We start from the raw sequence: 55148 nt of genomic DNA, 5'->3' as shown, positions 1-55148 counted from the left end.
CGAACTGGCCGGGGCTGGTCCAGCCGCAGGTGCGGCAGGCGGCGCGGTAGCCGCGGCCGTTGGCGGTGGCGGCGCCCACGGTCACGTCGTGGTCGGCCTCGGCGGCCGGTGCGCTGGCCCGCTCACGTTCGGCGGCGGCGAAGATCGCGGCTGGCCCGTGCGGGCAGTCGCGGCCGTGGCCACCGATGCTGCGGCAGCAGCGGTGGAATGTGGAGTCGACCGGGTGGTCGGTCATGGTGGCCCCTATCGGGTTGCCACCGGGTCAGGTCCTATTCAGGTCCCGCGTGCTGGCCGTGCCGCCGATTAGGCGGGTTGACCTGCGTCGAACGTGGTGCGCGGTACTGGGATTGAACCAGCGACCTCTTCCGTGTCAGGGAAGCGCTCTCCCGCTGAGCTAACCGCGCTTAGAGCCAAGGAACGGAGGTGGAGACGGGAATCGAACCCGTGTGCACGGCTTTGCAGGCCGTTGCCTCACCACTCGGCCACTCCACCGCAAGGGGTTGATGCCACTTGACACCCTCGAGCGGATGACGGGATTCGAACCCGCGACCCTCACCTTGGCAAGGTGATGCGCTACCAACTGCGCTACATCCGCGTGCCACGAGCGAGATCGTCGCCCGTCGCGAAGCAGAACATTAGTCCAATGATGTGAGACAACACAACTTGGCCTGTCAGCTCGGCGAGTCGGGCGAAAATCGGCCTGCGCGTTGGGGCGCCGGGGACCGGGCGTGCTAGTGTTCGTCCTCGTTCATCCGGTCTCGTAGCTCAGGGGGAGAGCGTCCGCCTCACACGCGGAAGGTCGCTGGTTCGATCCCAGCCGGGACCACAAGGAAACCACCTCACGGCAGGTGGTTTTTCTGTTTCAGGCGACCCACCCCGGCCGGGATCTGACACGTCAAGGCCCGGGTCGCGAATCGAACGTCGTTTCTGGCGGTGCGGTATGCGTTCGCCGGAGCGACCGGATTGGGATCGCTCGCTCGGCCCACTGCCAACCTGGATCACCGGGCCGCCGCGACAGATCTCGCCGGCCCGGATCACTCGCACTGCGCAGGTCTCAGGCGATCATCGGGTCGATCGCCGACCGGGGCACCAGCACATGTACGGCCCCGGCCGAGGCGGGCAACAACACGCCCTGGTCGAAAAAGAAAATCACCCCGTCGTTGACCACCGCGAAATTCTGGTAGTTGGCCGGGTCGTACAGCGCGGCTTGCGCGAACGGCAACGGTGGTGGCGCCGTGGTGGACGTGGTCGTCGTCGACTGTTCCGGTTGTGCGGGCGACGGTGCCAACTGCTGCTGCAGCTCCGCCTGGACGATCGGGGCGACGGTCTTCAGCGGATCGTCCACCTGCCACAACGGCGCATGTTCTTTGTCGTCCGGGGCGGCCGCGTAGGTGATCGCCTTGCGGTAGGTCTGGTCCCAGTTGAACGCCTTGTACGTGGTCTGGGGCTGGGCCCCGCCGACGTTCTGGTTCACCGTGAACACCACCGCTTGGGTGCCGCGCGGGGGAATCGACGAGCCGTATTCCGTCGGCTTGATGCTCAACTCGTACGGCGTGCTGCGAGGCGCGCCGGACTTGGCCGCGTTGAGGAACGCCTCGCGGGTCTGGGCGACGTACTCGGCGACCGGCTTCTGGTCGGGGTAGTTCAGCGGAATGCTGATGTCGACGCGGTAGCCGGGTTCGGAGAGCTGGATCTCACAGGTGCGGCCGGTATTGCCACCTTGGAGCTCGGCGCAGTAATCCTTCGGGGCCGCCACAGCCACGGGCACGCAACCGAACATGGCGCCAACCGTCACGACCACGGCCACGCTGAAAGACCGCATGGGTGAGACCTCCTAGCAAAGGCGGCACCGCGCCGCGACCAAAGATTAGCGTGCGGCCACCCCTACTACGGCTGACGAAGGGCTACACCATCTCCGGCACGTTCAAGTGCGCGATCGCCAGGTCGAACTCGGCGACCTCGAGCACCTCGGCGCCGGCGTCGTTGACGGCTTTGGCCCAGATCGCCTGCTCCCCGCTGCGGCTGGCCACCATCGCCGCGCGGTCGTCGAAGCTGATCGAGGACACCGCCCGCCCCGAGGGCCGGTCCACCAGCAAAGTGGTGCTGCAGAAGCCGTCGAGGTCGGCCATCTCGGGCATCAGCGCCAGTTTGTAGGTGTCGATCATCCGCTCGCACCGGGCCGGATCGGTCCGCAGCCAGGTGACCCGCACGCCGGCGTGGCGGCGGGACCGGTGATCACGGCGTGCCGCGGCGATCTCCCAACGGGTGATCTCGGCGGTGGCGTGGAAGATCTCCCTGGCGCGGTCGCACAGCTGCTGGGCGCTGTCCTCGCTGCCGCGCAGGGTGTCCTCGTCCAGCCATGAGGAGGTGATGATGCACCGGCCGGCGTCGCGGTCGACCAGCATGGACATTCCCGCGCAGCCGTCCTGGTCGGCCAGGGTCGGCATCACCACACTGCGGACATGGGTGATCCCCTCATCAAGGAAGGAAGGATGGGCGTGAATGGTGGTTGCGCGCGCGAACATGACGGCCTCCGGGTGATCGGTGGCGACGCCCCGGCGGCGCCGCCGGTCCCCCTCCACCATGCTCCGCCGACGGCGCGGCGACAACCCCTAGTCGGCGACTTCTTGAACGGCCTCGGCCTCGTGGTGATGCTGCGCTTCCAGCTCGGCGATCTGCGCACCGATGCGCCCCCGCAGCGCGATGGTGCCGATGACACCAGCGAGCACCGCGACCAGCAACGCGACCCAGGAGAACCGGGACAACCAGTGCTCAGCGGCCATCCCGGCGTAGTACACCAGGGCCGTGGTCCCGCCGGCCCAGCAGATCGCGCCGGTCACATTGGCGACAAGGAAATGTGAGTAGCGCATCTTCAACGCCCCGGCCAGCGGCCCGGCCAGGATGCGCAGCAGCGCGATGAACCGGCCGAAGAACACCGCACTGGTGCCCCAGCGGGCGAACAACCGTTCCGCGTAGGCGACGTGGCCGGGACCGAAATGGCTGGGGAACCGCCGGCCCAGACGATCGAAGAGCGGCATGCCGAAGCGCCGCCCGATCGAATATCCGATCGAGTCGCCGATCACCGCACCGACCACGGCCGCCACCGCAACCCCGGCCGGGTCCACCGCCAGGTCGTGGCGCGACGACAGCAGCGCGGCTCCGACCAGCATGACTTCGCCGGGCAACGGGATGCCCAGGCTCTCGATCCCGATCACCCCGCCGACGAGCAAATAGACCGCCAGGGGCGGGATCGACTGCAGTAGGACATCCACCGACATGCGGCCAAGCATGCCTGACGCTGACCGGATGCGCCTGCCCGCACCGTCGGCGGGCCAATATGCGTCACCTTGTAGCGTTATCCGGGCCCATGCGGTGGTCGGATCGAGGAGCGGCAGTGGAATTCAACCTCGCCCAGGTGTTCTCGGCGGTGGCCTCGGCCATCCCGGACCGCGATTGCGTGGTCTTCGGCGACCGGCGGTTCACCTATGCCCAGATCGACGACCGCACCCGCCGGTTGGCCCGGGCACTGCACGAGCGGGGCCTGGGCGCGCGCCGGGAGCGCTCCGAGCTGGCCCCCCACGACTCCGGTCAGAGCCATCTTGCGCTGTATCTGGCCAACGGCAACGAATACCTGGAAGGCATGCTGGGCGCCTACCAGGCCCGCGTCGCCCCGTTCAACGTCAACTACCGCTACGTGGCCGACGAGCTGGTCTACCTGCTGGCCGACGCCTCCGCCGAGGCGATCATGTACCACGCGCGCTTTGCCCCCACCCTGGCCGAAGCGCTGCAGCACGCCGGCGACCGGCTGCCGGCGATGCTGCTGCTCCACGTCGACGACGACTCCGGCAACGCACCGCTGCCCGGCGCGCTGCACTATGAGGAGTTGCTGGCGAGCACCTCCGGTGAACCGCTGAACCTGCCGCTGTCCCCGGACGACCTGTACCTGCTCTACACCGGCGGCACCACCGGCATGCCCAAGGGCGTGCTGTGGCGCCAGCACGACATCTTCATCAACGCGATGGGCGGCCGGGAGTTCGGCACCGGCACCGTTCCCACCAGCCTGGCGGAGATCGTCGAACGTACCCGCGCCGGCGGCCCGGGTTCGATGACCGTGGCGCCGCTGATGCACGGCGCCGCCCAGTGGGCTGCGTTCATCACGGTGCTGGGCGGGCGCCCGTTCGTGATGTCGGCGACCACCGACCGGTTCGACCCGGCGGCGACCTGGGAACTGGCGGCCAGGGAGCGCGTCGTTTCGCTGTCGATCGTCGGCGACGCCTTCGCCCGCCCGCTCGCCGACGCCTTGGAAAGCGCCGCGGCCGGAGATTACGACCTGTCGGGCCTGTTCGTGCTGGCCAGCGGTGGTGCTCCGCTGACCGTCCCGCTCAAGCAACGGATCTTGGACCTGTTGCCGCACCTGTCGATCCTGGACGCCGGCGGCTCCTCGGAGACCGGCGCGCAGATGGGTCAGACCACCAGCCGCGGCCAGGCCTCCACCGGCCGCTTCACCCCGAACCCGGGCGCGGTCGTGGTCAGTGAGGACATGACCCGCATCCTGCGGCCCGGCGACGACGAGATCGGCTGGCTGGCCCAGCAGGGCTATGTGCCGCTGGGATACCTGGGCGACCCGGAGAAGAGCGCACGCACCTTCCCGGTCATCGAAGGCATCCGGCATTCGGTCCCCGGTGATCGGGCCCGCTGGGATGCCGACGGCGGCATCGAGTTGCTCGGGCGCGACTCGGTGACGATCAACTCCGGCGGCGAGAAGATCTTCGCCGAGGAGGTCGAGGCCGCGGTCGCCCACCATCCCGCCGTCTACGACGTCGTCGTGGTGGGCCGGCCCAGCCCGCGGTGGGGCCACGAGGTCGTCGCCGTGGTGCAACTGGCCGACGGCGCCGAGGCCGACGCCGAGGACATCGTCACCGAGGCGGCCCGCTACGTCGCGCGCTACAAGCTGCCCAAGGACGTGGTGTTCTGCGAGCGGGTGCAGCGCTCGCCCTCCGGCAAGGCCGACTACCGCTGGGCCAAGGCGCAGGCGACCGCGGCGCAAACGGTCTGAGCGGCACCGTGCGCACCGCGGCGCCGCGGCCGATCGCCCGCCGTACGTCGGCGAGGTAGCCGTCCAGTCATGCTGGGGCACAACGGGTTTCGTCGCGCCCAGCGGATCGCGACCAGCAGGCGGTGATGGGCGGATGACGCCCCCCGCCATTTAAGTCCGCCCTTCTAGTTTCTACAAAATTCCTTGTGTAAACTTCACGCCCATGGCATATGTGATCGGGAAGCCGTGCGTTGACGTGATGGACCGGGCCTGCGTGGAGGAGTGCCCCGTCGACTGCATCTACGAAGGCGGGCGAGCCCTCTACATCCATCCTGATGAATGTGTGGACTGCGGAGCCTGCGAGCCGGTATGCCCGGTCGAGGCCATCTACTACGAGGATGACCTCCCGGACGAGCTGCAACCCCACCTGGCCGACAACGCGGAGTTCTTCACTGAGGCGCTGCCCGGGCGCGACGAAGCGCTCGGCTCGCCCGGCGGCGCGGCCAAGGTCGGAGCGCTCGGCGTCGACACCCCGCTGGTGGCCAGTTACCCGCCCCAGGGGGAGTGAGCGACATCGCCAAACCGGCCGGGCCACCTGGAGGACGTCGTCTTGACGTGCTTCGGCTGGTGCAGGCCGCAGACGAGCCGCTGAGCATCGCGCAGATCGCCGACGAGTTGGGAGTCCACCCCAACACCGTGCGGTTCCACCTGGACACCCTGGTCGAAGAAGGCCGCGTCGAACACACCGAACCCGACCACAAGGGCCGGGGCCGTCCGGCGCTGATGTTCCGGGCGATCCGGCAGATGGACCGGGGCGGCACCCGTCGCTTCCGGCTGCTCGCCGAGATCCTCGCCATCGGCCTGGCCGCCGACTCCGACCCCAGCGGCAAGGCGCTGGCGGCCGGCCGGGCGTGGGGGCAGCGACTGCGCCCGCTGAACCGCCCGACCGAGTCGGTCGACGCCGACGAGTCGACCGGCCACCTCGTCGACATGCTCGACGAGTTGGGATTCCAACCCGAACACCTCGAACCCGATGCCGCCGGCGACAAGCAGCTCGGCCTGCGCCACTGCCCGTTCCTCGAGCTGGCTGAGAGCTCGACGGAGGTGGTCTGCCCGATCCACCTCGGCCTGATGCAAGGTGCGCTGGAAGCCTGGGATGCACCGGTCACCGTCGACCGCCTCGACTCGTTCGCCAAGCCCGATCTGTGTGTGGCGCACTTGAAGTCGGTGAACGTGGACGAGCCCACGCCGCTGCGCCTGGAAGGATCTGCCGGGTGAGCGCCGCCTCCGGCGTCGCGACCGCCGCGACCTTTCTCTGGCTGGGCATGGTGATCGCGATCTCGTTCATGGAAGCACCGCTGAAGTTTCGGGCGCCCAACGCGACGATCCCGGTCTGCCTCGGGATCGGCCGGTTGGTGTTTCGGGCCCTCAATGCCGCCGAGTTCGTGCTCGCCGCGGCGATCGCGGTGACGTTTGCGATCGAGCGCCCCAGCACCGCGGTCGTCGCGGCGTTCGGGGTCGTGGTGGTCATGTTGTTCGCCCAGATGCTGGCGGTGCGGCCGCGTTTGAGCCGCCGCGCCGATCAGGTGCTGTCCGGACTGGATGCGCCCCGTTCCCGTGCGCACTACGCCTACGTCGGCTTGGAGCTGATCAAGGTTGCCGCTCTGGTGCCGCTGGGCATTCTGTTGCTGTCCCGCTGAGTCCGACCCCGACACCGACCCGACGAGTGAGAAGGACTACCGATGGAATCGACCTCCCTGACCATGTTGGCCGACGAGAAGCTGGCCGAGGCCCGGCAACACCACAGCGGGCGCGCGGCGCACACCGTCTACGGGGGCTCGGTACACCACCTGCGTCAGACGCTGGTCGCGCTGCAGGCCGGTCAGTCGCTGGCCGAACACGACAGCCCGGGGGAGTCGACCCTGCAGGTGCTGCGCGGCCGGGTGCGGTTGACCGCCGGCGACGACGCCTGGGAAGGCGCGGCCGGGGAGATCGTCACCCTGCCGCGTACCCGTCACGCGCTGGAGTCCCTGGAGGACGCGGTGGTGCTGCTGACGGTCACCAAGAGCGCCTCGCACTGAGCGTGCCCGCCGCCGGACTCTGCACGCCCTGGTCACTGCGGGCCGGGCTGCGGGTGCCCATCGTCAACGCCCCGATGGGCGGGGTGGCAGGTGGCCGGCTGGCCGCCGCGGTCACCGCGGCGGGCGGGCTGGGCATGATCGGGATGGGCAGCACCGCCACGGCGGCGGCGCTGGCCACCGAGCTGGCCCTGGCCGGACCGGCGAAATTCGGAATCGGCTTGGTGGACTGGGTGATCCGCGATCAGCCCGACCTGCTCGACGCCGCCCTGGCCGCCCGCCCGGTGCTGCTCTCGGTGAGCTTCGGCGACGACTTGTCCTGGGTGGCGCGCGCCCACGCGGCCGGCATCCTCGCCGTCACCCAGGTCTATGACGTCGAGACCGCCCGCCGTGCGGCCGACGCCGGACTGGACCTGCTGGTGGCCCGCGGCACCGAAGGCGGCGGACACGGAGAGACCCGGCTTGCCACCCTGCCGCTGCTCGATGCCGTGCTGGACGCCGTGACGCTGCCGGTGTTGGCCGCCGGGGGGATCGCCTCGGCGCGCAGCCTGGCCGCGGTGCTGGCGGCCGGCGCCGCCGGCGCCTGGCTGGGCACCTGCCTGTCGGCCTGCCCGGAGGCGCTGACCGGCGACGGCGCCCGGCGCGCCCTGATCGCGGCGGCCGGCACCGACACCATCACCACCCGGGTGTTCGACGTCGGCCAGCGGCTGGATTGGCCGGCGCGGTTCCCGTCGCGGGTGTTGCGCAACGAGTTCGCCGATCGCTGGGCGGGCCGGGAGGACGCCCTGGCCGGCGATCGGGACGCCGGCGCGGAACTGGCGGCCGGGATCGCCGCCGAAGATCAGCGCATCGCGCCGGTCGATGCGGGCCAGGGCGTGGGGATGCTGCGCGACAGCCGTCCGGTGGCGGTGGTGCTCGACGAGCTGTGCGCCGGGGCGCAGCAGCTGCTGGCGCGCTGGGGCTAGCCCGCATCCGCGGCGGCGCTCAGCACGACGCAGCACCGGGACGGGTCTGGGCAGAGCCGGGTCTGCGGGCAGTGCGGTGCCAGCGCATCGCTGACGCCGCCGATCAACGCCAGGTTCATCGTGCAGGCCAGCTCCGTCTGGGCCTGGGCCAGCGTGTGGAAGGGACAGTTGGCCAAGAAGATCTCGCCGTCATCCGCGCGCGGTTCATAGCCGTGTTCGCCGAGCACGTCGACGGCCAGTTCCAGTGCGGCCGGCGCATTGCTCGGTGCCCGCCCCGCGGTCGCCGTGTCGCCGAGTTCACGCCCGTAGTCGCGGGCCAGGGTGCACAGCACCTCGATCGCCGGCCTGCCGGTGCGGGCGGATTCGGCGATCGCATCGGCCATCAACCGGCCCGCCAGCTCGTACTCCCGCGGCGGCAAGCTGACCGCGATCTGTTCCGGTGAGCGGCGGTAGCGCTTGGAGGGGCGGCCCGCGCCGGGACCGGAGCGGCCGGTCAGCCGCGCATAGTCGCTCTGCAACAGGCCGTCGGCCTCCAGCCGGTCCAGATGGAACTTGGCCTGGTGGCGGGCGATACCGGTCGCGGCCGCCGCCTCGTCGCGGCTGACCGGGGCGGGCTGGGCGGCGACGAATCGGTACAACGTGCGGCGGACCGGATCGGCGAGTGCGCCGATTCCCGTCACGTCGCGGTCGCGGTTGGCCATGGTTCGCCGAACTTCTATCGGATGAAACTCTTGACGTTAGATTCTAGTCCGTTCTAACGTACGAAATATACGCCGTTAGAACTGAGGAGGGCGTCATGAGTGCCACCGGTCATGCGAGTTCACCTGCCGTTTCAGAGCGGTTGAAGGATCCGTTGTTCGAGGCGTTCTTCGTGCTGCGGACCTTGTTCACGGTCGCTCCGATCCTGTTCGGTCTGGACAAATTCTTCAACCTGCTGCCGCACGTCCCCGGCGGCGCGGGCCCGAGTCACTGGGACAAGTACCTGGCGGCCTGGATCAACGACATCCTGCCCGGCAACGGCGACCAGGCGATGTACCTGATCGGTGCCATCGAGATCGTCGCCGGTGTCCTGGTCGCCGTCGCGCCGCGGATCGGCGCCTGGGTGGTGGCGGCCTGGCTGGCCGGCATCATCGTCGACCTGCTCACCTTGTCCGGCTATTACGACGTCGCGCTGCGCGACTTCGGTCTGCTGGTCTCCGCAGTGGTGCTGGCCCGCCTGGCTCAGGCCGTGCACATCCGCCAGCTGACGTGACGGCGCCTGCTCACACCGCTCGCAGGTAGCGCCTGGCGATGAGGCGCTGCGCCACCGACACCACCGGCCCGCCCGCTTTGATCCACCACTTGGCGGGCCGGGAAAACGCCCGTACCTGCGCGTAGACGGTGTCCTCGGCCGGGTCGTAGCGCACCGCGAAGAACTCCTCGCCGGATTCGGGATGTCCCGGCAGCGTGCCGTAGGCGAAGCCGCGCCGGTCGGGCTCGTCGATGACGTAGACGACCCGGCATGGCGCGGACAGAAACCCCATCCGCACCACCACGGTGGTGCCCACCGCGGCGACGTCGCTGTCCGCCCGCACACCCAGGCCGGCCCCGCGTTGCATGCCCCAGCGCAGCACCGCCGCGCCGGCCTCCTCGAAGCGCTGCCGGCCGCGGCCGATCGGGGCGGTGTGCTCCAGGTGCTGATATCCCTGCGGCAGTGCTCCCGCGGTGGCGCCCACCTCGGCGTAGGTCAGCGGTAGGTCACGCAGCTTGCTCACATCCACCGGCCCACCCTCCCAGGCGGTTGACTCTGCGTCCAGGGCGCCAAAGTGCGGGCAGCATGCGCCCTGGACGCAGAGTCAACGTTAAATGGGACGGGTGCACGCGACCCATGCCGGCGGCGGTTTCAACCCGCCCGAGCCGACCCAGAAGGGCGGGCCGGACTACGGCCGGTTCCTGGAGACCATGCGTACCCTGCAAGACCAGGCCCGCGCCGTCGACGCCCCCGACGAGGTGATCACCAAAGCCGCCGACGCGCTGCAGGAAGTCTGCGACCTGTTGGCGCCGTTCGGCAGCGACGAGTGGTCGTCGCCGTCGGGTCGCCGGTTGGATCTGCCCATGCGTGGCAACCTGCTTCCGGTACCGATGAAGCTGAAGAAGGGCGACGACGGCCGGCTGCGTGGCTGGGCCCGGTTCCGGCGGTTCCACTTGGGGCGCAACGGTGCTGCGCACGGCGGTGCCATCGGGCTGCTGTTCGACTCGGTGCTGGGCACCGCGTCATGGCTGCTGACCGGCGGGCCTTACCAACGCACCGCCTACCTGCACGTCAACTACCGCCGCATCGTCCCGATCGACAAAGAGCTGCAGGTCGAGGCGTGGGTCAGCCGGACCGAGGGCCGCAAGATCTTCGTCGAGACCACCTTGTGCGACGGCGACACGTTGCTGGCCGACGGCGAGGCGTTGTTCGTGGTGCTCAAACCCGGCCAGCCATGAGCTCGCAACGGATCGTCTTCGACGAGATGGACACCGGGCCGGAGCACTTCGCCGCGCGGCTCCCGTTGGCGGGCGAGCTGATCCGGTTCCTGCCCGGTGACGATCGGTCCGACTACTGCCTGGAACGCAGATGCGCCCGACGATGCGCGATCTGTGGGTGAACGTCGCCTACGTCATCGACTCGGCCCAGATCCGGGAACACCGGGTGGACTTCGACAAGAACTACCCGGCGGCGATCGCGCGGATCAACCTGGTTGAACCGTAGCGGTCATCGTCGCGGCCGGTGACCTTTGCTCGACCTGGGGCGATCAGCGATGCCCGCCCCGATAGCATGGTCGCGACCCGTTCGATCGTCCGACAGCCCCACTGGAGACCAGCCCATGAGCGTGCCCGCCATCCCCGTCCCGGCAAACCCGATTCGGGTGGCTGCCGGGACGACCGCGGCCGACGCGGTGCGCGCGGCGGGCCTGCCCAGCCGCGGGGCGCCGAACGCCATCGTGGTGGTGCGCGACGCGCAGGGCAAGCTGCGGGACCTGAGCTGGATTCCCGACACCGACACCGAAGCGACCCCGGTGCCGGCCGACACCGAGGAAGGCCGCAGCGTCATCCGCCACTCGTGTGCGCACGTGCTGGCCCAGGCGGTGCAGGACCTGTTCCCGGCCGCCAAGCTCGGCATCGGCCCGCCGATCACCGACGGGTTCTACTACGACTTCGACGTACCCGAGGCCTTCACCCCGGAGGACCTGGAGAAGCTCGAGAAGCGGATGAAGGCCATCATCAAAGACGGCCAGCTGTTTTCCCGGCGGGTTTATGAGTCCAAAGAGGCCGCCCGCGCCGAACTGGCCGGCGAGCCCTACAAGCTGGAACTCGTCGACGACAAGTCGGGCGACAGCGACATCATGGAGGTCGGCGGCGACGAGCTCACCGCTTACGACAACCTCAATCCCCGTACCCGGGAACGGGTTTGGGGTGATCTGTGTCGCGGCCCGCACATCCCGACCACCCGGTTCATCCCGGCGTTCAAACTCACCCGCTCTTCGGCGGCCTACTGGCGTGGCGACCAGAACAACGCCAGCCTGCAACGCGTCTACGGCACCGCGTGGGAGTCTCAGGAGGCGCTGGACCGCCACCTCGAACTGATCGAGGAAGCTCAGCGCCGCGACCACCGCAAGCTGGGCGTGGAACTGGACCTGTTCAGCTTCCCCGACGAAATCGGTTCGGGCCTGCCCGTTTTCCACCCCAAGGGCGGGATCATCCGCCGGGAGCTCGAGGACTACTCGCGGCGCAAGCACATCGAGGCCGGCTACCAGTTCGTCAACACCCCGCACATCACCAAGTCGGCGCTGTACGAAACCTCCGGTCACCTGCAGTGGTATTCCGACGGCATGTACCCGCCGATGCACATCGATGCGGAGTTCGCCGAGGACGGCACCGTGCGCAAACCCGGCCAGGACTACTACCTCAAGCCGATGAACTGCCCCATGCACCACCTGATCTTCCGCTCGCGGGGGCGTTCCTACCGTGAACTTCCGTTGCGGCTCTTCGAATTCGGCAGCGTGTATCGCTACGAACGCTCCGGCGTGGTGCACGGCCTGACCCGGGTTCGCGGCATGACCCAGGACGACGCGCACATCTACTGCACCCGGGAAACCATGCGCGACGAGCTGGCCTCGTTGCTGCGCTTCGTGCTCGACCTGCTCGCCGACTACGGGCTGGACGACTACTACCTGGAACTGTCCACCAAGGACCCGGAGAAATACGTCGGCTCCGACGAGGTGTGGGAGGAGGCCACCGAGACGCTGCGCGAGGTTGCCGAGGCGTCCGGGCTGACCCTGGTGCCCGACCCGGGCGGTGCGGCGTTCTACGGGCCGAAGATCTCGGTGCAGGTCAAAGACGCGCTGGGCCGCAGCTGGCAGATGTCGACCATTCAGCTCGACTTCAACATGCCCGACCGCTTCGAGCTGGAATACACCGCGGCCGACGGCACCCGGCAGCGCCCGGTGCTCATCCACCGGGCCTTGTTCGGCTCGATCGAACGCTTCTTCGGGGTGTTGACCGAGCACTACGCCGGGGCGTTCCCGGCCTGGCTCGCGCCGGTGCAGGTGGTCGGCATCCCGGTCGCCGACCAACACGTGCCCTACTTGGAAGACGTTGCCGCGCAACTGCGCAGCCACGGCGTGCGGGTCGAGGTGGACGCCAGTGACGACCGGATGCCCAAGAAGATCGTCAACCACACCAACGCCCACGTGCCGTTCATGCTGCTGGCCGGCGACCGCGACGTCGAGGCCGGCGCCGTCAGCTTCCGGTTTGCCGACCGCACCCAGATCAACGGCGTGCCGCGCGACGAAGCGGTCGCGGCGATCGCCGGCTGGATCGCCGCCCGCGACAACACCGCACCGACCGCCGACACGCTGAAGGTGGGCGGCGCGAAGTGACCGGCGACGAGGACGGCGAGCAGGGGATCGTCGATACCGGAGTCGGCGAACCCGACCGGCTCGAACGACTGTGGACGCCCTATCGGATGACCTATCTGGCCGAGGCGCCGCTCAAGCGGGCGGCGTCGGGGTCGGCGCGGTCCACCCAGCCGTTCACCGACATCCCCACGCTGTCCGACGAGGACGGGCTGGTGGTGGCGCGCGGGGAATTCGTCTACGCGGTGCTCAACCTCTACCCCTACAACCCGGGCCACCTGATGGTGGTGCCCTACCGGCGGTTCTCGGAGTTCGAGGACCTCACCGAATCCGAGGGCGTCGAGTTGATGGCCTTCATCCAGAAGTCCATTCGGGTCATCAAGGCGGTGTCGCGCCCGCACGGGTTCAACGTCGGCCTGAACCTGGGCGAGTCGGCCGGCGGGTCGCTCGCCGAGCATCTGCACGTGCACGTCGTGCCGCGCTGGGGCGGTGACGCGAACTTCATCACCATCGTCGGCGGCTCCAAAGTGATCCCGCAGTTGCTGCGCGACACTCGCCGGCTGCTCGCCGACGAGTGGACCAGACAGCAATGAGCAGGCTGCCTTTCCTGTCCCGGGCGGCGTTCGCGCGCGTCACCACGCCGGTGGCGCGGGCCTTCCTGCGGGCCGGCCTCACCGCCGACATCGTCACCATCCTGGGCACCGCCGGTGCGGTGCTGGCGGCGCTGACCCTGTTCCCGACCGGTCAGCTGTTCGCCGGCACCCTGGTGGTCTGGTTCTTCGTGCACTTCGACATGCTCGACGGGGCGATGGCGCGAGAAAGCGGCGGCGGCAGCGCCTTCGGTGCGGTACTGGACGCAACCTGCGACCGGATCAGCGACGGAGCGGTGTTCTGCGGGCTGGCCTGGTGGGCGGCGTTCGGCCTGCACAGCGCCCCGCTGGTGGTCGCGACGTTGATCTGCCTGGTGACGTCGCAGGTGATCTCCTACATCAAGGCCCGCGCCGAAGCCAGCGGCCTGCGCGGCGACGGCGGCTACATCGAACGTCCGGAACGGCTGATCATCGTGCTGGTGGGCGCCGGCCTGTCGGATCTGCCGATCTATCCGCTGCCGTGGGCGCTGCACCTGGCGATGTGGCTGCTGGCGGTGGCCAGCCTGATCACCTGCGCCCAGCGTCTGCACACCGTGCGGATCTCCCCGGGAGCGGTGGAACCGTTGCGGGACGCCGACGGCGAGGGAACGGCCGGACCGTGACCATCTTGCCGAGCGGTCTGCGAGTACCCGGACTCAGCCAGCTGGATGCCTGGGCCACCGACGCCGGGTTCGCGGCGGGCTGGATGCTGGTGCGCGCCCTGCCGGAGTTCGTCGCCCGCAACGCCTTCGACGCCGGGGCCTGGTACGCATCCCGGGGCGGGGGACCCGAGCAGCTGCGCAAGAACCTGGCCCGCGTGCTGGGGGTGGACCCGGCGCAGGTGCCGTCGGCGCTGATCCGGGCTTCGCTGGCGTCGTATGCCCGCTACTGGCGCGAGGCGTTCCGGCTGCCCACCATGGACCACGCCGAATTGGCCGGCCGGCTGCACGATTCGGTGCTGGGCCAGGAGTACCTGGAGGCCGCCTTGGGGGCCGGCCGGGGCGCGGTGCTGGCGTTGCCGCACAGCGGCAACTGGGATATGGCCGGGGTGTGGCTGGCGCAGACCCACGGCGGGTTCACCACCGTCGCCGAGCGGCTCAAACCCGAGTCGCTGTACCGGCGCTTCGTCGACTTCCGGGAATCTCTGGGCTTCGAAGTGCTGCCGTTGTCCGGCGGGGAACGCCCCCCGTTCGATGTGCTGGCCGAGCGACTGGCCGTCAACGGGCTGGTCTGCTTGATGGCCGATCGGGACCTGACCCGAAACGGGGTGGCGGTCGACTTCTTCGGGGAGTCCACCCGGATGCCGGCCGGCTCGGCCAAACTCGCGATCGAAACGGGTGCGGCGCTGCTGCCGGTGCACTGCTGGTTCGACGGCGCCGGCTGGGGTATCCGGATCTATCCGCGGCTGGACTGCTCCAGCGGTGAGGTCGGTGTGATCACCCAGGCGCTGGCCGACAGGTTCGCCGAGGGCATCGCCGCCTACCCGGAGGACTGGCACATGATGCAGCCGCAGTGGGTGGCCGATCTCCCCGAATCTCGACGGGCGCGCCTGGGGGAGCGCTGATGCGGATCGGCATGGTCTGCCCCTACTCGTTCGACGTGCCCGGCGGGGTGCAGGCTCACGTGCTGCAGCTGGCCGAGGTGATGCGCGCCCGCGGGCATGAGGTCAGTGTGCTGGCGCCGGCCTCGCCGCATGTGGCGCTGCCGGACTACGTCGTCTCCGCCGGCAAGGCCGTCGCGATTCCCTACAACGGGTCGGTGGCCCGGCTGCAGTTCAGCCCGGCCGCGCATCGCAAGGTCAAGAAATGGCTCCTGCACGGTGAATTCGATGTGCTGCACCTGCACGAGCCGAACGCCCCCAGCCTGTCGATGCTGGCGCTGAATGTGGCCGAGGGCCCGATCGTGGCCACCTTCCACACGTCGACCACCAAATCGCTGACGCTGAGCGTGGCCCAGGGCTTACTGCGGCCGATGCACGAAAAGATCATCGGCCGCATCGCCGTCTCGGACCTGGCCCGGCGCTGGCAGATGGAGGCGCTGGGATCCGACGCAGTCGAGATCCCCAACGGGGTCGATGTGGCGGCCTTCGCCACGGCGCCGCCGTTGCCCGGTTATCCGCGGGCCGGCCGTACGGTGTTGTTTCTCGGCCGTTACGACGAACCCCGCAAGGGAATGGCGGTGCTGCTGGGGGCGCTGCCGGCGCTGGTCGAGAAGTTCGCCGATCTGCAGGTGTTGATCGTCGGCCGCGGTGATGAAGCCGAATTGCGCAGCAACGCAGGCGCATTGGCCGGCCATCTGCGATTGCTGGGCCAAGTCGACGATGCCGAGAAGGCGTCGGCGCTGCGCAGCGCCGACGTCTACTGCGCGCCCAACACCGGCGGGGAGAGCTTCGGCATCGTGCTTGCCGAGGCGATGGCGGCCGGCGCCGCGGTGGTGGCCAGCGACCTGGACGCCTTCCGCCGGGTGTTGCGCGACGGGCAGGCCGGCCGGCTGGTGCCGGTCGATGACCCCGCGGCCCTGGCCGCCGCCCTGATCGAGGTGCTCGGCGACGAGGCGCTGCGGGCGTCCTATGTGGCGGCCGGCCGTGAGGCGGTACGCCGCTACGACTGGTCGGTGGTGGCCGACCAGATCATCCGGGTCTACGAGACGGTCGCCGGCGTCGGCCGCAAGGTCTCGGTGGGCGACTGATGGGCCCGACGATCGCCGGCACCGTGCTGGTGCTGGTCACCGTGGCGGTGCTGGCTGCCGCGGTCGGCTGGGCATACCAGACCGCCAACCGGCTCAACCGGCTGCACGTGCGCTGCGATCTGTCCTGGCAGGCGCTGGACGGAGCGCTGGCGCGGCGTGCCGTGGTGGCCCGGGCCGTCGCGATCGAGGCCTACGGCGACGCGGTGGCCGGACGGCGGCTGGCTGCGCTGGCCGATGTCGCCGAGCGGGCGTCCCGCGACATGCGTGAGACGGCCGAGAACGCACTGTCGGCCGAACTGGCCATGGTCGACGCCGCCTCGTTGCCGCCGGCGATGGTCGCCGAATTGGCCGATGCCGAAGCCCGGGTGCTGCTGGCCCGCCGATTCCACAACGACGCGGTCCGTGACACGGTCGCCCTGCGCGAGCGCCCGTTGGTACGGGCGTTACATCTGGGCGGAACCGCGCCGATGCCAACCTATTTCGAGATCCTCGAACGGGCGGGCATGGTTGCACACGGCGATCACGGCGTGCTTGCTCCGCGCGTCTCGGCGCGGGTGGTGCTGCTCGACGAGACGGGATCGGTGCTGCTGCTGCGCGGTCGCGACCCGGCCCTGCCGGATGACGCCGAGCACCCGGCGCCGCGCTGGTGGTTCACCGTCGGTGGGCAGGTGCTCCCCGATGAGCCGCTGGCCGAGGCGGCGGCCCGGGAACTGGCCGAGGAGACCGGCCTCAACGTCGACCCCGGCGAGCTGGTCGGGCCGATCTGGCGCCGCGATGCCGTCTTCGAGTTCAACGGCGAACGGCTTGATAGCCAGGAGTTCTTCTTCGCCTACCGCACTGGCCGGTTCGAGCCGTCCGGGACCGGTCGGACCGGGCTGGAGCAGCGCTACCTGCATGGCCACCGCTGGTGCGATGCCACCGCGATCGCCGAGCTGGCCGCCGCCGGCGAGAAGGTCTATCCGCTGCAGCTGGGTGAGCGGCTCGCCGAGGCGGCCCGGTTGGCCGACGGCGCCGGCGCGACTCCGGACCTCCGTCGGATCAGCTGACTGCCCGGGTGCGGGAAAAACCCCGTCGCGGCGGGGGGACCCGTTTAGCCTGAACGGGTGAATCCCAAGCCATCCCACCGCGCAGTTCAGGTACCGTCCGTCGGCGCGGCACTGTCCCTGGTCGATGTCGACACCCGCGCACCCGCGCCCAATCAGGTCCGGATCGCCGTGGCGGCCTGCGGTGTCTGCGGCACCGATCAGGGCATCGTCAATGGCGGCTTTCCCGGCCTGAGCTGGCCGTTGACGCCCGGGCACGAAATCGCCGGCACCATCGCCGAACTCGGAGCGCAGGTGACGGGCTGGTCGGTGGGCGACCGGGTGGCGGTGGGCTGGTTCGGCGGGCACTGCAACCACTGCATCCCTTGCCGCAAGGGCGATTTCATTCATTGCGCCAACGGGCAGGTGCCCAGCTGGCACTACCCGGGCGGGTACGCCGAGTCGGTGACCGTGCCGGCCAATGCACTGGCGCGTATCCCCGATGAACTGTCCTTCGCCGAGGCGGCGCCGATGGGGTGTGCCGGGGTGACCACCTACCATGCGCTGCGGTCGACGAGGGCACGCGCCGGGGACCGGGTCGCGGTGCTCGGCCTGGGCGGTCTGGGGCACCTGGGTGTGCAGTTCGCCGCCGCCATGGGATTCGAGACGATCGCGATCGCGCGCGGAGCCGCCCGCGCCGATGACGCCCGGGCCCTGGGCGCCCACCACTACATCGACTCGACCGCCGGCGATGTCGGCCAGGCGATGCAGGCGCTCGGGGGTGCGGCGGTGGTGCTGGCCACCGCGGCCAACTCCCAGGCGATGGCCGCCACGGTTGGCGGGCTCGAGCCGCGCGGGGAGCTCGTTGTCATCGGGGTCACCCCCGACGCGCTGCCGATCGCCCCGGCGCAGTTGATCGGCCCGGGACTCAGCGTCATCGGCCACCCGTCGGGCACCGCCCGCGACGTGGAGGAGACCATGGCCTTCGCGGTGCTGTCGGGGGTGCGGGCCCGTATCGAAGAGCGGCCGTTGGCCCAGGCCGCGGAGGCCTACGCCGCCATGACGGAGGGCCGGGCACGCTATCGCATGGTCTTGACTATGTGATTCCTTCCGGCGAGCAGTTCCCGAACGCCTCTGACCTCAGCCCGATATGGGGCTTTGGGACTGCTCGCGCTCAAGCAACGTCCGCGTCGTAGTCCCAGCGCGTGGGTGGCTTCATCCCCGGAGGCATCCACCCGATGAACATGTGGCCGGCCGGGTGGGCGCTGCGTGTCGGCATGACGCCCAACATCTCCCGAACCTCGTTGAGCGGCCGGTCCAGCAGCTCTTCATACGGGGCCGCCATCAGGTTATCGGCGCGCTGACCGCGGCGGACGGCTTCCCGGAAGTAACGGATCTTGCGCCGCGGCGAGGCCGGGATGAGGGGTCCGAGCAGCCCGAGGGTCAGCGCCTTCAGGGCACCGGAGGGCTCCATCTGCCCGCAGTGGAATCCCAGGTTGCCGAACTCGCCGCCGATGTCCGGGCCGTAGCCGCCCAGGGTGTGGAACATGTCGTGCAGGGCGGTGCCGCGCCGCATCATGTAGAAGAAGTCGTCGTCCCAGCCGCGACGCTCGGCGACCGGCCGGATCACGGTGTCGACGTCGAAGACGCCGGCATCGAGCCGGTTGGTGCGCAGAAACGACCGGTAGGCGTGGCCCAGCGATCCCACCGGGAGGGAGGCCAGATAGTCGTCGTCGCCGAGCAGCGCCAACAGATCCGGCTTCTCGGCGAACAGCCGCCGACCGTTGGGATGTGCCCGCAACTGGTGGTAGCTGCGGGCCAGGATCGGGGCCGCCAGGCCCACGATCAGCTCGAAGGCCGACCCGCCGTTCTTGCCGGGGTTGGTCAGCAGCCGCCAGGAGCCGAACACGGCCGGCCAATCCCGGTGCTCGGGTACGCCGGTGAACGCTGCAGCCATGCGACGATCCCTTCATCGGATACGCAAGCGAAGGCACTACGGAGTGCACCACGTCCAATAATAGACATATGGACGCACATGTCCATATATTCCGGAGACCGCAATGACGGCACGCCGCCGCGGCCGGCCGCCCGGCGGCGGCAACCCGCCTGAGCACGCCCGGGAATTGTTGCTCGACGCTGCGGAGCGTTCGTTTGCCCAGCGTGGCTACCGGACCTCGACCATGCAGGTCATCGCCCGCGAAGCCGGCTACACCCGGGCGGTGATCTACCGCCACTTCGCCACCCGCGATGAGCTGCTCGACGCGTTGGTGGTGCGGGTGGCGGTGCGCAAGATGGCCGAGATCGCCACCCGGGTTCAGGCCACCGACGACCCCGGTGGTTCGGTGAGGCTCGACGGAGGAGAGGCGACGCCGGGACCGTCGTATGACCCCGGCGTCCTGGTGACCGAGTCGCTGGTGATCGTGGCCACCGAGGTCGGCCAGGACCCGCTGCTGCGGGTGATCTCCGAGCACACCGACGAGGGCAACGTCGCCGCCCTGATCGCCCGGTCGGCGACGCTGGGCGAGGTGCTCGCCGGGCAGTTCGAAATCGGATTCCAGCAGGCGGGGACCTTCCTGCGCGCCGGCCTTCGCCCCGGTGACGCCGCCCATTTCGTGCTGTCGGTGGCCCTCGGCTTGTTGCTGCGGCTGATTCCCGGCGTCGACGACCCCGACCAGGTCCGCCGATACGTGCGGGTTTTCGTGCTACCGGCGTTGGTCGCCGCTCCGCCGCCGCCGGGGCCGGTCTTCGCGCCGCTGGACTAACGAGGGAGAAAATCGGCTGGCGGGCGCCCACTACACTGGGCGAGTATCACGAGCGAGGAGAAGCATTCAGTGGACAGCGCGGCGCAGAACGGCTCGGCACCCGGCGGGCAGACCGGAACGGCGCGGGTCAAGCGCGGCATGGCCGAGATGCTCAAGGGCGGCGTCATCATGGACGTCGTCACCCCCGAGCAGGCCCGCATCGCCGAGGGCGCCGGCGCCGTCGCGGTGATGGCGCTGGAGCGGGTGCCGGCCGACATCCGTGCCCAGGGCGGGGTATCGCGGATGAGCGACCCGGACATGATCGAATCCATCATCGCCGCGGTGACCATCCCGGTGATGGCCAAGGCACGCATCGGGCACTTCGTCGAAGCGCAGATCCTGCAGAGCCTCGGGGTGGACTACATCGACGAGTCGGAGGTGCTCACCCCGGCCGACTACAGCCACCACATCGACAAGTGGCGTTTCACCGTCCCGTTCGTGTGCGGGGCGACCAATCTGGGCGAGGCGCTGCGCCGCATCACCGAGGGCGCGGCGATGATCCGCTCCAAGGGTGAGGCCGGAACCGGAGACGTCTCCAATGCCACCACCCACATGCGTGCCATCGGCGGCGAGATCCGCCGGCTCACGTCGCTCTCCGAAGACGAATTGTTCGTCGCGGCAAAGGAACTGCAGGCCCCCTACGAACTGGTCGCCGAAGTCGCCAAGGCCGGCAAGCTGCCGGTGACGCTGTTCACCGCCGGCGGCATCGCCACGCCCGCCGATGCGGCGATGATGATGCAGCTCGGCGCCGAAGGCGTGTTCGTCGGCTCCGGCATCTTCAAGTCCGGTGATCCGGCCGCCCGGGCGGCCGCCATCGTCAAAGCCACCACCTTCCACGACGACCCGGACGTGCTGGCCCGGGTCTCGCGCGGGCTGGGCGAAGCGATGGTCGGCATCAACGTCGAGGACATCGCAGCGCCGCACCGGTTGGCCGAGCGCGGCTGGTAGAAAACCTCTGTGGCGATCGAAGAGATCCTCGATCTCGAACAACTCGAGGTCAACATCTACCGCGGAAGCGTGTTCAGTCCGCTCTCCGCTGACCACCAGCGCACCTTCGGCGGGCACGTCGCCGGTCAGGCGCTGGTATCGGCGGTCCGCACCGTGGACCCGCGTTTTCAGGTCCACTCGCTGCACGGCTACTTCCTGCGCCCCGGCGACGCCCGGGCGCCCACGGTGTTCATCGTCGAGCGGGTGCGCGACGGCGGTTCCTTCTGCACCCGGCGGGTCAACGCGGTGCAGCATGGCGAAACCATCTTCAACATGTCGGCGTCGTTTCAGACCGCGCAGCAAGGCATTACCCACCAGGACTTGATGCCCGACGCACCCGATCCCAAGGATCTGCCCGACATTGCCAGCATGAAGGCCTTCGACGACGCGGGCTTCAAGGCGTTCGCCGAGTGGGATCTGCGCAAGGTGCCCCGCGCGCAGCTACCGCACATTCCGGGCAAAGTCGCCGAGCAGCAGGTGTGGTTCCGCCATCGCGACCGGCTACCCGACGATCCGGTGCTGCACATCTGCGCGCTGGCCTACATGAGCGACCTGACCCTGCTGGGCACCTCCTGGTCGATTCACCCGGCCGAGCGTGACCACCTGCAGGTGGCGTCGCTGGACCACGCGATGTGGTTCATGCGCCCCTTCCGGGCCGACGAATGGCTGCTCTATGACCAGTCCTCGCCGTCGGCGGGTGCCGGCCGGGCCCTGACTCAGGGCAAGATCTACAACCGAGCCGGAGACATGGTGGCCGCCGTCATGCAGGAGGGGCTGACCCGCTTCCCGTCCGGATATCAGCCGACCGAGCAGTGAGCGGCCCGCAGGTCGGTGTGCTCGCGCTGCAGGGCGACGTCCGCGAACACCTGGCCGCCCTGCGTGCCGTCGGCGCCGAGGCGGTGCCGGTGCGTCGTCGCGCGGAACTCGACGCCGTCGATGCCCTGCTGATTCCCGGGGGCGAGTCGACCACCATGAGTCACCTGCTGCGCGAGCTGGAGCTGATCGATCCGCTGCGAGCCCGGCTGGCCGACGGGATGCCGGCCTACGGGTCCTGCGCGGGCATGATCCTGCTGGCCGCCGAGATCGTCGATGCCGGCGCGCAGGGGCGCGCCGCCATCCCGTTGTCGGGGATCGATATGACGGTGCGGCGCAACGCTTTCGGTCGGCAGGTCGATTCCTTCGAAGGTGACGTGGCGTTCACCGGCCTAAAGGATCCGGTGCATGCGGTATTCATCCGGGCGCCCTGGGTGGAGCGGGTCGGGCCCGGGGTGCAGGTGCTGGCGGAGGCTGCCGGGCATCCGGTTGCGGTGCGCCACGGCGCGGTGCTAGCTACCTCGTTTCACCCGGAGGTGACCGGCGATCGCCGGATCCACCGGTTGTTCGTCGACATCGTCAACGAACACCGTTGAGTGCCTGACCGGCAGGCCGTTTCTGCGCGCCCGCCAGCGGGTATCTCGCCCGCCATGACCGCCGGAGCCGACCGCCAACAGCGCCTGTCGTACCGCATCGACACGCTGAACCGGACCGATCCCCAGTTTCGGGCCGCGGCGCCCTCGCCGGCGATCACCGACGCCGCCCACCGACCGGGGCTACGGCTCTGGGAAGTCATCGACACCTATCTGCGTGGCTACGCCGATCGCCCGGCGCTGGGCCAACGGGCGCGGGAAGTCACCCGCAGTGAAGCCAGCGGCCGCAACACCACCACACTGCTGGCCGGCTTCGACACCATCAGCTACCGGCAGCTCGGTGACCGGGTCGCCGCCCTGGCCACGGCGTGGCGGTCGGTGGTGCCCGGATTCGGCCCCGGCGACCGGGTGGCGGTGCTGGGGTTCACCAGCGTCGGCTACGCGGTGATCACGCTGGCGTGCGCGCGCTCGGGCGCGGTGTTCGTGCCGCTGCAAACCAGCTCGACCGCCGCCCAGTTGGCGCCCATCGTCGCCGAGACCGAGCCGCACATCTTCGCCACCAGCGTCGAATCGCTGGACACCGCCGTCGACGTGGTGCTCGGGTCACCGTCGATCCGGCGGCTGGTGGTGTTCGACTACAACGCCGCCGACGACGACCAGCGTGCGCGTTTCCAGGCCGGCACCGCCCGGCTGGTCGCGGCCGGGCGGGCCCTGGACGTGGTGCCGCTGTCCGACGAGCTAGAGAGCGGCAGCACTCTGGCGCCGGCCCCGCCCTTCATCCCGGCCGCCGGGGACAACCCGCTGGCGACCCTGATCTACACCTCCGGCAGCACCGGCACCCCCAAGGGCGCCATGTACACCACCGACATGATGACCAGCATCTGGCAGCGGCCCCGCGGCCCGTCGGTGGATGTGGGCCAGCCGATCCCGGCGATCCACCTGCAGTACATGCCGCTGTCGCACGTGTTCGGTCTGGAGTGGTTGATCGCCACACTGGCCGCCGGCGGCACCGGCTACTTCGCCGCCAAAAGCGACATGTCCACCCTGTTCGACGACATCACGCTGGTACGCCCCACCGGGCTGAACCTGGTTCCGCGGGTGTGCGACATGATCTACCGGCGCTACCGCAAAGAGCTAGATCAGCGGCCTACCGGTGGGCGCGGCGCGGATGAGCTGGCCACCGAGGTGAAAACCGAACTGCGCGAAGAGTTTCTGGGCGGGCGGGTGATCTCGGCGATGTGCGGCAGCGCGCCGCTGTCGAAGACGGTGCACGCCTTCATGGAATCCATGCTCGACATCGCCGTCAGCGACGGTTACGGCTCCACCGAGACCGGCGGCGGCATCATGCGCAACGGGATCATCAAACGCCCGCCGGTGACCGACTACAAGCTGGTCGATGTGCCCGAACTGGAATACTTCACCACCGACCGGCCGTATCCGCGTGGTGAGCTCTACCTCAAGTCGGAGCTGCTGATTCCGGGCTATTACCGCCATCCCGAACTGACCGCGCAGATCTTCGACGAGGACGGCTACTACAAGACCGGCGACATCATGGCCGAGATCGGCCCCGATCACCTGGTCTATCTGGACCGCAGCAACAACGTCATCAAGCTCTCGCAGGGCGAGTTCGTGGCGGTGTCGCGACTGGAGGCCACCTACTCCACCAGCCCCTATATCCGGCAGATCTTCCTGTACGGGTCCAGTGAGCAGCCCTTTCTGCTCGCGGTGATCGTGCCGAACGCCGACGCCGTCGGTGACGGTGACGCGCGCGCGCTGATCGCCGGGTCGCTGCAGCAGATCGCCGCCGACGCCGAGCTGAACGCCTATGAGGTACCGCGGGATTTCCTGCTCGAAACGAATCCGTTCACCCGCGACAACGGGCTGCTGTCGGGAGTCGGCAAATTGCTGCGGCCGGCGCTGACCGCACGCTACAGCGAGCAGCTCAACGCCCTTTACGACCAACTCGCGGCCGGCCAGGACGACCAGCTCGAGCGGCTGCGGGCCGAAGCCGGCGAGCGGCCGACGATCGATACCGTGCGCCGCGCCGCGGCCGCTACCCTGGGACTGCCCGCCGATGACGCGTCATTCGATGCAGACGCCAAATTCATTGACCTGGGCGGCGATTCGCTTTCGGCGTTTTCCTTCGCCACCCTGCTGGAGGGAATCTTCGCCATCGACGTGCCGGTGCAGACCATCGTCAGCCCTACCGCGACACTGGCCGCAATCGCTGGATACGTTGACGGGCAACGCGATTCGGCCCACGGCAGCCGGCCGACGTTCGCCTCGGTGCACGGCCGGGGTGCCACCGTGGCCCGGGCGGCGGACTTGAGCCTGGACAAACTCATCGACGCCGCAACGCTGGCCGCCGCGCCCGGCCTGGCCGCAGCGGCGGGTGAGGCCAACACGGTGCTGCTCACCGGCGCCAACGGGTACCTCGGGCGCTTCTTGTGCCTGGAGTGGCTGCAACGGCTGGCGCCGCGCGGCGGCACGCTGATCTGCATCGTGCGTGGCGCCGACCCGGACGCGGCCCGGCAACGCATCGAGGCGGCCATCGACACCGGCGACGCCGAGTTGTGCGACCACTTCCGCGCCCTGGCCGATCAGCACCTGGAAGTGCTGGCCGGGGATCTGGCAGCGGAGAATCTGGGCCTGGACACCGCTACCTGGGCCCGGCTGGCGGGCTCGGTGGATCAGATCGTGCACGCCGCGGCCATGGTCAACCACGTCCTGCCGTATAGCCAGCTGTTCGGTCCCAATGTGGTCGGCACCGGCGAGATCGTCAAACTGGCCCTGAGCACCCGACTCAAGCCGGTCACCTACCTGTCCACGGTCGCGGTGACCGCGCTGCCCGACGGCAGTTTCGTCGGCGAGGACATCGACGTGCGGCAGGCCAGCCCGGCGCGGTCGCTGGACAGCTCCTACGCCGGCGGGTACGCCACCAGCAAGTGGGCCGGGGAGGTGCTGCTGGCCGAGGCGCACGACGTGTGCGGGTTGGGTGTGGCGGTGTTCCGGTCGGACATGATCCTGGCGCACAGTCGCTTTTCCGGGCAGCTCAACGTGACCGACATGTTCACCCGGCTGATGTTGAGCCTGCTGGTCACCGGAATCGCCCCGCGATCGTTCTATCAGCTTGACGCCGCCGGTAACCGGCAGCGGGCCCACTACGACGGGCTGCCCGCCGATTTCACCGCCGAGGCGATCACCACCCTCGGCGAGCGCAGCACCGCTGGGTTCCACACCTACAACGTGCTCAACACCTACGACGACGGCATCTCGCTGGACACGTTCGTCGACTGGCTGATCGCCGACGGCCAGCCGATCGAGCGGATCGACGACTACGCCGATTGGCTGGCCCGGTTCGAAACCGCGATGCAGGCGCTGCCGGAGCACGAGCGCAAGAATTCGGTGCTGCCGCTGCTGGACGCCTACGCCCACCCGGAGCCGGTGTCGGGCCGGCACGCGCCCGCCGGGAAGTTTCGCGCCGCGGTGCAACAGGCCCAGATCGGCGAGTCCCGCGATGTGCCGCACCTGTCTGAGGCGCTGATCCTCAAGTACGTCGCCGACCTGCGCCACCTCGGGCTGCTGGGGGTGCACGCGTAGACTCATCAGGCTGACTTTGCGAGCGAGAAGAAGAGGTAGTGCATGAGCGGCCATTCCAAGTGGGCCACCACCAAGCACAAGAAGGCCGTCATCGACGCACGCCGCGGCAAGAACTTCGCCCGGTTGATCAAAAACATCGAGGTCGCAGCCCGCGTCGGTGGCGGGGACCCGTCGGGCAATCCGACGTTGTATGACGCCATCCAGAAGGCCAAGAAGAACTCGGTGCCCAACGACAACATCGAGCGGGCCCGCAAGCGCGGTGCCGGTGAAGAAGCCGGTGGTGCGGACTACCAGACCATCACCTACGAGGGCTACGGGCCCAACGGGGTGGCGGTGCTCATCGAGTGTCTGACCGACAACCGCAACCGGGCCGCGTCCGAGGTGCGGGTGGCGATGACCCGCAACGGCGGGCAGATGGCCGACCCCGGCTCGGTCGCCTACCTGTTCAGCCGCAAGGGGACGGTCACCCTGGACAAGAACGGGCTGACCGAGGACGACGTGCTGATGGCGGTGCTCGATGCCGGTGCCGAGGACGTCAACGACCTGGGGGAGAGCTTCGAGGTGATCTCCGAGCCGGGCGATCTGGTGGCGGTGCGCACCGCGCTGGTCGATGCCGGCATCGACTATGAGTCGGCCGAGGCGAGCTTCCAGCCGTCGGTCAGCGTTCCGGTCGACGTCGAGGGCGCCCGCAAGGTGTTCAAGCTGGTCGAAGCGCTCGAAGACAGCGACGACGTGCAGAACGTGTGGACCAACGTGGACCTGTCCGACGAGGTGCTGGCCGCGCTCGAGTCCGAGTAGCGCCTGCGCCCCCGCGTGTCCTGCCGGGCGGTGTCGGCTCCAACCGCTAGTGTTCGAACAGGTGTTCACTAGGGTAGGGAGCGTGTGGTGCGGGTGATGGGCGTCGACCCCGGGCTGACCCGCTGCGGGTTGTCGGTCGTGGAGGGCGGCCGCGGGCGCCAGGTCACCGCGCTGGACGTCGATGTGGTGCGCACCCCGGCCGACCAGTCCCTGCCGCAGCGGCTGCTGACCATCAGCGACACCGCCGAGCACTGGCTGGACACCCACCGGCCCGACGTCCTCGCCGTCGAGCGGGTGTTCTCCCAGCAGAACGTCTCCACCGTGATGGGCACCGCCCAGGCCGGCGGGGTGATCGCGCTGCAGGCCGCCCGGCGCGGCATCGAGGTGCATTTCCATACCCCCAGCGAGGTCAAGGCCGCGGTCACCGGCAACGGTTCGGCCGACAAGGCGCAGGTGACGGCGATGGTCACCAGAATCCTTGGGTTGCAACAGAAACCGACCCCCGCTGATGCGGCAGACGCGCTGGCGCTGGCGATCTGCCACTGCTGGCGGGCCCCGATGATCGCCCGGATGGCGGCCGCCGAGGCGTTGGCCGCCGAGCAGCGGCGCCGCTACACCGCCAAGCTCAAGGCGGCCCGGGCATGACCGCCGGCGACGATGCAGAGCGGAGCTTGCGGAGCGATGAGGAGGAGCGGCGCAGATGACCGCCGGCGACGATGCAGAGCGGAGCTTGCGGAGCGATGAGGAGGAGCGGCGCAGATGACCGCCGGCGACGATGCAGAGCGGAGCTTGCGGAGCGATGAGGAGGAGCGGCGCAGATGATCGCCTCGGTACGCGGTGAGGTCATCGACATCGCCCTCGACCACGTGGTGCTCGAGGCGGCCGGCGTCGGCTACAAGCTGATGGCCACCCCGGCGACGCTGTCGACGCTGCGCCGCGGCAGCGAAACCCGGTTGGTCACCGCGATGATCGTGCGCGAGGACTCGATGACGCTGTACGGCTTTCCCGACGCTGACGCGCGCGATCTGTTCCTGACGCTGATCGGGGTGTCGGGAATCGGTCCCAAGATCGCGCTGGCCGCGCTGGCGGTCTACGACGCGGCCGCGCTGCGCCGGGTGCTCGCCGACTCCGATGTCACCGCGCTGACCCGGGTCCCCGGGATCGGCAAGCGCGGGGCCGAGCGCCTGGTGCTGGAACTGCGCGACAAGATCGGTCCGGTGGCGGCGTCCGAGGGTACCGTCGTCAACGGTCACGCAGTACGCGCGCCGGTCATCGAAGCCCTTGTCGGCCTTGGCTTTGCCGCCAAGCAGGCCGAGGAGGCCACCGACAAGGTGCTGGCCGAGAATCCGGACGCCGGCACCTCCGACGCGCTGCGGACGGCGTTGAGCCGGCTGGGGAAGACCAAGTGAGCGACCCCGGCGAGGCCGCCCCGCGCGAGGTGTCCCCGGCGCTGACGGTCGGGGAGGGCGATATCGACGCCGGGCTGCGTCCGCGCAGCCTGGCCGAGTTCATCGGTCAGCCCCGGGTGCGCGAGCAGCTGCAACTGGTGATCGAGGGCGCCAAAAACCGTGGCGGCACACCGGATCACATCCTGCTGTCCGGTCCGCCCGGCCTCGGCAAGACCTCGCTGGCGATGATCATCGCCAGCGAGCTGGGCAGCTCGCTGCGGGTGACCTCGGGGCCGGCGCTGGAACGCGCCGGAGACCTGGCGGCGATGCTGTCGAATCTGGTCGAGCACGACGTGCTGTTCATCGACGAGATCCACCGCATCGCCCGGCCCGCCGAGGAGATGCTCTACCTGGCGATGGAGGACTTCCGGGTCGACGTCGTGGTCGGTAAAGGTCCCGGCGCGACATCGATTCCGCTGGAAGTGGCGCCGTTCACCCTGGTCGGTGCGACCACGCGCTCGGGTGCGCTGACCGGCCCGCTGCGGGACCGGTTCGGTTTCACCGCGCACATGGACTTCTACGAGCCGACCGAGCTGCAGCGGGTGCTGGCCCGATCCGCGAAGATCCTCGGGATCGAGCTCGGCGCTGAGGCCGCTGCCGAGGTGGCGCGGCGGTCCCGGGGCACCCCGCGCATCGCCAACCGGCTACTGCGCCGGGTGCGCGACTACGCCGAGGTGCGCGCCGACGGGGTGATCACTCCCGACGTGGCCAAGGCGGCGCTGGCCGTCTACGACGTCGACGAACTGGGCCTGGACCGCCTCGACCGGGCGGTGCTGTCGGCGTTGACCCGAAGTTTCGGCGGCGGCCCGGTCGGGGTGTCCACCCTGGCGGTGGCGGTCGGGGAGGAAGCGGCCACCGTCGAGGAGGTCTGCGAGCCGTTCCTGGTGCGCGCCGGGATGATCGCCCGCACTCCGCGGGGCCGGGTCGCCACCCCGGCGGCCTGGACGCATCTGGGCATGGTGCCGCCGGCCGGGGCCGGGGGACTGGGACAACAGGGGCTATTCGAGTAGCCGCTACAGCTTGGCCAACTCACCGGCCAGCACATCCAGCCCCTCGGAGAGCAGCTCGTCGCTGATGGTCAACGGCGGCAGCAGCCGCAACACGTTGCCGAACGTGCCGCAGGTCAACACGATCACGCCGGCCCGATGACACGCGGCGGCCAGGGCTTTGGTCAGCGCCGGGTCCGGCTCGGCACCGTCGGGCCGCACCAGCTCGACGGCGATCATGGCGCCGCGGCCGCGGACGTCGCCGATGCGGTGGTCGTCGGCCTGCAGCCGGCCCAGTCGCTCGAACACCAACCGCTCGATCTGGCGGGCCCGCCCGACCAGATCCTCGGCCTGCACGGTGGCGAACGCGCCCAGCGCTGCCGCGCAGGCCACCGGGTTGCCGCCGAACGTCCCGCCCAGGCCGCTGACCTGTGGGGCGTCCATGATCTCGGCGCGACCGGTGACCGCCGACAGCGGCAGGCCCCCGCCGATGCCCTTAGCGGTGCAGATCAGATCGGGCTCGATCGGTTCGTGCTCGCAGGCGAACATCGCCCCCGTACGCGCGAAGCCGGTCTGCACCTCATCGGCGATGAACACCACGTCGTTGTCGCGGCACCACGCCAGCAGCGCGGGCAGAAAACCCGGCGCGGGGACGATGAACCCGCCCTCGCCCTGGATCGGTTCGATGACCAGCGCGGCCAGGTTCTCGGCGCCGATCTGGTTCTCCAGGACACCGATAGTGCGCTCGGCGGCTCGCTCGCCGTCGCTGCCCAACTCCTTGTCGATCAGCCCGTCCCGGTAGGGATAGGACGTCGGCGCGCGGTAGACGTCGGGGGTGAACGGCCCGAATCCGCTCTTGTAGGGCATCGACTTGGCCGTCAGTGCCAACGTCAGGTTGGTACGGCCGTGATAGCCGTGATCGAACGCCACCACCGCGGATTTGCGGGTGTAGGCCCGGGCGATCTTGACGGCGTTCTCCAGAGCTTCGGCACCGGAGTTGAGCAGCACCGAGCGCTTCTCGTAGCGGCCGGGAGTGAGTCGGTTCAGCGCTTCGGCGACGGCCACATACCCCTCATACGGCGTCACCATGAAGCAGGTGTGGGTGAACTGTCCGACCTGCTCGCGCACCCCGTCGACCACCCGCGGTGCGGCGTTGCCGACGGTCGTCACCGCGATGCCCGAACCCAGATCGATCAGCCGGTTGCCGTCGACGTCCTCCACGATGCCCCCGGCGGCGCGCGCCGCGTAGACCGGCATGGTGCTGGCCACCCCACGTGCCACGGCCGCCGCGCGACGCTGCGCCAGCCGCGCCGAGCCAGGTCCGGGGATCTCGGTGGCCAGGTGACGGCTCTGCGGCAGCGGCGGCACGGTTCACACCTGGCCGAGGGGCCGGCAGACGTTGCCGAAGGGGTTCCACCATTGCCCGGGCGGGCAGTCCAACGGTGTCGGTCCCTGGCCCAGCGGCATGCAGGTGTTGGTGCTCGGCTCCCAATACTGACCGCCCGGGCAGTCCAGCGGCGTCGGTCCTTGCCCGAGGGGCATGCAGGTGTTGGTGCTCGGCTCCCAGTACTGCCCGCCCGGGCAGTTCAGCGGCTCCGCCGACCCGATGGCGGGCATGGCGATTGCGCCCACCGCCAGGGGAGCTGCCGCCAGCGCGACGGCAGTAGCCAGACCACATGCAATGCTTCTCATCGGCCCACCTTCTCTTGAGAATCTGCCCCCGGATTCCCCCACAGCCTAAGCGGCCGACAGCGGTACCGGCGTCCACTCGCGCCACACAATGGCACACTGTTGTCATCACAGCGGCCCGTCATACCCGGCCCGGTGCCGAAGACCAAGAAACGAACAACTCGAAAGATCGATTGCTGTCATGAACCAAATGGTTGCCTTCCTGCCGCTGCTCATCGTGATGGGCGCGTTCATGTTCTTCGCCTCGCGGCGGCAGAAACGCGCGATGCAAGCCACCATCGACCTGCACGAGTCGCTGCGGGTGGGCGACCGGGTCCACACCACCTCCGGATTGCAGGGGACCATCACCCGGATCACCGATGACGACGTCGACCTCGAGATCGCCGATGGCGTGGTGACCACCTGGATGAAGCTGGCGATTCGGGACAAGATCGAGCCGGCGGACGTCACCGCCGAGGCCGCGGTCGAGCAGGCCGCCGAAGGCGCCTGAGCGCCGACGCGCGGAACGCCTGCCCAACGACCGAGCTTGCCGGCCGGGCACGTACCCTTTGCGGGTGCAGTCGAACTGATCGTCGCGAGCGGACCCGGCGCGGACCAGCCCCGACGATCGCCAGAGCGCATCGTGCAATGAGCGAAGGAGACTCAACAACGTGGCATCGCCTTCGGCGCCGGTGCACCCTGCCCGCAATATGGCGGTGTTCCTGGCTTTGCTCATCGGTGTCTACCTGCTGGTGTTCCTGACCGGGAACAAGCTGGCCGAACCCAAGCTCGGCATCGACTTGCAGGGCGGCACCCGTGTGACGCTCACCGCCCGCACCCCGGACGGCTCCGCCCCGACCCGGGACGCGCTCAACCAAGCGCAACAGATCATCAGTGCCCGGGTCAACGGCCTGGGGGTGTCCGGGTCCGAGGTCATCATCGATGGCAACAACCTGGTCATCACGGTGCCCGGCAGTGACGGCAACGAAGCGCGCACCCTGGGACAGACGGCCCGGCTCTACATCCGGCCGGTGATCAGCGGGGTGTCGGTGGAGGAAGCCAAGCAGGCCGGCGGCGGCCAGATGCCTGGCCTTCCCGGCGGGCCCGGGCGGCCCGGCCTGCCGCCGGGCGTTCCCGGAGTTCCAGGCGGAGTCCCCGGTGTTCCCGGTGGAATTCCCGGCATGCCCGGGGGAGTGCCCGGTGTCCCGGGCGGAAACCCCGGCGTGCCCGGCTCGCCGGCCACCGGCGGCCAGTCCGGTTCGGGTGAACAGGGCCTGCCGGGAGGGGCCGGCGGTGAAGGCTCCTTCGGTGGAAGCGGCGAGTCGCTTCCGCAGCAGCCCCTGATGCCACCGGCGCAGCCCAGGCCCTATCCCCAGGAGCCGACCCCGTCGCCGGGCACCACCTCCGACAGCCCCGGCCCGGAGAAAACCACCGAAACCACCGCTCCGGGCAGCCCGCAGATCCCGGCCCACCAGCCGGGGGAGGCGCCGAACCCCGGGGCGCAGCTGCCGGGCATGCCCCCCATTCCTGGTCAGCCGGGCCAACCGCAGGGTCTGGCGGCGCGCATCGCCGCCGAAAAGCGACTGCGGCAAAGCGACAACAAGGTGGTGCAGGCACTGGCCCTGCAGATCCAGGCCAACCGGTGCGACAAGGAAGACATCCTGGCCGGCAACGACGACCCGGACCTTCCGCTGGTGACCTGCTCGCAGGACCATCAGACCGCATACCTGCTGGCGCCGTCGATCATCAGCGGAGACCAGATCGCCGACGCCAGCTCGGGCATGGACCAGCGCAGCGGCGCCAACATCGTCCAGGTGCAGTTCAAGAGCGCCGCGGCCGACATCTGGGCTGACTACACCGCCGCCCACATCGGCACCCAGACCGCGTTCACGTTGGACTCGCAGGTGGTCAGCGCGCCGCAGATCCAGGAGGCGATCCCCGGCGGACGCACCCAGATCACCGGCGGCTCACCAGGTTTCACCCAGGACCAGGCGCGGCAGCTGGCCAACGTCTTGAAGTATGGGTCGTTGCCGCTGTCGTTTGAGGCCTCGGAGGCCGAAACCGTTTCGGCCACACTGGGAATGACCTCATTGCAGGCGGGTCTGATCGCCGGTGCGATCGGCCTGGCGCTGGTGCTGGTCTACTCCCTGCTCTACTACCGGGTGCTCGGGGTGCTGACCGCGTTGTCGCTGGTGCTTGCCGGGGCGATGGTGTACGCGATCCTGGTGCTGTTGGGCAGATACATCAACTACACGCTCGACCTGGCCGGTATTGCCGGTCTGATCATCGGTATCGGCACCACCGCCGACTCGTTCGTGGTGTTCTTCGAACGCATCAAGGACGAGATCCGGGAAGGCCGTTCATTCCGCTCGGCGGTGCCGCGCGGGTGGACGCGGGCGCGCAAGACGATCGTGTCCGGCAACGCGGTGACGTTCTTGGCCGCAGCGGTGCTGTACTTCTTGGCGGTCGGCCAGGTGAAGGGCTTCGCGTTCACGCTGGGGCTGACCACGATCCTGGACCTGGTGGTGGTGTTCCTGGTGACCTGGCCGCTGGTGTACCTGGCGTCCAAGTCGCCGACGCTGGCCAAGCCGGCCTACAACGGCCTCGGCGCGGTGCAGCAGGTCGCCCGCGAACGGCGCGCGGTGGCCAGGGCGGGTAGCAGACCGGGCGGCAGATCCGGAGCCAAAACGGGCGCGCGGGTGACCGCCCAGTCGACGGGACAGGGATAGCCAGATGGCCAAACCGAGCACCAAGCGCGCGACGAAGTCCGCGACCAACGACACCGACGCGGTCGAACTCACCGAGACCCGCGCCGTCGAGGAGACGGCCCGTAAAACCCCCGGCACGCCGCGGCCGCCGAAGCACAGCTTCTTGTCGCGCCTGTACACCGGCACCGGCGCGTTCGAGGTCATCGGCAAGCGGCGGATGTGGTACGTGGTCAGCGGCGCGATGGTCGCGATCGCGATCGCCAGCATCCTGCTCCGCGGCTTCACCTTCGGTATCGACTTCGCCGGCGGCACCAAGGTGTCGTTCCCGCGGGGCGACACCAGCGTCACCCAGGTCGAAGAGGTCTTCCGCAGCAGCGTGGGCAACAGCCCCGAATCGGTCGTGGTGGTCGGCAACGGTTCGTCGGCGACCGTGCAGATCCGCGCCGAGACGCTCACCAACGAGCAGACCGAGAAGCTGCGGGACGCGCTGTTCGAGGCCTTCCAGCCCGTCGGGCCCGACGGCCAGCCCAGCCGGCAGGCGATCAGCGACTCGGCGGTGTCGGAGACCTGGGGCGCCCAGATCACCCAGAAGGCCGTGATCGCGCTGGTGGTGTTCCTGCTGTTGGCGTCGCTGTACATCACGGTGCGCTACGAGTGGTACATGACCCTGGCGGCGATGATCTCCATGGTCTTCGACGTCGCCGTCACCGCCGGGGTGTATTCACTGGTCGGCTTCGAGGTCACCCCGGCCACCGTGATCGGGCTGCTGACCATCCTCGGGTTCTCTATCTATGACACCGTCATCGTGTTCGACAAGGTCGAGGAGAACACCCACGACTTCGAGCACAAGAACAAGCGCACCTACGCCGAAGAGGCCAACCTGGCGGTCAACCAGACCTTCATGCGCTCGATCAACACCAGCTTGATCTCGGCGCTGCCGATCATCTCGCTGATGGTGGTCGCGGTGTGGCTGCTGGGCGTGGGCACCCTGCAGGACCTCGCGCTGGTGCAGTTGGTCGGGGTCATCGTCGGCACCTATTCGTCGATCTACCTGGCCACACCGCTGCTGGTCACCCTGCGGGAGCGCACCGAGCTGGTGCAAAACCACACCCGCCGGGTGATGCGGCGCCGCCAGGCCGCGACCGGTGTCAAGTCGGCACCGGCGCCCGTGGACGGCCCAGAGGACACCGCCGAGATCGAGGACGAGGACGAGGCGACCGCGGTCGCGGCCACCCCCGCCCCGGCACCGGCCGCCCCGGCGCCGGGCGCCAAGCCGGTACGACCCACCAGCCGGCGCAGCCAGCGTCCGAGCGGCAAGCCGGGCGCCGGACGGTAACGGACGATGGCGGCCCGCTGTCGGCCTGCGGCGGCCCTGCTGGTGGCGGTCGCCACCGCGCTGGGTGCCTGGTCGGTGTCGGCGTGCACCAGCGCCACCGTCGACCAGATCGACTACGCCGTCGACGGCGGCCTGCCCACCTACAACACCACCTCGGTGGCCGGTGCCGCCTCGGCGGCGCCGCAGGCGTTCTCCCGCACCCTGACCGGGTTCGGCTACCACGGACCCGAAGGCCAGATCGTCACCGACCACGACTTCGGCAGCATCTCGGTGGTGGGACGCGCCCCGCTGGTGCTGGACTACCAGATCGCCGACGCGGCGGTCTATTCCGATGGCAAGCCGGTCACCTGCGACGACCTGGTGCTGGCCTGGGCGGCTCAGTCCGGGCGGTTCGGCGGCTTCGACGCCGCCAGCCGGGCCGGCTACCTCGACATCGAGCACATTGATTGCCAGCCCGGCGCCAAGAAGGCCCGGGTGTCGTTCTTCCCCGACCGCAACATCGTCGACTACGAGGAGCTGTTCACCGCGACGTCGATGATGCCGTCGCACATCCTCAGCGACAAGCTCGGCTTCAACGTCACCGAGGCCGTCCAGGGCCGGCTGGGACCGGTCGAGGAGGTCATGGGCAAGGTTGCCGCGGCCTGGAACACCACCTGGCAGCTCGACCACAATGTCGACCTGCGCAACTTCCCGTCGTCGGGGCCCTACAAAATCGACGCGGTGCTCGACGGCGGCGCCGTGGTGTTGGTCGCCAACGACCTGTGGTGGGGCGCCAAGCCGGTCACCAAACGGATCACGGTGTGGCCGCAGGGCGCCGACATCGCCGATCGGGTCAACAAACGCGTGGTGGAGGTCGTCGACGTGGCGACCGGGTCGGCGGGATCCCTGATCACCCCGGACGACTATCAGAGCAGCGACACCCCGTCCGGCGGTATCGAGCAGCTGATCTTCGCCCCGTCCGGGCCGCTGTCGGAGACGCCGGCGCGCCGGGCCGTGGCGCTGTGCACCCCCCGCGATGTGATCGCTCGGGACGCGGGCGTGCCGATCGTCAACTCGCGCCTGAACACCGCCATCGATGATGCGTTCGACCAAGCCGAGAACGTGCCCGAGGCCCAGCAGTTCGCGCACGCCGATCCGCGCGCGGCCCGCGACGCCCTCGCCGGCAAACCGCTGACGGTGCGGATCGGCTACCGCGCACCCAACACCCGGCTGGCCGCCGTCGTCGGGGCGATCGGCGGATCGTGCGCGGCGGCCGGTATCACCGTCACCGAGGTGGCATCGGAGAGCATCGGGCCGCAGGCACTGCGGGAGGGGCAGATCGACGTCCTGCTGGCGAGCACCGGGGGGTCGACCGGCAGCGGCTCGACCGGGTCGTCGGTGATGGACGCCTACGAGCTGTTCAGCGGCAACGGCAACAACCTGTCCGGCTACCACAACGACCAGATCGACGGCATCATCTCCGCGCTGGCGGTCACCGCCGATCCGGCCGAGCTGGTGCGGCTGCTGGCCGAGAGCGCCCCGGTGCTGTGGGCCGACATGCCGACCCTGCCGCTGTACCGTCAACAGCGCACCCTGCTGTCGTCGAAGAAGACGTACGGCGTGGCCGCCAACCCCACCCGCTGGGGCGCCGGCTGGAACATGGACCGCTGGTCCCTGGAAGGGTGACGCAATAGTGAGCCCGGCCGACGATGAGGTCGCCGAGATCGTCGCCGCGTTGACCCGCGAGGTGGCCGACTTCCCCGCGCCGGGAATCGCGTTCAAAGACCTGACCCCGGTGTTCGCCGACGCGGCCGGGTTGGCCGCGGTCACCGACGCGCTGGCCCGGATCGCAGCCGGGGCCGACGTGGTGGCCGGCATCGACGCGCGCGGATTCCTGCTGGCCGGGGCGGTCGCCGCCCGGCTCGGGGTGGGTGCGCTGGCAGTCCGCAAGGGCGGCAAACTGCCGCCACCGGTGCTCTCGGAGTCCTACCAGCTCGAATACGGCCACGCCGTGCTGGAGATCCCGGCCGACGGCATCGCGTTGGCCGGCCGGCGGGTGGTGATCCTCGATGACGTGCTGGCCACCGGCGGCACGCTGGCCGCCACCCGGCGGCTCTTGGAGCGCGCCGGAGCCGAGGTCGTAGCGGCGGCGGTGGTGCTGGAGCTGGCCGAGATGGGTGGACGCGCCGCGGTGGCGCCGTTACAGCTGGTGAGCCTGCGCCTGCTCTAGCCGATATCCTCGTCATCGGAGGTGAGCACAGTGGGCTCTGATCAAAGCTCAATCGGGAGCTCTGAGGCCGAGCGGCGCGACGCTGCCGGCGGCCAGCCGGTGGCCGTCTTCCAGCCGCCGGCCCAGGACTCGCCCACCGAGCGCACCGACCTGCTCAAGGTGCCCACCAGTGCCTCCCGGCGGGTGCGGGCCCGCATCGCCCGCCGGATCACCGCCCAGCGCGGCGCGCTGAGCCCGGTGCTGGAGCCGCTGGTCGCGGTGCACCGGCAGTTCTACCCGAAGGCGAACCTGGCGTTGCTGCAACGCGCCTACGAGGTCGCCGAACAGCGCCACGCCACCCAGCTGCGGCACTCCGGGGATCCCTACATCACCCATCCGCTGGCGGTGGCGACCATCCTGGCGGAGCTGGGCATGGACACCACCACGCTCGTGGCCGCGCTGTTGCACGACACCGTCGAGGACACCGGCTACACGCTGGAGGCGCTCGGCGGCGAGTTCGGCGACGAGGTCGCGCATCTGGTCGACGGGGTGACCAAGCTGGACAAGGTGGTGCTGGGCACCGCGGCCGAAGCCGAGACCATCCGCAAGATGGTGATCGCGATGGCGCGCGACCCGCGGGTGCTGGTGATCAAGGTCGCCGACCGACTGCACAACATGCGCACCATCCGCTTCCTGCCGCCGGAGAAGCAGGCTCGCAAGGCCCGGGAGACGCTGGAAGTCATTGCGCCGCTGGCGCATCGACTGGGCATGGCCACCGTCAAATGGGAGCTCGAGGATCTGTCGTTTGCGATCCTGCACCCGAAGAAGTACGAGGAGATCGTCCGGCTGGTCGCCGACCGGGCGCCGTCGCGGGACACCTACCTGGCCAAGGTGCGCACCGAGATCGTTAACACGCTGGCGAAGTCCAAGATCGCCGCGACCGTCGAGGGCCGGCCCAAGCACTACTGGTCGATCTATCAGAAGATGATCGTGCGGGGCCGCGACTTCGACGACATCTACGACCTGGTGGGCCTGCGGATCCTGTGCGACGAGATCCGGGACTGCTACGCCGCGGTCGGCGTGGTGCACTCGTTGTGGCAGCCGATGGCCGGGCGCTTCAAGGACTACATCGCCCAGCCGCGCTACGGGGTCTACCAGTCGTTGCACACCACGGTGATCGGCCCGGAGGGCAAGCCGCTGGAGATCCAGATCCGCACCCGCGAGATGCACCGCACCGCCGAATACGGCATCGCCGCGCATTGGCGCTACAAGGAAGCCAAGGGCCGCAACGGGGTTCCGCACCCCAACGCCGCCGCCGAGATCGACGACATGGCCTGGATGCGTCAGCTGCTGGACTGGCAGCGGGAGGCCGCCGATCCCGGCGAATTCCTCGAGTCGCTGCGCTATGACCTGGCCGTCAAGGAGATCTTCGTCTTCACCCCCAAGGGCGACGTGATCACGCTGCCCAACGGTTCGACCCCCGTCGACTTCGCCTACGCCGTACACACCGAAGTCGGCCACCGCTGCATCGGCGCCCGCGTCAACGGCCGGCTGGTGGCGCTGGAACGCAAGCTGGAAAACGGCGAAGTGGTCGAGGTTTTCACCTCCAAGGCGCAGAACGCCGGGCCGTCACGGGACTGGCAGCAGTTCGTGGTGTCGCCGCGGGCCAAGGCCAAAATCCGGCAGTGGTTCGCCAAGGAGCGTCGCGAGGAGGCGCTGGAGTCCGGTAAGGACGCGATCGCCCGCGAGGTGCGTCGGGTGGGTCTGCCGCTGCAGCGGCTGGTCAATGGCGAGTCGATGGCCGCGGTGGCCCGCGAGCTGCACTACAGCGACGTCTCCGCCCTCTACACCGCGGTCGGTGAGAACCACATCTCGGCGCACCACGCGGTGCAGCGGCTGGTGGCCCAGCTCGGTGGGGTGGACCAGGCCCAGGATGATCTAGCGGAGCTGGCGACTCCGCTGACCATGCCGCGCCGGCAGCGGTCCGACGACGTCGGCGTCGCGGTGCCCGGCGCGCCCGGTGTGCTGACCAAGCTGGCCAAGTGCTGCACCCCGGTGCCCGGCGACGAGATCATGGGCTTCGTCACCCGTGGCGGCGGGGTGAGCGTGCACCGCACCGACTGCACCAACGCCGACTCACTGCGCCAGCAGGCCGAGCGGATCATCGAGGTCAAGTGGGCGCCATCGCCGTCGTCGGTGTTCCTGGTGGCCATTCAGGTCGAGGCGCTGGACCGGCACCGGCTGTTGTCGGATGTGACCAAGGTGCTCGCCGACGAGAAGGTCAACATCTTGTCGGCCTCGGTCACCACGTCACGCGACCGGGTCGCAATCAGCCGGTTCACCTTCGAGATGGGCGACCCGAAGCATCTCGGGCACCTGCTCAACGTGGTCCGCAACGTCGAGGGCGTCTACGACGTCTACCGGGTGACGTCCGCGGCCTGAGGCGTCCTAGTCGGCGCGCACCGACTTGACGGTCACCGTGGTAACGGGCGGGCCGTCGGTGCCGCCGCCCTGCACGCCGCCCGCGGCGATCTTGTCCAGGGTGGCCAGCCCGTCGTCCTGGATCCGGCCGAACACCGTGTACTGCGGCGGCAGCATCGAATCCCGGTACACCAGGAAGAACTGGCTGCCGTTGGTGCCGGGGCCGGCGTTGGCCATCGCCAGGGTGCCGCGCGGGTAGGTCACCGGCTGCCCGGCCGCGGGGTCGTTCGGCGCGTACTGGTCGGTGGGGTATTCGTTGGCGAACTGATATCCCGGACCGCCGGTGCCGTCACCGGCCGGGTCGCCGCACTGCAGCACGCTGAGCATCGGCGAGGTCGTCAACCGGTGGCATTGGGTGCCGGCGAAGAAGTCCTTGGCGCCCAGGCTGATGAAACTGTTGACGGTGCAGGGGGATTGGGCGTTGTTGAGCATCAAGCCGATCGGTCCCTGGTCGGTCATCATCGACACGCTGACCTCGGCCGGCTCGGTCGGGACCTTGCCGGAGCGCGGCGGCTCGACCGGCTTGCTGGCCGGGCGCGCCGACTTGGGGTACTGGCAGTTGGCGCCGAGGGTGGGTGAGGCGGTGAACTTCGGCAGCTGGCCGGGTTCGCCCGGCGACGCCTCGGAGGAGTCAGCGGCGTCGGTGGTCTCCGACGTCGAGGAGGCGCTGACGCTGCCCGAATCGCCGTCGCCGCGCAGCACCACGAACACCACGCCGGCCACCAGCAGCACGGCCACCACCGCGCCGGCGATCATCAGGATCTGGCGCTGCTTGCGGGCCGCCTCGGCGCGCTGCGCCACCTGCTCATCGAGCTTGCGCTTGGCCTGGGCGCGCCGTTCTTCGTTCGTGGACACCGCCGGATTACCTCCCTGGCTCGCGGGTGAGTCGGCTCTACAGTCTGCCAAAGTCTCACCAGCACCGCCCGCGTCCATGCCGCAACGGCGCGCAATGGGAAACTGGTGCACGTGTTGGTCACCGGATTCCCCGCCGGGATGCTGGCGTGCAACTGCTACGTGCTGGCGCAGCGGCAAGGCGCCGACGCGATCATCGTCGACCCCGGCCAGCGGGCGATGACCCGGCTGCGCCACATCCTCGACGAGAATCGGCTGACGCCGTCGGCGGTGCTGCTCACCCATGGCCACATCGACCACATCTGGTCGGCGCAGAAGGTCTCCGACACCTATGGCTGCCCCACCTACATCCACCCCGAGGACCGATTCATGCTCACCGACCCGCTGCGCTCGCTCGGTACGCTGCCGGGCCAGGCGCTGTTCGGCGCGTTGAGCAAGGTGATGTTCTCCGAGCCCAAGCAGCTGGTCCAGCTGGACCGCGACGGGGACAAGATCGGCCTGGGCGACACCACCGTCACCGTCGATTTCACTCCCGGGCATACCCGCGGCTCGGTGGTCTTTCGGGTCGAGGGCGACGCAGCCGAGGTGGTGTTCAGCGGGGACACCCTGTTCCAGAATTCGGTCGGGCGCACCGATCTGCCCGGGGGCAGTGGCCGTGACCTGCTCACCTCGATCGTGGACAAGCTGCTGTGCCTCGACGATGCGACCGTGGTGCTGCCCGGCCACGGGCCCAAGACCACCATCGGCGCCGAGCGCCGGTTCAACCCGTTCCTAGAAGGGCTCAGTGCGTGAGCACGTTTGCCGCACCCAAAGGGGTGCCCGATTACGTTCCGCCGGCCTCGGCCGGTTTCGTCGCGGTGCGCGACGGGTTGTTGGCGACCGCCCGCCGCGCCGGCTACGGCGACATCGAGTTGCCGATCTTCGAGGACACCGCGTTGTTCGCGCGCGGGGTGGGGGAGTCCACCGATGTGGTGTCCAAGGAGATGTACACCTTCGCCGACCGCGGCGACCGTTCGGTGACGCTGCGCCCCGAGGGCACGGCCGGGGTGGTGCGGGCGGTGATCGAGCACGGGCTGGACCGCGGCCAGCTGCCGGTCAAACTCTGTTACTCGGGGCCGTTCTTCCGCTACGAGCGTCCCCAGGCCGGCCGGTACCGGCAGCTGCAGCAGGTCGGGGTGGAGGCGATCGGGGTCGACGATCCGGCGCTGGACGCCGAGGTGATCGCGGTCGCCGATGCCGGGTTCCGCTCGCTGGGCCTGGACGGCTTCCGGCTGGAGATCACCTCGCTGGGCGACGACACCTGCCGGCCGGCGTACCGGGAGCTGTTGCAGCAGTTCCTGTTCGGGCTCGACCTCGACGAGGAGACCCGCCGGCGCGCGCAGCTCAACCCGCTGCGGGTGCTCGACGACAAACGCCCGCAGGTGCGGGAGATGACCGCCGACGCGCCGGTGATGCTCGATCACCTCTCGACGGGCGCCAAGGCACATTTCGAGACCGTGCTGGCGCACCTGGAGGCGCTGGGCGTGCCCTATGTGGTCAACCCGCGGATGGTGCGCGGCCTGGACTACTACACCAAGACCACCTTCGAATTCGTGCACGACGGGTTGGGCGCGCAGTCCGGGATCGGCGGCGGCGGCCGCTACGACGGGCTGATGCGCCAGCTCGGAGGCCAAGACTTGTCGGGGATCGGTTTCGGGCTGGGCGTGGACCGCACCCTGCTGGCGCTGGCCGCCGAGGGCAAGGCGGTGGGGCAGAGCACCCGCTGCGACGTGTTCGGGGTGGGGCTTTCCGAGGCGGCCAAACTGCGGTTGGCGGTGCTGGCCGGCCGGTTGCGGGCCGCCGGCGTGCGGGTGGACCTGGCCTACGGCGATCGCGGGCTCAAGGGCGCGATGCGCGCCGCCGACCGCTCCGGCGCGGTGATCGCGCTGGTCGCCGGTGACCGCGACCTGGAGGCCGGCACCATCGGCATGAAGAACCTGGCCACCGGGGAGCAGGTCGACGTGCCGGTCGACAACGTGGTGGACGAGGTCCTGCGCCGAATGTCGCCTTGATGCACGGTTATCCACAGAAAGCGTGACATAAGCCGACTCTCGGAAGCGGGATGGCGGCCTGAGGCGTCACTGTGACCCCGTGAGGGAATCGGGGTGGCCGTTCGTCGGCACCGAAGCGCTGGCATCGGGCTACGCCACCAGGCGGACGTTGCGCAGCCGGCACCAGATGATCTACCGCAACGTCTACCTGCCGAACGGCGAGGAGCTCACCCCCGTCACCCGCGCGGTGGCCGGTTGGCTGTGGTCGGGCCGAACCGCTACGGTGGCCGGGCTCTCTGCCGCGGCGTTGCATGGGTCGCGGTGGTTGGATGCCCGGCTGCCCGCGGAACTCAACCGGGTCGCCGCCGCTGAAGCCGACGGGATCGTCATACGCCGAGAGCGGTTGGGCGCCGATGAAACATGCTTGGTCCAGGGCATACCGACCACCACGGTCGCGCGCACCGCGTTTGACATCGGGCGTCGGAAACCGTTGACGACCGCCGTCATTCGTCTCGATGCCCTGGCCAATGCCACCGGGCTCAGGTCGGGGGAGATCGCCCTGGTGTGCGAAAGCCATGGCGGGGCTCGTGGCGTGGTGCAGTTGCGGCGCGCGATGGCGTTGATGGACGGGGGCGCGGAATCTCCGCAGGAAACCCGGACACGGCTGCTGCTCGTTCGCGGTGGGCTGCCACCGCCCACTACCCAGATTCTGGTCCGCGACGAATTCGGACGTCCGTTCGCCCGCATCGACATGGGCTGGCCCGAATATCGGGTCGGCGTGGAGTTCGACGGGGCACAACATTGGACTGACCCGCGGCAGCGGACCGCCGATATCGACCGCTATGCGGGGTTGGCCGCGCGCGGCTGGGTGATCGTGCGGGTCAGCAGCGGTCTGCTCCGGGATCGGCCTGGGGTGGTGCTCGCACGGGTGCGCGCTGCGCTGCGGGCGGCCGGTTACACCGCGCCGAGTGTCGACGTGTTGCACGCTCAACGGCTCGGAGCGTGACAAAACTCGACGCTCGCCGGCCCTCCGGTAGCGTTGCGCGGTATGACGACCATGCGAAACCTGACAGCCGGGCTCGGAACGGCGGTGCTGTTGGCAGCCGCCGGACTTGTGGCCAGCCAGGCGACGGCAGTGGCGGATCCAGAGCCCACGGCGCCGTCCACGGCCGAAACCCCGGCTGAAACGCCGTCGGCAGCCCCGGCCGAAAGCCCGACGGAGCCGTCGGCCGAGGCGCCTAAGAAGGGCGCCACCGGCGGTCACGAGGTCACCTACACCATCACCGCCACCAGCGACCTGACCGGCAACATCTCCTACATCAAGACCGATCCGCCGAGCATGGCGGCCTACAACGCCCGCTCCTCGGAGTACCTCGAGACCGTCCGCGTGCCGATCAGCGGGGGACAGCCGCTGGTCTACACCACCACGTTGGCTGACCCGAACCAGTGGGCGCTGGTCACCGCCAGTGGGGGCTTGAGGATCAACCCCGAGTTTCACTGTGAGATCACCGTCGACGGCGAAGTGGTGGTGTCCCAGCAGGGCGGCAGCGGCGTGACCTGCTCGACGCGCCCCTGGTAGCTCAGTCGGCGAACACGTACACCCAAGCCTGTGCCCCGGAACGCAGCGGCACCGAGATCCGCCGGTAGGCGTCGACTTCGTAGTCGTCGGCGGCGGCCAGCTCGGCGGTGCTGATGGCGAACACCGTGCCGTCAACATGGGCGTCGGGTGCCTGAGACGGGCGCAGGATCGGATGCCGGTCGCTGCCGCTGACGGCCACCACCTCCGGGTCGGTGATCGTCACGAAGTCGAGCTCATAGCCGATGATCGCGTCGGTGCGGCCGTCGAGTTCGCGTCCGAAGATGCTGCGCTGCACCTCGGGCTGGCGCAGCGTGCCGTAGGAGAACAGCAGTTCGGTGCTCACCGCGCGGTGCCGGCTTCGTCCGCGGCGACGACGACGACCTCGGCCGGTTCGCTGCCCACCGTGCGCAGACGGTGGCTGATCGAGGCGTCGAAGTAGGCGCTGTCGCCGGCCGTCAGGGTCCAGGTCGCATCGCCGAACTCCAATTCCACGGTTCCACTGTGCACGAAGACGAACTCCTGTCCGCCGTGTACCGGATGGCCGTCGTGGGTGGCGCGCCCGGTGGGACGAACCACGAACGGAGACATCGACTTTCCCAGCATTCCCGAGGCCATCGCCCGGTAGCGTTGCCGGTCGGTGCTGCGGTCGGCGGCGCGGTCCACGGCGATCTTGTCCTCGTCACCGCGCTCGGAGAACAATTGCGCCACATCGACATCCAGGGCCTGGGCCACCTTGATGGCCGTCGCGATCGACGGTGTGCTGCGGCTGCGTTCGATCTTGGACAGATAGCTCTTGGTCAGCCCGGTCCGCTCGGCGAGGCCCTCGAGAGTCAACCCCCGCTGCTTGCGGACGGTGCGCAACAGTGCCGTCATGAAGCCATGATGACATACGATGATGACACAAAGTGTCCTATCAGGTAGCGTAGTGTCATAGCCGTCCGCATCGAGGAGCTGCCATGGGTACCACCTTCGACGATTCCAAATCCGAGCTGATGCAGCGCGCCGAGCGCCGGTTCGCCGAGAACTTCGGCCAAGACGGCTGGTCCACCCGCCAGAAATTGGCGCTGACCTGCCGGGCGCTGTTCGACCGCGGCCACGACTCGGGCCTGGCCGGGCAGATCACCGCCCGCGCCGAGGCGCCCGGCACCTACTACACCCAGCGCCTCGGCCTGGGCTTCGACGAGATCACCGACGCCAACCTGCTTCTTGTCGACGAAGATCTCAACGTCCTCGACGGTGAAGGAATGGCCAACCCCGCCAACCGATTCCACAGCTGGATCTACCGGGCACGCCCCGACGTGCAGTGCATCGTGCACACCCATCCGTTTCACGTGGCCGCGCTGTCGATGCTGGAGACCCCGCTGGTGGTCTCGCACATGGACACCACGCCGCTGTATGACGACTGTGCGTTCCTGCCGAGCTGGCCGGGAGTACCGGTCGGCAACGAGGAGGGCGAGATCATCTCGGCGGCCCTCGGCGACAAGAAGGCGATCCTGTTGGCGCACCACGGTCAGATCGTGGCCGGAGCCAGCGTGGAGGAAGCCTGTTCACTGGCGGTGCTGATCGAGCGCGCCGCCGCGCTGCAGCTGGCCGCCATGGCCGCCGGGACCATCAAGGAACTCCCCGAAACGCTGGCCCGCGAAGCCCACGACTGGACCCTGCTACCCAAGCGCAGCGCCGCCAATTTCGCCTACTACGCGCGCCGCGCACTGGCGGCTCACCCCGACGCAATCACCCGCTAGACGATCACCCAGAGATAAGGAGCATCCCGTGGCAGCACCGTTGCACGGCGTCATCGGCTACCCGGTAACGCCTTTCAACGACGGCGGTATCGACACCGCGGTCTTGACCACCGTCATCGGCCGTCTCGTCGACGCCGGCGTGCACGCCATCGCCCCGCTGGGCAGCACCGGTGAACTCGCCTATCTCAGCGAACGCGAGTTCGACGCATGCGTCGACGCGTCGGTCGCGGCGGTCGCCGGACGGCTGCCGGTGCTGGTCGGCGTGTCGGACCTGACCACCGCGACGACGGTGCGCCGCGCCCGCTACGCCGCGCAGGCCGGCGCCGACGCGGTGATGATCGCCCCGGTGTCGTACTGGACGCTGTCCGAGCGGGAGATCACCGCCCACTATGCGGCGGTGTCCGAGGCCGTCGACATCGACATCGTCGCTTACAACAACCCGGCTACCTCCGGCGTGGACATGAGCCCGGAGCTGTTGGTGGGCATGTTCGAGCGCATCGAGCACGTCACCATGGTCAAGGAGTCCACCGGGGACCTGACCCGGATGTTGCGCATCGCCAAGCTGTCCGACGGGCGCCTGCCCTTCTTCAACGGGAGCAACCCGCTGGTGCTCGACGCGCTGCGCGCCGGGGCCGCCGGCTGGTGCACCGCGGCGCCCAACCTGCGGCCGACGGCGTGCCTGGACCTCTACACCGCGGTCACCACAGGCGAGCTGGACACCGCCCAGGCGCTCTACGACGACTTGAAGCCGCTGCTGGAGTTCATCGTCGCCGGCGGGCTGGCCACCACGGTCAAGGCCGGTTTGGAGTTGCTCGGCGTGCCGGCCGGTCCGCCGCGGCGCCCGCTGCTGCCGCTCGACGATGCGGGCCGCGCCGAACTGCGCAGGTTGCTGGCGCTTTAACCCAGGTCTGCGGCGGCGAAGGTGTCGCACTGATTGGGGTCACCGGTCTGGTAGCCGACGGTGAACCAGTGCTGGCGCTGCGCCGACGCGCCGTGGGTCCAGGACTCCGGGTTGACCCGGCCGGTGGCCGCCTGCTGGATGCGGTCATCGCCCACCGACGACGCCGCCGACAGCGCATCGCGGATGTCCTGGTCGGTCAACGGCTTGAGGAACGGCACGCCGGTGCTCTGCTGCTTGGTCACCGACGCGTAATGCGCCCACACCCCGGCGTAGCAGTCGGCCTGCAGTTCGGTGCGCACTCCGGCGCCGGTCGCGCCCTGCGCGCCGTGCTGGGCCCGCCCGAGAACGCCGCGCAGGTTCTGCACGTGGTGGCCGAACTCGTGGGCCACCACATACTCCTGCGCCAGCGGCCCGCTGCTGGAGCCGAACTGGTCGACGAGGACCTGGAAGAAGTCGGTGTCGAAGTAGGCGGTCTGGTCGACGGGGCAGTAGAACGGCCCGACGGCACTGCTGGCGACCCCGCAGCCGGTGCTGGTCTGCCCGCTGAACAGCTGCACCTGTGGGCGGCGGTAGCCGCGGAACAGCTCCGACCACACCGCGTCGACCGAATTGGCGGTGGCCACCACCCGGCACTGCACGTACTTATTGGCATCCGCGCCGGTGCGGCACTTGCTGAGATCGAAGCCCGGCGCCGTGTACTGCCCGCGGTCCACCGGCTGCTGGCTGAGCACATCGCCGGGATCGGCCCCCAGCAGCAGCGCCAGCACCATGATCACCAGCCCGGCGACCCCACCGCCGATCGCGATCCCGCGACCGGCCCCGCCCGATGAGGTGGTGCTGGTATCGATCTGCATGCCTTCGTTGAAGGTCATCGCACGCTCCGTCGGATCATCCGTAGGTTCACTGGTGGCCGGCTGACCGTTTGCGGGCTGGCGAGCCGACCCTAGCTTCGCACAACCGAACCGGTCGCCTGGGCCGGTTGCAGGCGGTTGACCCGGACAAATCCGGGGCACGTGGCTAAGTGAAGACAGCGTTGTCTGACCAGTTCCCAAACCTTTACTGAATGTTTGTCGCCGTGCTGTACCACGTGCTGGTACCGGTGTTACGTTCTGCTTCCGGCTGCAGTGGGACCACACCCGCAACGGCCGCCACAGCTATCTGGAGAGGTTGCCCGATCGTGAACACGCCGGCTCATCCCGTAGCGCCAGGACGGCGCCGCGCGGGCTTGAGCTGTCGGTCGCATCGGCAACCAAAGCTTTATCAGACCGTTATTACACGGGTCGGCTAGAGTGACGTGCGTCAACTGCTGACACAGACTTCGATCGCGTAACACCACATCGCTTCAGGTTCCAGGAGGAAAGATGTCATTCGTAACCGCTCAGCCGGAGGTTCTGACGGCGGCTGCGGGCAGCTTGTCGGGAATCGGTGACTCTATGACCGCGGGAATGGCCGCCGCGGCCGCGCCCACCACCGGTGTGGTGCCCCCTGCCGCCGACATGGTGTCGGCGATGACTGCTGCTCAGTTCGCCACCCACGCACAGCTGTTCCAGCAGGTCAGTGCCCAGGCTGCGGCGGTTCACCAGCAGATCGTGGCCACTTTGAGCGGGAACTCCAACGCCTACGCCCTCACCGAGGCTGCCAACGCCGCTGCGGCCGGCTGAGTCGGGGCGCGTCGATGAGCTTCAGTATGTTCCCGCCGGAGATCAACTCCGGCTTGATATATACCGGGCCGGGTTCGGAGTCGCTGCTTGCGGCGGCGACAGCCTGGACGAACCTGGCAGCCGAACTCTCGACGTCGGCGACGGCCACCCAGTCGGTGGTGACCAACCTGGGGTCGACGTGGACCGGGATGGGTTCGGCGGCGGCGACGTCTGCGGTTGCGCCCTATGTGGCCTGGCTGGAGCAGGCGTCGGCGAACGCCACCCAGAACGCGGCATTGGCCACCCAGGCGGCCGCACTGTTCGAGGCGGCCAGGTCCGCATCGGTTCCGCCGCCGGTGATCGCGGCGAACCGGGCGATGCTGCTGGCATTGATCTCGACCAACTTCTTCGGGCAGAACACCCCCGCGATCGCAGCGACCGAGGCGCAGTACGAGGCGATGTGGGCGCATGACGGCGCCGCGATGGACACCTACAACGCGTCGGCCCAGGCCAACAACAATCTGATGCAGGTCCAGTCCTCGCCGCCGAACTCGGCGCAGGCGACGCAGGCCGGGCCGGCCGAGGGCGGCCCGCTGCCCGGCGACCCCTCCGGCGGTAACACAGGCACCGGCGGCTACAACCTCGGCACCGTCGGCGGGCTGCTCGATGCGGCCGGTATCGACCAGGCGACGGCCGAGGCGCTGGGTATCCCCGGAAAGGTTCTTGACACCTCGATCAACTCGCTGACCTCGCCACTGACGATGGGCACGTCGTTCGGCATGATGGCGATGCGCATGCTGATGATGCTGCCGCAGCTCGCCCGCTTGGGCGCGATCGGCGGAACGAGCGCTCTGGCCGGACAGACCGCCGGAGCCAGCGGCGCGGGAACCCTGATGACCCAGATCGGCGACTTCGTCAACGACAAGCTGCAGGGCGCGGTCGGCGTGCTGGCCGGCCATTTCACGTCGGCCACCAACGCGATCTCCGCCAAGCTCGGCCAGGCCGCCTCGATGGGCGCGCTGAAGGTGCCGCAGGCCTGGTCGATGGCTGCCGACGGCATGGTCCGTGCCGCCCCGGTGCTGCCGTCCACCACAGTCAGCGCGCCCATTCAGACCATGTCGGCGTCGTCGGGTCTGCCCGGTGGCCCGTTCGGCAACGCGCTGATGGGCGCGATGGCCGGACGCGGTCTCGGAGCGGTCGCCGCCAAGGCCCCCAAAGTTATGCCCCGTTCGCCGGCCGGCGGGTAACGGAAGGGGCCTGAACAGACGTGTCCGCCGGGCCGCCGCCCGGCACCACAACGAATTCCGAGCAAGAAGGAGAAATTTTCATGGCAACACGTTTTATGACCGATCCGGACGCGATGCGGGCGATGGCGGGGCGTTTTGATGTGCACGCCCAGACGGTCGAGGATGAGGCCCGGCGGATGTGGGCGTCGTCGACCAACATCTCCGGTGCGGGCTGGGGTGGTCTGGCCGAGCGGACCTCGATGGACACCATGGGTCAGATGCAGACGGCGTTTCGCAACATCGTCAACATGCTGCACGGGGTGCGCGATGGTCTGATTCGCGACGCGAACCACTACGAGCAGCAGGAAGCTGCTTCCCAGCAGATCCTGTCGAGCTAGAAGGAGACCCACAGATGAGCATTAACTACCAGTTCGGTGATGTGGATGCCCACGGTGCGTTGATCCGCGCCCAGGCCGCTTCGTTGGAGGCCGAGCACCAGGCGATCGTGCATGACGTGCTGGCTGCCGGGGACTTCTGGGGTGGCGCGGGTTCGGTGGCCTGCCAGGAGTTCGTGGCCCAGCTCGGCCGCAACTTCCAGGTCATCTACGAGCAGGCCAACGCCCACGGTCAGAAGGTGCAGAGCGCCGGCAACAACATGGCCAACACCGACGCCTCCGTCGGCTCCAGCTGGGCCTGACAAAGCCTGAACACAAGCGAGAACCGGCGCAGCCTGCAGGCTGCGCCGGTTCTTGCGTTGGGGCCGTTGGGGCGGCTTAGCCGCCGGCCGTCGGTATTGACGCGCACCCGCCCAGCACCGTGGTGGACAGGAACGTCGCGGCATTGGCCAGATAGTTGTCCGACGGATCGTAGGTCGGCAGCGACAGCACGAACGCCCGCCGATACTGCGCCGAGAGCTCCGCGAAATCCTGCAGCGTGGGATTGTTGCTGCGGCGGCCCAGCTGCTGCATCTTGTTGGCCAGACTGATCATCACCGGGCCGACCGCCAGGTTGATCGCCTTCTGCTGGGGGTTCCAGTAGGTCGCCGGGATGCTCGGATCGATCTCCGTCCACTCGGCGGTGTCGGTGCCGAATTTGTCCAGCGCCGCCTTCCAATCCGCACACACCGGGTTGGGCCCGGTCAGGTAGCGCTGCGGATTGGTCGGGTTACCCGGCGAGGCGGTCTTGGTGGGCGTGGACTGGGCTTCGACCAGCGGCGCGCGGGTCGCCGCCGATCCGTTGTTGGCGGCCGCGCAGATCGCGGCCAACGCCGATGCCGCGCTGTGGGCGGTACCGGCCAGCGCGGCGTCGCGTTCGGTGTAGGTGGGGATGTGCTCGACGAAAGCACGGGCGTAGGCGATGAACTGCTCGTAGAGTTCACGCATCACCCGATGGGGCGTGAGCTTCACCAGCCCGACGGTCTGTGCGGCGGCGTTGCGTACCACTTGCCCGGCGGCCAGGTACTCCTTCTTCTGTTCGTCGTTCCACGCCGAGGCCGGGATCGACTGATCGCGCTCGTTCCATTTGCCGTGCCCCAGCAGCGACAGCGTGCTCGACAGGTTGCCGCTGATCGAACTCCACGCGGTGCAACTGGGGTCGCTGATAATGATCGCGACCGGCCCGGTGTCGTCGGCGCTGGCGATGCCTGAGGACGCGGCGTTGCGGCTGGAGCCCGCGCCATCCAACGAACCCTTGCCGGGGTCACCGCCGAGCAGCACCACCCCGACCAGCACCAGGGCCACCACAGCGAGCACGACCACGGCGGCCAGCCCCCATTTGAGGCTGTTGGTCTGCTTTGGGGTGGCGTCGTCGTCGTCCTCGTCGTCGTAGTCGAAGTCGACGTCATCGGTGCCATTGGTCACAGTGAGCCAGCTTAGAGCACCGACCGGCGCGGGGCAGGGCTGCGCGATGCCTCTAGACTTGGCGACGCTCGAACCGTTATCTGAACTGTCCTGACACCAGGGGGTATTTCGTGCTGCGCAGCCACGACGCCGGCTCGTTGCGGGCTACCGACGCCGGGCGCAGCGTCACACTGGCCGGCTGGGTGGCGCGCCGACGCGACCATGGCGGAGTCATTTTCATCGATCTGCGCGACGCCTCGGGAGTGGCGCAGGTGGTGTTTCGGGATGCGGCGGTGCTCGAGCAAGCCCACCGGCTGCGTGCCGAGTTCTGCGTTGCGATCACCGGCGTCGTCGAAGTGCGACCGGCCGGCAACGAAAACCCGGACTTGCCGACCGGAGCCATCGAGGTCAACGCGGTAGAGCTGACGGTGCTCAACGAGGCTGCGCCGCTGCCGTTCCAACTCGACGAGTCGGCCGGTGAAGAAGCCCGGCTGCGCCACCGCTACCTGGATCTGCGTCGCGAAGACGGCCCCGGCGCGGCACTGCGACTGCGTTCCAAGGCCAACGCGGCGGCCCGCGCCGTGCTCGCCGAGCATGACTTCATCGAGATCGAAACCCCGACCCTGACCCGCTCCACCCCGGAGGGTGCCCGCGACTTCCTGGTGCCGGCGCGGCTGCAGCCCGGCTCGTTCTATGCGCTGCCGCAGAGTCCGCAGCTGTTCAAGCAGCTGCTGATGGTGGCCGGCATGGAGCGCTACTACCAGATCGCCCGTTGCTACCGCGACGAGGACTTCCGCGCCGACCGCCAGCCGGAGTTCACCCAGCTGGACCTGGAGATGAGCTTCGTCGACGCCGAGGACGTGATCGGCATCGCCGAACAGGTGCTCAAGGCGCTGTGGGCGCTGATCGGCTACGACCTGCCGACGCCGTTGCCCCGGATGACCTACACCGACGCCATGCGCCGGTTCGGCTCCGACAAGCCCGACCTGCGTTTCGGCCTTGAACTGGTGGAGTGCACAGAGTTCTTCTCCGACACCACCTTCCGGGTCTTCCAGGCCCCGTACGTGGGTGCGGTCGTCATGCCCGGCGGGGCGTCGCAGCCGCGCCGGACGCTGGACGGCTGGCAGGAGTGGGCCAAACAGCGCGGCGCCAAGGGCCTGGCGTACGTGCTGGTGGGCGAGGGCGGAGAGCTGTCCGGACCGGTGGCCAAGAACCTGACCGACGCTGAGCGTGCCGGGCTGGCCGGGCACGTGGGTGCCGCGCCGGGGGACTGCATCTTCTTTGCGGCCGGGCCGGCCAAAGCATCCCGGGCGCTGCTGGGCGCGGCCCGCGGTGAGATCGCCCGGCGCCTGGACCTGATCGACCCGAACGCGTGGGCGTTCACCTGGATCGTCGACCCGCCGCTGTTCGAGCCCGCCGACGACGCCACCGCGGCCGGTGATGTCGCCGTCGGCTCCGGTGCCTGGACCGCGGTGCACCACGCCTTCACCTCGCCCAAGCCCGAACACGTCGACCGTATCGAGTCCGATCCGGGGGCGGTGCTGGCCGACGCCTACGACGTCGTCTGCAACGGCAACGAGATCGGCGGCGGCTCGATCCGTATCCACCGCCGCGATGTTCAGCAGCAAGTCTTCAAGGTGATGGGCATCAACGCAGACGAGGCAGCCGAAAAATTCGGATTCCTGTTGGACGCCTTCAGTTTCGGTGCGCCGCCGCACGGCGGGCTGGCGTTCGGCTGGGACCGGGTGGTGGCGCTGCTGGCCGGGGTGGAGTCGATCCGCGAAGTCATCGCGTTCCCGAAGTCCGGCGGTGGCATCGACCCGCTGACCGACGCCCCGGCGCCGATCACCGCCCAGCAGCGCAAAGAGGCCGGGATCGACGCGGCGCCCCAGCCGCGCTGAAACGCCGACACGGCGCAGCGGTGTCCGTCAGGCTGAGCGGATGGACTCCGCTGAATTCGCGCGCCTGGTCGTCGCCAACATGCCGTTCGCGGCGGCGCTGGACATCGACATCACCGAACTGACCCCCCAACAGGTGATCGCCACGATGGCCTGGGCGCCAGAGCGCTGCACCACCGGCGGCATCCTGCACGGGGGAGCGCTGATGGCGTTCGCCGACACCGTCGGGGCGGTGTGCGCGGTGGCCAATCTGCCTCAGGGTGCCAGCACCTCGACGATCGAATCGAAAACCAATTTCTTCCGGGCGGTACGCGAGGGCACTGTCACGGCGAGCAGCCTCCCGCTGCACGTCGGGCGCACGACGATCGTCGTGCAAACCGACCTGACCGACGAGCACGGCAAGCTGGTCGCCCGGGTCACCCAGACCCAGGCGGTCCTGGCGCCGAAGTAGCCGGTCTCACCAGAACGGTTTGAGCAGCTGACGCATCGCCGGGGGCACCCAGCCCTTCACCGATGACGGGAATACCCGTCCCGGACCGCATTTGGGCCAGGCGTATGGTCCCTGCTCATCCAGGACCCGATTGGCCACGGCGATCTGTTCTTCCCGCGAGGCCTTCGACGGCAACCCGACCCCGCCGAACGCGCGCCAGGTCGACGGCTTGAACTGCAATCCGCCGTAGAAACCGTTGCCGGTATCTGCGGCCCAGTTACCGCCGGACTCGCATTGTGCAACCGCATCCCAGCCCAGCATGTTGGCGTCCGCGTGGGCGACGCCCGCCGATGCCAGCAACGCCCCCATGATCCCCCCGGTGACCAGCCCGGATGCCGCCCATACGAGGTGCCGCGTGCCGCGCTGCACGACACGCCGTGCCGTGTTCCGGTGCATATCACAACCTCCGTGATAGTTGTCTATCAGTGAGGTTCACGAGCATAACGCGATAAATGATGTAATTGCACATTTTGGCGGCCTAACGATGCAAATGAGTTTGTTGTTATTAGATGAGGTAATAGTAAGTTAGGGTGACAAGAGTTATTCAAGTTGTAATTGTTACGTATGTTGCGAGAGATCTCTTAGAAATTTAGAGAACCTTGAATGAATTGCCGCTTGGGGACGCGCCATCCCTCCCCGCGAGACGGAATCTCACGACGAGACGCGCCGGAATCACGTCGCCAGGTTCCGACTCGCGGGAGCCCCGTCCGCCTAAGCTGCCTCGGGTGGCAGACCGCTATGGAACCGACATCCTCGCCGACAACCCGCACCGCACCCGCAAGGTGCGTTCCACCGAGGTCCCGGTGCAGCGCGGCATGGTGGTCGAAGACGCCCAGACCGGTTACGTCGGCGCCGTGGTGCGGGTGGAATACGGCCGCATCCAGCTCGAAGACCGCCACGGCCGCACCCGTGGCTTCCCGCTCGGCCCGGGCTACCTGATTGACGGCAAACCGGTGATCCTGACCGAACCGCGGCCGGCCGCACCGAAGGCGCCCGCGCGCACCGCCTCGGGCTCGGTGGCGGTGCCCGGCGCCCGCGCCAAGGTGGCGCTGGCCAGCCGGATCTATGTCGAGGGCCGCCACGACGCCGAGCTGGTCGAGCAGGTCTGGGGCGACGACCTGCGCATCGAGGGCGTAGTGGTCGAATACCTCGGCGGCATCGACGATCTGACCGGCATCGTGGCCGAATTCCAGCCCGGACCGGGCCGGCGGCTCGGCGTGCTGGTCGACCACCTGGTCGCGGGCTCCA

60 protein-coding genes and 4 tRNA genes (1 of these 64 running past the window's edge) are annotated in these 55148 nt (G+C 69.1%); 46 read left to right on the top strand and 18 right to left on the bottom strand.

The genetic code is table 11. From position 1 onward, the window contains the following. The 4 genes from A5694_RS03250 to A5694_RS03235 form a co-directional block, all read right to left on the bottom strand. Positions 1 to 235: the beginning of a hypothetical protein gene (locus A5694_RS03250; RefSeq protein WP_064920406.1), read on the bottom strand. Its footprint begins 275 nt before the window's first position; the window shows 235 of its 510 coding nt (coding positions 1-235); the start codon lies at positions 233 to 235; its stop codon lies beyond the left edge, outside the window. Between the two features lie 94 nt (positions 236 to 329). Continuing rightward, positions 330 to 404 (bottom strand) — tRNA-Val (locus A5694_RS03245). A gap of 17 nt (positions 405 to 421) precedes the next feature. Next, a tRNA-Cys gene (locus A5694_RS03240) sits at positions 422 to 492 on the bottom strand. A gap of 30 nt (positions 493 to 522) precedes the next feature. Then, positions 523 to 595, bottom strand: a tRNA-Gly gene (locus A5694_RS03235). Between the two features lie 159 nt (positions 596 to 754). Between A5694_RS03235 and A5694_RS03230 the strand changes: the two genes are divergently transcribed. Next, positions 755 to 826 (top strand) — tRNA-Val (locus tag A5694_RS03230). Between the two features lie 228 nt (positions 827 to 1054). Here A5694_RS03230 and A5694_RS03225 read toward each other — a convergent pair. From A5694_RS03225 to A5694_RS03215, 3 genes are all read right to left on the bottom strand, one after another. Next, the gene (locus A5694_RS03225; RefSeq protein ID WP_082952479.1) at positions 1055 to 1822 is read right to left on the bottom strand and encodes an esterase; all 768 of its coding nucleotides are present in this window, start codon (positions 1820 to 1822) and stop codon (positions 1055 to 1057) included. An 82-nt stretch (positions 1823 to 1904) separates the two neighbouring features. After that, positions 1905 to 2525: an antibiotic biosynthesis monooxygenase gene (locus tag A5694_RS03220; RefSeq protein WP_064920440.1), complete on the bottom strand. Its 621-nt coding sequence runs from the start codon at positions 2523 to 2525 to the stop codon at positions 1905 to 1907. Positions 2526 to 2612: 87 nt separating this feature from the next. Continuing rightward, positions 2613 to 3278, bottom strand: a complete 666-nt coding sequence (locus A5694_RS03215; RefSeq protein ID WP_064920439.1) for a DedA family protein — start codon at positions 3276 to 3278, stop codon at positions 2613 to 2615. A 116-nt stretch (positions 3279 to 3394) separates the two neighbouring features. On the opposite strand from A5694_RS03215, the gene A5694_RS03210 reads away from it, so the two are divergent. The 6 genes from A5694_RS03210 (at position 3395) to A5694_RS03185 (ending at position 8078) form a co-directional block, all read left to right on the top strand. Continuing rightward, positions 3395 to 5056, top strand: coding sequence for an acyl-CoA synthetase (locus tag A5694_RS03210; RefSeq protein ID WP_082952478.1), 1662 nt, complete (start codon positions 3395 to 3397; stop codon positions 5054 to 5056). 202 nt (positions 5057 to 5258) lie between these two features. Further along, a complete protein-coding gene (gene fdxA, locus A5694_RS03205; protein ID WP_064920404.1) occupies positions 5259 to 5603 on the top strand; it encodes a ferredoxin in 345 nt (114 codons plus the stop codon). Then, entirely contained in the window at positions 5600 to 6313 is a 714-nt protein-coding gene (locus A5694_RS03200; RefSeq protein WP_064920403.1) for a helix-turn-helix transcriptional regulator, read from the top strand. Before fdxA ends, A5694_RS03200 begins: the two co-directional genes overlap by 4 nt. Continuing rightward, the gene (locus tag A5694_RS03195) at positions 6310 to 6735 is read left to right on the top strand and encodes a hypothetical protein (protein ID WP_064920402.1); all 426 of its coding nucleotides are present in this window, start codon (positions 6310 to 6312) and stop codon (positions 6733 to 6735) included. Before A5694_RS03200 ends, A5694_RS03195 begins: the two co-directional genes overlap by 4 nt. A 42-nt stretch (positions 6736 to 6777) precedes the next feature. Beyond that, positions 6778 to 7116 carry a cupin domain-containing protein gene (locus A5694_RS03190; RefSeq protein WP_064920401.1) on the top strand — a complete coding sequence of 113 codons (339 nt, stop codon included), beginning with the start codon at positions 6778 to 6780 and terminating at the stop codon, positions 7114 to 7116. Between the two features lie 74 nt (positions 7117 to 7190). Next, on the top strand, positions 7191 to 8078 hold the full coding sequence (locus A5694_RS03185; protein WP_064920438.1) for an NAD(P)H-dependent flavin oxidoreductase: 888 nt from the start codon (positions 7191 to 7193) through the stop codon (positions 8076 to 8078). On the opposite strand, the gene A5694_RS03180 is transcribed toward A5694_RS03185, so the two are convergent. Continuing rightward, complete coding sequence (locus A5694_RS03180) at positions 8075 to 8779, bottom strand: helix-turn-helix transcriptional regulator (protein ID WP_064920400.1); 705 nt, start codon at positions 8777 to 8779, stop codon at positions 8075 to 8077. The genes A5694_RS03185 and A5694_RS03180 overlap by 4 nt on opposite strands. A gap of 95 nt (positions 8780 to 8874) precedes the next feature. On the opposite strand from A5694_RS03180, the gene A5694_RS03175 reads away from it, so the two are divergent. Continuing rightward, positions 8875 to 9330 carry a DoxX family membrane protein gene (locus tag A5694_RS03175; RefSeq protein ID WP_064920399.1) on the top strand — a complete coding sequence of 152 codons (456 nt, stop codon included), beginning with the start codon at positions 8875 to 8877 and terminating at the stop codon, positions 9328 to 9330. Positions 9331 to 9340: 10 nt separating this feature from the next. Here A5694_RS03175 and A5694_RS03170 read toward each other — a convergent pair whose 3' ends face one another. After that, positions 9341 to 9838: a DUF1990 family protein gene (locus tag A5694_RS03170; RefSeq protein WP_064920398.1), complete on the bottom strand. Its 498-nt coding sequence runs from the start codon at positions 9836 to 9838 to the stop codon at positions 9341 to 9343. 85 nt (positions 9839 to 9923) lie between these two features. Between A5694_RS03170 and A5694_RS03165 the strand changes: the two genes are divergently transcribed. The 10 genes from A5694_RS03165 (at position 9924) to A5694_RS03130 (ending at position 18401) form a co-directional block, all read left to right on the top strand. Continuing rightward, positions 9924 to 10547: a PaaI family thioesterase gene (locus A5694_RS03165; protein ID WP_064920397.1), complete on the top strand. Its 624-nt coding sequence runs from the start codon at positions 9924 to 9926 to the stop codon at positions 10545 to 10547. Beyond that, on the top strand, positions 10544 to 10708 hold the full coding sequence (locus A5694_RS23885; protein ID WP_165604384.1) for a hypothetical protein: 165 nt from the start codon (positions 10544 to 10546) through the stop codon (positions 10706 to 10708). Before A5694_RS03165 ends, A5694_RS23885 begins: the two co-directional genes overlap by 4 nt. Continuing rightward, complete coding sequence (locus A5694_RS24890) at positions 10690 to 10812, top strand: hypothetical protein (protein WP_267887735.1); 123 nt, start codon at positions 10690 to 10692, stop codon at positions 10810 to 10812. Before A5694_RS23885 ends, A5694_RS24890 begins: the two co-directional genes overlap by 19 nt. A 115-nt stretch (positions 10813 to 10927) precedes the next feature. Beyond that, positions 10928 to 12982 (top strand): threonine--tRNA ligase, encoded by a 2055-nt coding sequence (thrS, locus tag A5694_RS03160; RefSeq protein WP_064920396.1) that lies wholly within the window; start codon positions 10928 to 10930, stop codon positions 12980 to 12982. Next, positions 12979 to 13551, top strand: coding sequence for an HIT family protein (locus A5694_RS03155; protein ID WP_064920395.1), 573 nt, complete (start codon positions 12979 to 12981; stop codon positions 13549 to 13551). Before thrS ends, A5694_RS03155 begins: the two co-directional genes overlap by 4 nt. Continuing rightward, a complete protein-coding gene (gene pgsA / locus A5694_RS03150) occupies positions 13548 to 14210 on the top strand; it encodes a phosphatidylinositol phosphate synthase (RefSeq protein ID WP_064920394.1) in 663 nt (220 codons plus the stop codon). The genes A5694_RS03155 and pgsA overlap by 4 nt, the downstream gene beginning before the upstream one ends. 17 nt (positions 14211 to 14227) lie before the next feature. Next, positions 14228 to 15151 (top strand): phosphatidylinositol mannoside acyltransferase, encoded by a 924-nt coding sequence (locus A5694_RS03145; RefSeq protein WP_234786561.1) that lies wholly within the window; start codon positions 14228 to 14230, stop codon positions 15149 to 15151. Continuing rightward, positions 15151 to 16275 carry a glycosyltransferase family 4 protein gene (locus A5694_RS03140; protein ID WP_064920392.1) on the top strand — a complete coding sequence of 375 codons (1125 nt, stop codon included), beginning with the start codon at positions 15151 to 15153 and terminating at the stop codon, positions 16273 to 16275. The genes A5694_RS03145 and A5694_RS03140 overlap by 1 nt, the downstream gene beginning before the upstream one ends. Beyond that, positions 16275 to 17321 (top strand): NUDIX hydrolase, encoded by a 1047-nt coding sequence (locus tag A5694_RS03135; protein WP_064920391.1) that lies wholly within the window; start codon positions 16275 to 16277, stop codon positions 17319 to 17321. The genes A5694_RS03140 and A5694_RS03135 overlap by 1 nt, the downstream gene beginning before the upstream one ends. Before the next feature lie 57 nt (positions 17322 to 17378). Beyond that, positions 17379 to 18401, top strand: coding sequence for an alcohol dehydrogenase catalytic domain-containing protein (locus A5694_RS03130; RefSeq protein WP_064920390.1), 1023 nt, complete (start codon positions 17379 to 17381; stop codon positions 18399 to 18401). 70 nt (positions 18402 to 18471) lie between these two features. On the opposite strand, the gene A5694_RS03125 is transcribed toward A5694_RS03130, so the two are convergent. Continuing rightward, positions 18472 to 19254 (bottom strand): Coq4 family protein, encoded by a 783-nt coding sequence (locus A5694_RS03125; RefSeq protein ID WP_064920389.1) that lies wholly within the window; start codon positions 19252 to 19254, stop codon positions 18472 to 18474. Positions 19255 to 19357: 103 nt separating this feature from the next. Here A5694_RS03125 and A5694_RS03120 point away from each other — a divergent pair, with 103 nt between their 5' ends. The 9 genes from A5694_RS03120 (at position 19358) to ruvB (ending at position 29347) form a co-directional block, all read left to right on the top strand. Continuing rightward, positions 19358 to 20059: a helix-turn-helix domain-containing protein gene (locus tag A5694_RS03120; protein WP_064920388.1), complete on the top strand. Its 702-nt coding sequence runs from the start codon at positions 19358 to 19360 to the stop codon at positions 20057 to 20059. A gap of 69 nt (positions 20060 to 20128) precedes the next feature. Further along, the gene (gene pdxS / locus A5694_RS03115; protein WP_064920387.1) at positions 20129 to 21046 is read left to right on the top strand and encodes a pyridoxal 5'-phosphate synthase lyase subunit PdxS; all 918 of its coding nucleotides are present in this window, start codon (positions 20129 to 20131) and stop codon (positions 21044 to 21046) included. Between the two features lie 9 nt (positions 21047 to 21055). Beyond that, the gene (gene tesB / locus A5694_RS03110) at positions 21056 to 21901 is read left to right on the top strand and encodes an acyl-CoA thioesterase II (protein ID WP_064920386.1); all 846 of its coding nucleotides are present in this window, start codon (positions 21056 to 21058) and stop codon (positions 21899 to 21901) included. Further along, positions 21898 to 22494 carry a pyridoxal 5'-phosphate synthase glutaminase subunit PdxT gene (gene pdxT, locus A5694_RS03105; RefSeq protein ID WP_064920385.1) on the top strand — a complete coding sequence of 199 codons (597 nt, stop codon included), beginning with the start codon at positions 21898 to 21900 and terminating at the stop codon, positions 22492 to 22494. Before tesB ends, pdxT begins: the two co-directional genes overlap by 4 nt. A 54-nt stretch (positions 22495 to 22548) precedes the next feature. Further along, a complete protein-coding gene (gene car / locus A5694_RS03100; protein ID WP_064920384.1) occupies positions 22549 to 26091 on the top strand; it encodes a carboxylic acid reductase in 3543 nt (1180 codons plus the stop codon). Positions 26092 to 26133: 42 nt separating this feature from the next. Continuing rightward, positions 26134 to 26889 carry a YebC/PmpR family DNA-binding transcriptional regulator gene (locus tag A5694_RS03095; protein WP_064920383.1) on the top strand — a complete coding sequence of 252 codons (756 nt, stop codon included), beginning with the start codon at positions 26134 to 26136 and terminating at the stop codon, positions 26887 to 26889. An 87-nt stretch (positions 26890 to 26976) separates the two neighbouring features. Beyond that, positions 26977 to 27534 carry a crossover junction endodeoxyribonuclease RuvC gene (ruvC, locus tag A5694_RS03090; protein WP_064920437.1) on the top strand — a complete coding sequence of 186 codons (558 nt, stop codon included), beginning with the start codon at positions 26977 to 26979 and terminating at the stop codon, positions 27532 to 27534. Between the two features lie 173 nt (positions 27535 to 27707). After that, positions 27708 to 28298 (top strand): Holliday junction branch migration protein RuvA, encoded by a 591-nt coding sequence (gene ruvA, locus A5694_RS03085; protein ID WP_064920382.1) that lies wholly within the window; start codon positions 27708 to 27710, stop codon positions 28296 to 28298. Continuing rightward, positions 28295 to 29347, top strand: coding sequence for a Holliday junction branch migration DNA helicase RuvB (gene ruvB, locus A5694_RS03080; RefSeq protein WP_064920381.1), 1053 nt, complete (start codon positions 28295 to 28297; stop codon positions 29345 to 29347). Before ruvA ends, ruvB begins: the two co-directional genes overlap by 4 nt. 3 nt (positions 29348 to 29350) lie before the next feature. Here ruvB and gabT read toward each other — a convergent pair whose 3' ends face one another. Then, complete coding sequence (gabT, locus tag A5694_RS03075) at positions 29351 to 30691, bottom strand: 4-aminobutyrate--2-oxoglutarate transaminase (RefSeq protein ID WP_064920380.1); 1341 nt, start codon at positions 30689 to 30691, stop codon at positions 29351 to 29353. A 3-nt stretch (positions 30692 to 30694) separates the two neighbouring features. Next, positions 30695 to 31015, bottom strand: coding sequence for a hypothetical protein (locus tag A5694_RS03070; RefSeq protein WP_064920379.1), 321 nt, complete (start codon positions 31013 to 31015; stop codon positions 30695 to 30697). Between the two features lie 178 nt (positions 31016 to 31193). On the opposite strand from A5694_RS03070, the gene yajC reads away from it, so the two are divergent. The 6 genes from yajC (at position 31194) to A5694_RS03040 (ending at position 39665) form a co-directional block, all read left to right on the top strand. After that, complete coding sequence (yajC, locus tag A5694_RS03065; protein WP_064920378.1) at positions 31194 to 31502, top strand: preprotein translocase subunit YajC; 309 nt, start codon at positions 31194 to 31196, stop codon at positions 31500 to 31502. A gap of 160 nt (positions 31503 to 31662) precedes the next feature. Beyond that, entirely contained in the window at positions 31663 to 33720 is a 2058-nt protein-coding gene (gene secD, locus A5694_RS03060; protein WP_064920377.1) for a protein translocase subunit SecD, read from the top strand. Between the two features lie 4 nt (positions 33721 to 33724). Beyond that, the gene (secF, locus tag A5694_RS03055) at positions 33725 to 35035 is read left to right on the top strand and encodes a protein translocase subunit SecF (RefSeq protein WP_064920376.1); all 1311 of its coding nucleotides are present in this window, start codon (positions 33725 to 33727) and stop codon (positions 35033 to 35035) included. 6 nt (positions 35036 to 35041) lie between these two features. Beyond that, the gene (locus tag A5694_RS03050) at positions 35042 to 36700 is read left to right on the top strand and encodes an ABC transporter substrate-binding protein (RefSeq protein ID WP_064920375.1); all 1659 of its coding nucleotides are present in this window, start codon (positions 35042 to 35044) and stop codon (positions 36698 to 36700) included. A gap of 7 nt (positions 36701 to 36707) precedes the next feature. After that, the gene (locus tag A5694_RS03045; RefSeq protein ID WP_064920374.1) at positions 36708 to 37244 is read left to right on the top strand and encodes an adenine phosphoribosyltransferase; all 537 of its coding nucleotides are present in this window, start codon (positions 36708 to 36710) and stop codon (positions 37242 to 37244) included. A gap of 99 nt (positions 37245 to 37343) precedes the next feature. Next, entirely contained in the window at positions 37344 to 39665 is a 2322-nt protein-coding gene (locus A5694_RS03040) for a RelA/SpoT family protein (protein ID WP_064920436.1), read from the top strand. 6 nt (positions 39666 to 39671) lie between these two features. Here the strand turns inward: A5694_RS03040 and A5694_RS03035 are convergent, their stop codons facing one another. Further along, on the bottom strand, positions 39672 to 40559 hold the full coding sequence (locus A5694_RS03035; RefSeq protein WP_064920373.1) for a peptidylprolyl isomerase: 888 nt from the start codon (positions 40557 to 40559) through the stop codon (positions 39672 to 39674). A gap of 111 nt (positions 40560 to 40670) precedes the next feature. Here A5694_RS03035 and A5694_RS03030 point away from each other — a divergent pair, with 111 nt between their 5' ends. From A5694_RS03030 to A5694_RS03015, 4 genes are all read left to right on the top strand, one after another. Continuing rightward, entirely contained in the window at positions 40671 to 41348 is a 678-nt protein-coding gene (locus tag A5694_RS03030) for an MBL fold metallo-hydrolase (protein ID WP_064920435.1), read from the top strand. Beyond that, the gene (gene hisS, locus A5694_RS03025) at positions 41345 to 42607 is read left to right on the top strand and encodes a histidine--tRNA ligase (RefSeq protein ID WP_064920372.1); all 1263 of its coding nucleotides are present in this window, start codon (positions 41345 to 41347) and stop codon (positions 42605 to 42607) included. The genes A5694_RS03030 and hisS overlap by 4 nt, the downstream gene beginning before the upstream one ends. 79 nt (positions 42608 to 42686) lie before the next feature. Continuing rightward, positions 42687 to 43592, top strand: a complete 906-nt coding sequence (locus tag A5694_RS03020; protein ID WP_185746575.1) for a hypothetical protein — start codon at positions 42687 to 42689, stop codon at positions 43590 to 43592. A 42-nt stretch (positions 43593 to 43634) separates the two neighbouring features. Beyond that, positions 43635 to 44165 (top strand): hypothetical protein, encoded by a 531-nt coding sequence (locus A5694_RS03015; protein WP_064920371.1) that lies wholly within the window; start codon positions 43635 to 43637, stop codon positions 44163 to 44165. A gap of 1 nt (position 44166) precedes the next feature. Here the strand turns inward: A5694_RS03015 and A5694_RS03010 are convergent, their stop codons facing one another. Further along, positions 44167 to 44508 carry a gamma-glutamylcyclotransferase family protein gene (locus A5694_RS03010; protein ID WP_064920370.1) on the bottom strand — a complete coding sequence of 114 codons (342 nt, stop codon included), beginning with the start codon at positions 44506 to 44508 and terminating at the stop codon, positions 44167 to 44169. Then, positions 44505 to 45038 (bottom strand): helix-turn-helix domain-containing protein, encoded by a 534-nt coding sequence (locus A5694_RS03005; RefSeq protein ID WP_064920369.1) that lies wholly within the window; start codon positions 45036 to 45038, stop codon positions 44505 to 44507. Before A5694_RS03005 ends, A5694_RS03010 begins: the two co-directional genes overlap by 4 nt. Before the next feature lie 83 nt (positions 45039 to 45121). Between A5694_RS03005 and A5694_RS03000 the strand changes: the two genes are divergently transcribed. Together A5694_RS03000 and A5694_RS02995 are read left to right on the top strand one after the other, a co-directional pair. Continuing rightward, a complete protein-coding gene (locus tag A5694_RS03000) occupies positions 45122 to 45907 on the top strand; it encodes an aldolase (RefSeq protein WP_064920368.1) in 786 nt (261 codons plus the stop codon). Positions 45908 to 45935: 28 nt separating this feature from the next. After that, entirely contained in the window at positions 45936 to 46808 is an 873-nt protein-coding gene (locus A5694_RS02995; protein ID WP_064920367.1) for a dihydrodipicolinate synthase family protein, read from the top strand. Here the strand turns inward: A5694_RS02995 and ypfJ are convergent. Then, positions 46805 to 47680, bottom strand: coding sequence for a KPN_02809 family neutral zinc metallopeptidase (gene ypfJ, locus A5694_RS02990; RefSeq protein WP_064920366.1), 876 nt, complete (start codon positions 47678 to 47680; stop codon positions 46805 to 46807). The two genes, A5694_RS02995 and ypfJ, sit on opposite strands and share 4 nt — an antisense overlap. Positions 47681 to 48169: 489 nt before the next feature. Here ypfJ and A5694_RS02985 point away from each other — a divergent pair, with 489 nt between their 5' ends. The 4 genes from A5694_RS02985 to A5694_RS02970 all read left to right on the top strand — a co-directional run bounded on the left by A5694_RS02985 (position 48170) and on the right by A5694_RS02970 (position 50371). Then, positions 48170 to 48469, top strand: a complete 300-nt coding sequence (locus A5694_RS02985) for a PE family protein (protein ID WP_064920365.1) — start codon at positions 48170 to 48172, stop codon at positions 48467 to 48469. A 14-nt stretch (positions 48470 to 48483) separates the two neighbouring features. After that, the gene (locus A5694_RS02980) at positions 48484 to 49695 is read left to right on the top strand and encodes a PPE family protein (RefSeq protein WP_064920364.1); all 1212 of its coding nucleotides are present in this window, start codon (positions 48484 to 48486) and stop codon (positions 49693 to 49695) included. A gap of 80 nt (positions 49696 to 49775) precedes the next feature. Beyond that, positions 49776 to 50072, top strand: a complete 297-nt coding sequence (locus tag A5694_RS02975; protein WP_013827942.1) for a WXG100 family type VII secretion target — start codon at positions 49776 to 49778, stop codon at positions 50070 to 50072. Positions 50073 to 50086: 14 nt separating this feature from the next. Next, positions 50087 to 50371, top strand: a complete 285-nt coding sequence (locus A5694_RS02970) for a WXG100 family type VII secretion target (protein ID WP_064920363.1) — start codon at positions 50087 to 50089, stop codon at positions 50369 to 50371. A 76-nt stretch (positions 50372 to 50447) separates the two neighbouring features. Here the strand turns inward: A5694_RS02970 and A5694_RS02965 are convergent, their stop codons facing one another. Next, on the bottom strand, positions 50448 to 51533 hold the full coding sequence (locus tag A5694_RS02965; RefSeq protein WP_064920362.1) for a hypothetical protein: 1086 nt from the start codon (positions 51531 to 51533) through the stop codon (positions 50448 to 50450). A gap of 110 nt (positions 51534 to 51643) precedes the next feature. Here A5694_RS02965 and aspS point away from each other — a divergent pair, with 110 nt between their 5' ends. Further along, the gene (gene aspS / locus A5694_RS02960; protein WP_064920361.1) at positions 51644 to 53413 is read left to right on the top strand and encodes an aspartate--tRNA ligase; all 1770 of its coding nucleotides are present in this window, start codon (positions 51644 to 51646) and stop codon (positions 53411 to 53413) included. Between the two features lie 40 nt (positions 53414 to 53453). Next, on the top strand, positions 53454 to 53861 hold the full coding sequence (locus A5694_RS02955) for a PaaI family thioesterase (protein WP_064920360.1): 408 nt from the start codon (positions 53454 to 53456) through the stop codon (positions 53859 to 53861). A gap of 6 nt (positions 53862 to 53867) precedes the next feature. Here the strand turns inward: A5694_RS02955 and A5694_RS25050 are convergent, their stop codons facing one another. Then, positions 53868 to 54209: a transglycosylase family protein gene (locus tag A5694_RS25050; protein ID WP_082952480.1), complete on the bottom strand. Its 342-nt coding sequence runs from the start codon at positions 54207 to 54209 to the stop codon at positions 53868 to 53870. A gap of 416 nt (positions 54210 to 54625) precedes the next feature. Here A5694_RS25050 and A5694_RS02945 point away from each other — a divergent pair. After that, positions 54626 to 55148 (top strand): DUF3097 family protein (locus tag A5694_RS02945; RefSeq protein WP_131809483.1); only part of this gene is annotated, 523 nt, incomplete at its 3' end.

The organism is Mycolicibacter sinensis (assembly GCF_001667945.1).
GTDB classification, from domain to species: domain Bacteria; phylum Actinomycetota; class Actinomycetes; order Mycobacteriales; family Mycobacteriaceae; genus Mycobacterium; species Mycobacterium sinense_B.
Note: the sequence above shows the minus strand (reverse complement) of the source record. Positions and strands in the feature narration are given on the sequence as shown.

Coding starts and splice junctions, on each gene's coding strand:
- A5694_RS03225 (WP_082952479.1), bottom strand. CDS start 1,822: ATGCGGTCTTTCAGCGTGGCCGTGGTCGTGACGGTTGGCGCCATGTTC.
- A5694_RS03220 (WP_064920440.1), bottom strand. CDS start 2,525: ATGTTCGCGCGCGCAACCACCATTCACGCCCATCCTTCCTTCCTTGAT.
- A5694_RS03215 (WP_064920439.1), bottom strand. CDS start 3,278: ATGTCGGTGGATGTCCTACTGCAGTCGATCCCGCCCCTGGCGGTCTAT.
- fdxA (WP_064920404.1), top strand. CDS start 5,259: ATGGCATATGTGATCGGGAAGCCGTGCGTTGACGTGATGGACCGGGCC.
- A5694_RS03190 (WP_064920401.1), top strand. CDS start 6,778: ATGGAATCGACCTCCCTGACCATGTTGGCCGACGAGAAGCTGGCCGAG.
- A5694_RS03185 (WP_064920438.1), top strand. CDS start 7,191: ATGGGCGGGGTGGCAGGTGGCCGGCTGGCCGCCGCGGTCACCGCGGCG.
- A5694_RS03180 (WP_064920400.1), bottom strand. CDS start 8,779: ATGGCCAACCGCGACCGCGACGTGACGGGAATCGGCGCACTCGCCGAT.
- A5694_RS03175 (WP_064920399.1), top strand. CDS start 8,875: ATGAGTGCCACCGGTCATGCGAGTTCACCTGCCGTTTCAGAGCGGTTG.
- A5694_RS03165 (WP_064920397.1), top strand. CDS start 9,924: ATGGGACGGGTGCACGCGACCCATGCCGGCGGCGGTTTCAACCCGCCC.
- A5694_RS23885 (WP_165604384.1), top strand. CDS start 10,544: ATGAGCTCGCAACGGATCGTCTTCGACGAGATGGACACCGGGCCGGAG.
- A5694_RS24890 (WP_267887735.1), top strand. CDS start 10,690: ATGCGCGATCTGTGGGTGAACGTCGCCTACGTCATCGACTCGGCCCAG.
- thrS (WP_064920396.1), top strand. CDS start 10,928: ATGAGCGTGCCCGCCATCCCCGTCCCGGCAAACCCGATTCGGGTGGCT.
- pgsA (WP_064920394.1), top strand. CDS start 13,548: ATGAGCAGGCTGCCTTTCCTGTCCCGGGCGGCGTTCGCGCGCGTCACC.
- A5694_RS03140 (WP_064920392.1), top strand. CDS start 15,151: ATGCGGATCGGCATGGTCTGCCCCTACTCGTTCGACGTGCCCGGCGGG.
- A5694_RS03135 (WP_064920391.1), top strand. CDS start 16,275: ATGGGCCCGACGATCGCCGGCACCGTGCTGGTGCTGGTCACCGTGGCG.
- A5694_RS03125 (WP_064920389.1), bottom strand. CDS start 19,254: ATGGCTGCAGCGTTCACCGGCGTACCCGAGCACCGGGATTGGCCGGCC.
- A5694_RS03120 (WP_064920388.1), top strand. CDS start 19,358: ATGACGGCACGCCGCCGCGGCCGGCCGCCCGGCGGCGGCAACCCGCCT.
- car (WP_064920384.1), top strand. CDS start 22,549: ATGACCGCCGGAGCCGACCGCCAACAGCGCCTGTCGTACCGCATCGAC.
- A5694_RS03095 (WP_064920383.1), top strand. CDS start 26,134: ATGAGCGGCCATTCCAAGTGGGCCACCACCAAGCACAAGAAGGCCGTC.
- ruvA (WP_064920382.1), top strand. CDS start 27,708: ATGATCGCCTCGGTACGCGGTGAGGTCATCGACATCGCCCTCGACCAC.
- A5694_RS03070 (WP_064920379.1), bottom strand. CDS start 31,015: ATGAGAAGCATTGCATGTGGTCTGGCTACTGCCGTCGCGCTGGCGGCA.
- yajC (WP_064920378.1), top strand. CDS start 31,194: ATGAACCAAATGGTTGCCTTCCTGCCGCTGCTCATCGTGATGGGCGCG.
- secF (WP_064920376.1), top strand. CDS start 33,725: ATGGCCAAACCGAGCACCAAGCGCGCGACGAAGTCCGCGACCAACGAC.
- A5694_RS03050 (WP_064920375.1), top strand. CDS start 35,042: ATGGCGGCCCGCTGTCGGCCTGCGGCGGCCCTGCTGGTGGCGGTCGCC.
- A5694_RS03015 (WP_064920371.1), top strand. CDS start 43,635: ATGACGACCATGCGAAACCTGACAGCCGGGCTCGGAACGGCGGTGCTG.
- A5694_RS03005 (WP_064920369.1), bottom strand. CDS start 45,038: ATGACGGCACTGTTGCGCACCGTCCGCAAGCAGCGGGGGTTGACTCTC.
- A5694_RS03000 (WP_064920368.1), top strand. CDS start 45,122: ATGGGTACCACCTTCGACGATTCCAAATCCGAGCTGATGCAGCGCGCC.
- ypfJ (WP_064920366.1), bottom strand. CDS start 47,680: ATGACCTTCAACGAAGGCATGCAGATCGATACCAGCACCACCTCATCG.
- A5694_RS02985 (WP_064920365.1), top strand. CDS start 48,170: ATGTCATTCGTAACCGCTCAGCCGGAGGTTCTGACGGCGGCTGCGGGC.
- A5694_RS02980 (WP_064920364.1), top strand. CDS start 48,484: ATGAGCTTCAGTATGTTCCCGCCGGAGATCAACTCCGGCTTGATATAT.
- A5694_RS02975 (WP_013827942.1), top strand. CDS start 49,776: ATGGCAACACGTTTTATGACCGATCCGGACGCGATGCGGGCGATGGCG.
- A5694_RS02970 (WP_064920363.1), top strand. CDS start 50,087: ATGAGCATTAACTACCAGTTCGGTGATGTGGATGCCCACGGTGCGTTG.
- A5694_RS02955 (WP_064920360.1), top strand. CDS start 53,454: ATGGACTCCGCTGAATTCGCGCGCCTGGTCGTCGCCAACATGCCGTTC.
- A5694_RS25050 (WP_082952480.1), bottom strand. CDS start 54,209: ATGGGGGCGTTGCTGGCATCGGCGGGCGTCGCCCACGCGGACGCCAAC.